Here is a 57,671-nt window from a genome sequence, read left to right as displayed (position 1 = left end):
ATTTGATGTAGAGCATCGCCTGCTAATGGTTGGAGGAGATGTAAGTACAAAGTACACACGGAGAAATGAAGAGATGTATCAGAGATATGCCAGGTATCTGTGGAAGCTTGCAAATGGAAAGAAAGGGAACTATCTGGTATTCTTTCCGTCTTATCGTTTTCTGGAAGATGTCTATGAAGCTTTTGAAAAGATTCAGGAAAAGGAAGAGTTAGAAGCCTTCCCGGCTTTGGGTCATCGAATTACTTGTGTGACACAATCCCAGTCTATGTCAGAAAAGGGCAGGGAGGAATTTTTGAATACATTTGAAGAGGAAAGAAAGGAAAGCCTGCTTGGATTTTGTGTCATGGGTGGTATCTTTTCAGAAGGAATTGATTTGACGGAGGATAAGCTGATCGGGGCCGTGATTGTAGGAACAGGACTGCCACAGGTTTGTCGAGAACGGGAGATTTTAAAGGATTATTTCGATCAGCACGGGCAGAGGGGATTTGACTATGCTTATCTGTATCCGGGAATGAATAAGGTACTTCAGGCAGCCGGACGTGTCATAAGAACAGACGAGGACAGAGGAGTGATATTGTTGCTGGATGATCGCTTTTTCGACAGGCGGTATCAGGAGACTTTTCCAAGAGAATGGGAAAACCAAAGAAGCTGCAGCCTTGGAAATATGGCAGAGCAGATAGAAGAGTTCTGGAAAAAAGAAAAGGAAGAAGCACAGACCGTCCGGAGAAAAGAATAAATATTGATGCATTGTTTTTCTTGCGTCAGGCGGTCTGTGATTTTGCAGATTCATATATATCAGCTGGGTGATGACTCCAACCTCTATAGGTGGTGAGAAACAAGCTGGTATCAGTGGTGGGAGTCAATCCCCCAGCTGATATAGCCTCCGGCAGGGCGCACATTGTCCGGTGGACAATGGTTTTGCGCCGACCGAAACGGAGTGTAGACTTGCAGAGGTGCGCAGTAGAAGTATGTCATGCAATTGCATGACGCGCACCTCGCAGCAAGAATGCCGAGGCATTCTTGAACTGGTCTATGTTGTGAATAATGCTGTTGCTGTATAACGATTATGCCAGATTTAATTTACGGTTCAGACGATAATAAGTAATAATATAAAGAATCACACTCCATATAATCATCAAAGCCAGAGAGATTCCCAAAAGACTGAGCATATACTGAGATGGTGTAGACATATAAAGTGTTGTACTTGTTCCAATCGTTACAGCCTGGGTGTTTAGCAGTCCAAGTGGGATAAAAATCAAAAAACAGCTAATGCTTTCTACAAATGTAACGATAAAGTACATGGCAACAGCGCCAAAGACGCGATGACCGGTAAATATCTGTCCCAGAGAGATGCAGGCGTAATATAATATAACATTTGCAACTGTTCCGGCTATCATGAAAAAGATGTAAAAGGCAATTGATCCAAAGACTCCAAGATGGGATCCCAAACCGAAAATTTCCATTAGGAGAGCTTTATTGCCGGAGAGAGAATCTTTTACATATGGCACCCAGGCAGCAATGTATATAGCGGCAAAGAGTCCAATTATGTCGATTATGCACCAGATTGTTCCTGCAATGACTTTTGCAATCAGGAGAGTTCCCTTTTTGACCGGCAGGGTGTGGGTCAGATATCCTTCGTCAGAGTATGTACTCTTATAAAAATGCACAGCAATGATAATTGAGGTTGCAAAAGCAACACAGGTAAGCAGGATAATACCAAAAGAAACAGTCAATCCAAGAATTAAGAAGTAAGTATTACCCAAGTTATGAACATTGTTGGCTGTAAGTCTGCCTGTGATCAGTATACGGATAAAAAATGCGTATATAAGCAGAAATGCATGAATGATGATTAAAAAACGATTCATGGCTTTCATATCGTATTTGATGATTTTTCCTAACATTTGAATACCTCCCGGAATAATGCGTCAACAGATTTCTTTTGTTCTGACCGGATATCATCGACGGTTGCATTTAATACAAGTTCACCGTTCTGGATAAAGAGTACGCGGTCTAAAATATTTTCAATATCGGAAATCAGATGTGTTGAGATCAAAATCGTTGCATGTTCATTGTAATTACTTAAAATCGTGTGTAAGATGTAATCTCTGGCAGCAGGGTCAACACCTCCGATCGGTTCATCAAGTATATATAGTTTGGCGTCACGGCTCATAACAAGAATCAGTGCTACTTTTTCCTGATTTCCTTTGGAAAGAGTTTTCAAACGTGCTGTCTGATCTATGTTCAGGTCCTTCAGCATCGAAGTGGCTCGGATTTTGGAAAAATCTTCATAAAAGTCAGCAAAGTAAGAAACCAGATCTTGGATTTTCATGGAACCGTCCAGATAACTGTGGTCTGGGAGATAGGACACGATATTCTTGCTGTGGACACCAGGAAGTTCTCCGTCGATAAGAACAGTCCCTTCTGTCGGTGTTAAGAGGTCGTTGATCAGTTTGATCAGTGTAGTTTTCCCGCTACCGTTTGGACCAAGCAGTCCGATGATCTGACCATGGTTCAGTGTCAGGTTCAGATTGTGGAGAGCGTAGGCACTTTTATTGTACTTTTTGGAAAGCCCTTTACATTCTAAAATGGGTTTCATATTATTTTTCCTCCTTCATTGTATCTTGAACCAGTTCCAGGATTTCCGGTCTGGTAAATCCAAGATGTTCCATTGATTTTAAAAATTCACGGATATGCTCGGTGGCAGTCTCTGTTTTTAATTGTTTTATCATTGTTTCGTCCTCCGTAATAAATCGTCCGCTTGTACGGCGGGAGTGTACCAGACCAATTCTCTCCAGTTCGGAAAGTGCTTTTTGCATTGTGTTAGGATTTACGGATGCTTCCATAGCAAGTTCGCGAACAGAAGGAAGTTTGTCCCCGGGTTTATAGCTGCCGGAGATAATATCATGCTGAATTCGTTCCATGAGCTGAAGATAAATGGGACGGTCACTATCTAAATTCCATGGCATATTATGTACTCCTTTCACTTTGTATTATTGTACTATCTGAGCAATACAATAATACAGATACACGCAAGTGTCAAGTACAATTTCAAAAAAATGATTCATTTAAATATTAGTGGGCATTTTACAAGAATCTGTCAGTAGAGTTTGCTGGAAATGAGTAACAAAAAAGCAGCAAACCTTTAAAGATTTACTGCTCAGATATCTATTTGTTTAAATTTAAAGTAGTACTGACTGATTGTAATAGTAACTTAATGTTCATTTTCTGCAATAATATTATCCGGAAAATTCTTATCGAACTGGCTGGCTCTTAACATTGCAATCTCATATTTGTATGGTGCGTAAGATTTCTTCTCTTTTGTTGGAGAAGGAATATATGGAGTTTCAAGGATTTTCGGAATTTGTTCAAAATCCGGGTGGTGTACGATATAGGAGAGGGCATCAAATCCAATCTCTCCGGTGCCGAGATTGGCATGCCTGTCTTTCTTTGCACCACACACATTTTTACTGTCGTTAATATGAAAGACCGCAATCTGATCTTTACCGATCAAATGATCAAACTCGTCGATCACACCGTCGAAATTACCACGGATATCATAACCACTGTCGTGAGTGTGGCAGGTATCAAAACAGACACGCAGTTTGTCGCTGTAGACTACGCCGTCATAGATTGCTGCAAGTTCTTCAAAAGACCGGCCAAGTTCCGATCCTTTTCCCGCCATGGTTTCCAGTGCAATATGAAGAGGTGTGTCTTTTGTCAAGACTTCATTGAGCCCCTTTATGACCTGTTGAAGTCCGGTTTCAACTCCGGCACCGACGTGGGCACCAGGATGCAGAATCAGAGTCTGGCTTTTGCAGGCGGCCGCGCGGTCAATTTCTTTTGCCAGAAATTCCACGGCCAGTTCATATGTCTCAGGTTTTACGGTATTACCAAGATTGATAATATAAGGAGCGTGAACGACGATATCTGAAATATTTTTTTCGTTCATATAGTTCCAGGCGGCATCAATATTGAGTTCAGAAATATCTTTTCTTTTGGTGTTTTGTGGTGCTCCGGTATAGAACATAAATGTATTTGCTCCATAGGATTCAGCTTCTTTTGCAGAACCAAGGAGCATGCTTTTTCCGCTCATGCTGACATGAGATCCAAGTTTTAAATTCATAGATGTAACCTAACCTTTAATTTAATATAAAATGTGTCTGTCAGACAAGTTATCGCTGCTTAAATTTATCCTTGCCCTGTTTACAGATTGGACAAACAAATGTGTCTGGAAGTTCTTCAAATGGAATATCACCATCATAGACATATCCGCAGATACTACACACCCATTTGCCATTTCCGGAGGAATTACTGGAGGTGATTGAAGAATCAGAAGAAGCAGAATCTACCGTATCCAGATCTTCCGGCTGGTAAGTCGGTGCATTTTTCGGACTCTTGCCTTTGATGATATTGTGATAGTATGCATAGGTCATAGGTGTTTCCTGATTCAACATATCACAGTCAATGATTTCCCCAAGAAAGACTGTGTGGGTATTTGTTTCCATTTTATCGATGACCTTACAGACAAGATAACCGCATGCATCATCGACAACGGCAATATTATGCTTTGTAATAAAAGGAACATTCATAAATTTGTCCACATCTCTGGAAGACTGAAATCCAAGCTGGCTGATGATATTGGGGTCAGTCTTTTCAGAAAGTATGGAAACTGCGAACATTCCACTTTTTTCAATGCATTCATGCGTATAATTATCATGATTCATACTGACAGCTAAAGTTGCAGGAGAAGAAGTAATCTGCATAATACTGTTGGCAATGCAGCCGGACATACGATTCTCCCCAAGTGCCGAAACGGCATATACACCATAAGATAAATTTCGAAGTACTTTTTTGTTCATAGGTAACCTCCCATCTATTAAATTGCATAATAACAGTAATTATTACTATTATAATAGCATGGATTTGCTGGAATAGCAACCAGACTTTCTAAAAAAGCGTTGAAAATCTTGTGTGTGAAAAGAATTAAGGTTGTTGGCTTTATTTTCTTGTGCTAAAATACAATGTGACATATTTTGTAAATGAAAAATTACGATAAATAAGAGGTAGAGAGCATGAAGAGAATATCAGATTTTATAGCGGAAGAACTGGCAGCAGCTTTCGAAGCAGCAGGATATGACAGGAATTATGCAAAAGTAACATTGTCGAACCGCCCGGATCTTTGCGAGTATCAGTGTAATGGTGCTATGGCAGGAGCAAAAGCTTATCATAAAGCACCGATCATGATTGCGCAGGATGTTGTGGCAAAATTAGAAGGAAGTGGTTGCTTCTGCGATGTTCAGGCAGTAAATCCGGGATTTATCAATCTGAAATTAGACGAAAGATTTGTAGCAGATTATCTGGATGAGATGGAGACGGATGAAGACCTCGGACTGAATAAGACTGACAATCCTAAGATGATCGTGATCGACTACGGCGGACCGAACGTGGCAAAACCGCTTCATGTAGGACATCTTCGTTCTGCAATTATTGGTGAGAGCGTAAAACGAATTTCAAGAAAAATGGGACATAATGTTCTTGGAGATATCCATTTGGGAGACTGGGGATATCAGATGGGACTGATTATTACGGAATTAAAGGAAAGAAAACCAGAACTTCCATATTTTGATGAGAATTTTAAAGGAGAATATCCGGCAGAGGCTCCATTTACCATATCTGAGTTGGAGGAGATCTATCCGACAGCAAGTGGAAAAGCAAAAGAGGATGAGGAGTACAGAGAGCGTGCGCTGCATGCCACATATTTACTCCAAAACGGACATAAAGGTTATACAGCAATCTGGAACCACATTATGCATGTATCTGTAAATGATTTGAAGAAGAACTATGCGAATCTGAATGTGGACTTTGATCTGTGGAAAGGTGAGTCTGATGCACAGGCTTACATTCCGGATATGATTGAGCGGCTGAAAAAAGAAGGATTTGCACATGTCGATGACGGAGCTCTTGTGATTGATGTACAGGAAGAGTCAGACACAAAGGAAATTCCACCATGCATGATCCAAAAGTCAGACGGAGCATCTCTCTACGGAACGACAGACCTTGCAACGCTGGTTCAACGAGTGGAAGATTACCATCCGGACAAAGTCATTTATGTTGTAGATAAGCGTCAGGAGTTACATTTTGTACAGGTATTCCGTGCAGCAAAGAAGACAGGAATCGTTCCTTCTGAGACAGAACTGAAATTCTTAGGTTTCGGTACCATGAATGGAAAAGACGGCAAACCATTTAAGACAAGAGAAGGTGGTGTTATGCGTCTGGAGAATCTGATCGCTGAGATTCAGGAGGAAATGTACAAGAAGATCACAGACAACCGTACTGTAGAGGAAGAGGAAGCGAAGAACACTGCGAAAACGGTAGGTATGGCTGCAATCAAGTACGGGGATCTGTCCAATCAGGCTTCCAAAGATTATGTCTTCGATGTAGACAGATTTACTTCCTTTGAGGGAAACACAGGACCGTATATTCTGTACACCATCGTGCGTATCAAATCTATCCTGAACAAATACCAGGAAGAAGGAAAAGCTGTCACAGGACTTAAGGTAAATCAGCAGTCCGGCGAGAGCGAGAAAGCATTGATGCTTGCGCTGGTAAAATATAACGAGATGATGGAAAATGCTTACGAAGAACTTGCACCACATAAAATCTGTGCGTATATTTATGATCTTGCAAATGCATTCAATCATTTTTATCATGAAACCAAAATTCTGGCAGAGGAAAATGAAGCAAAGAAACAGGGATACATTGCACTGCTTATACTGACAAAGAAAGTATTGGAGTCCTGCATTGATGTTCTTGGATTCGAAGCACCAGAGAGAATGTAATGATAACAAGGTCGAATAGTGTGGTCGGATTGTGGGAGTGCATAGCACGGAGCAATCTGAAGGTATCATGAAGAGTAGTATATATTACAGGAAGGATTTATAGGTAACATGACAGACAAGTTGTACTACGAAAGTAGTCATAGAAAAGATTTTGAGGCACAGGTAATTTCATGTGAGCCGGAAGGAGAAGGATACAAAGTAGTTTTGGATAAGACAGTATTTTTCCCGGAAGGCGGCGGACAGTATGCAGATACAGGAATTCTTGGAGGGGTTCATGTGCTGGACGCGCAGGAGAAGGATGGAATTATCTATCATTACACAGATGGAGCACTGACACCGGGCGAGATCGTGAAAGGCGAAATTGACTGGGAAAAGAGATTCGAAAGTATGCAGCAACATAGCGGCGAGCATATCATTTCAGGAATTGTACATGGAAGATTCGGATACAACAATGTAGGATTCCATCTTGGAGCTGATTACTGTACGATGGATTTTGACGGACCGATTACAAAGGAGCAGTTGAAAGAAATCGAAGAAGAGGCGAATCGCATCGTTTACAAGAATTTGAATATAGAGATTCTTTACCCGACAAAGGAAGAGTTGAAAGATCTGACTTACAGAAGTAAGATTGAAATTGAAGGACAGGTTCGTATTGTGAATATTCCGGGCGTGGATATCTGTGCATGCTGTGCACCACACGTAGATAGAACTGGGGAGATTGGAAATATCAAACTGGTGGATATGGTGTCATACAAAGGCGGCGAACGCATCACTATGTTAAGTGGAAGCCGTGCACTTACAGATCATCAGCAGAAAGAGGAGAGCGTGAAGAAGATTTCCGCACTGCTCTGTGCAAAGGATACAGAAGTTGCCGAAGCTGTAGAAAAATTAAAAGAAGAGCAGCTTGACTTGAAAAATCAGGTATCTGCTCTCAAACAAAAATTACTGGCTTATCAGGCAAAGGAGATTGACGTTACTCCGGAACTGGTAAAGGTATTTGACAGTGAACTTAGTGGAAATGAACCGAGAGAACTAATGAACATTCTATTAGAGAGAGGTGCAAAGATTTGTGCAATTTTTGCAGGAAATGATGAAGAAGGATATCGTTATGTTATCGGAAGCCATTCTGAAGATGTAAGAGTGATCAGCAAAAAATTAAATGAGGCTTTCCAGGGCCGTGGCGGTGGAAAACCTCAGATGGTGCAGGGATCCTTAAAAGGAACTGCTAAAAATATTTCAGAAATTCTGTAGCTGCCTTGGTGATGGGAACGCGGTCATTGTAAGCAATGACCAGTTCTCTCACCGGCAGTTTTTCTTTTGTCTCAACAATAAATAATTTTTCCAGATCTTTTCCGGTAATACAGTAATCGGGTATACATGCAATGCCGAGCCCGATTTTTGCAAGGTCAATGAGAAGATCATTACTGCTCAGCTCAATTTCCGGCACGAGATCTAACTGGTGCTGTAAAAAGAGATTATGCAGGAATTCGCTGGTTGTACTTTTTTTATCCAGCATCAGAATCGGATGTTCTAAAAGTTCTTTATAGCTTAAGCATCTTCCAACAAGTTTATCAAAAGAATGATTTGCAACAAACACGTCCTGGAAAGAGCGGATATGTTTTGTTTCACAGTTTCCAAGATATGGATTTGGAGAATTGACAACAATCAGGTCAACCTGTCCATTTTCTAATAGTTCTACACAGTGGATAGAAGTTGCATTCGTTACTTTGATGTGAGCTCCCGGAAATTCCTTATGGAAACGCTCCAGGTAAGGAACAAGAAAATAACGGCAGATAGTGTCACTGGCACCGATGCGAAGTTGTCCTACACCTTCAGAAGCTTCTAAAAGCTGGATTTCCCCACGGTGAATCAGATTCATAGCTGGTTCCACATGACGAAGAAGCAATTCGCCTTCCGGTGTCAGGCGTACCTTTTTGGTACTCCTGATAAAAAGCTTTTGATTTAATTTTTTTTCCAACGCTTTGATAGACTGGCTTACGGCTGACTGAGAGATAAATAATTTATTCGCAGCTTCCGAAAAACTTAGTGTAGTTGCTACGTGGTAAAACACTTTATATAATTCGTAATTAATATCCATAATAAGACTCCCTAATAAATACTAATTTGATTATAAGGTAAATTAATGCAAAATGCAATGGCAGAATTTGTTTTGAAGTGATTTTTCTATACAGATATGAGATATCTTGGTATAATACTAGAGATAAAAACCTGGACCGCAAAAAATGCGCAGGTAGTTTAGGAAAGAAAAGGAAGATAACATGAAGATCTGGTACAGAGTTACCATTACATTTACGATGCTCCTGGTAATCTTTGCATTGCTGATCACTGGATTTCAGCTTGCAGTTTATGGAGACAGCCATTACGGATTTTATAAAAAGGAATATGAAAAGTACCGGGTCACGGACAATCTGAATATGAAGATTGACAATGTGATGGCAGTGACAGAACATATGATGGCTTATCTGATTGGAAAGGAAGAAAAGCTGTCAATTGTCACAGATGTGGACGGTGAGCATCAGGATTTCTTCAATGAACAGGACAGGCTTCACCTGGCAGATGTGAGGAATTTGTTTCTGGGAGGTTTGAAGCTTCGGAATTATGCGGTGATTCTTGCAACTATTTTAATGATTGTTCTTAGGGCAAAAAAAGCAGATTTCCGAAGACTGGTTCCGCTAGGATATTTGCAGGCGCTGTTTGTTTATCTTATTTTGGCGGTAATTCTGGGAGTTGCCATGAGCATTGATTTTACAAGCTGTTTTACGCTGTTTCATAAATTGTTTTTTACAAATAATCTCTGGATCTTTGACCCGGAGACAGATTATATGATCCGCATGCTGCCGGAAGGATTTTTCTCAGACATGGTAATCCGGGTCGGAGTGATATTTATCGTATTACTTGCCGTGCCGGGAGTTGCAGCGGTCGTGTACAACTGGAAATGGAAAAAAGAAAGAAATTAGTAAAACTTATAAAAGGATTTAAATATATTAATTTTAATAATAATGGTGGGTATGTTACAATGAAATAAATAATGAAGATTTAAAGTAACAGAACTATTACCAAATAAAAATATAAACACAATGGAGGAAGACGAATGAGTAATGTAAGAAGAGTGTATGTTGAGAAAAAGGGCAGCTATGATGTCCAGCAGAAGGCACTTGCACATGAGATTCGCAATTATCTTGGAATCAAAGACGTAGAGTATGTGCGTATCTTGAATCGTTATGATGTGGAGAACGTATCAGATGAGACATTTGAAAGAGCATGCAATGGTATCTTTGCTGAACCACCGGTAGATGTCCTTTGGAAAGAGGAGGCTCCTGTTGGTTCCGGAGACAGTCTGTTTTCCGTAGAATTTCTTCCGGGTCAGTTCGATCAGAGAGCAGATTCTGCTGTTCAGTGTATCCAGTTCGTAAAAGAGGACGAGCAGCCGGTCATCCGTACTGCAACGACTTATATTATTCATGGTAAGAATGGAGCTATTACAGAAGAAGAACTTCAGAAGATTAAGGAACACTGCATCAACCCGGTAGACTCAAGAGAAGCAGCAGAGGAGAAGCCGGAGACACTAGTGACAAAATTTGACGAGCCTGCTGATGTTATTGTATTTGACGGGTTTAAGGATATGGAAGAGGAAGAGCTTAAGAAATTATATGATTCTCTTGGACTTGCAATGACATTCCGTGACTTCCAGCATATCCAGAATCATTTCAAAGGGGAAGAGCACCGCGATCCTTCCATGACAGAGATCCGCGTACTGGATACTTACTGGTCAGACCATTGCCGTCATACAACATTTTCAACAGAACTTACAGAAGTTTCCTTTGGAGACGGAGATTATCGAAAACCGATGGAAGATACTTACAAGCAGTACCTTCGCGATCGCAGTGAGATTTTTAAAGGACGTGAGGATAAATTTGTATGTCTGATGGATCTTGCGCTGATGGCTATGAGAAAGCTGAAAAAAGAAGGAAAGCTTCAGGATCAGGAGGAGTCAGATGAGATCAATGCCTGCAGTATCGTTGTACCGATCAAGGTAGATGGCGTGGAAGAAGAGTGGCTTGTGAACTTTAAAAATGAAACACACAACCACCCGACAGAGATTGAGCCTTTTGGTGGAGCTGCTACATGTCTTGGCGGAGCAATCCGAGATCCATTATCAGGACGTACTTATGTATACCAGGCAATGCGTGTGACCGGAGCAGCAGATCCGACTGTATCTATCAAAGATACGATGAAAGGAAAGCTTCCTCAGAAGAAACTGGTTCGTGAGGCAGCTCATGGATATAGTTCTTATGGTAACCAGATCGGACTTGCAACTGGTGCAGTTAAGGAGATCTATCACCCGAATTATGTGGCAAAACGTATGGAAATCGGAGCTGTTCTCGGAGCAGCACCAAGACGTGCAGTAATCCGTGAGACTTCAGATCCTGGTGATATCATTATCCTGCTCGGTGGACGTACCGGACGTGACGGCTGCGGTGGAGCAACCGGATCTTCTAAAGTACATACAGAGGAGTCTATCGAGACTTGTGGAGCAGAGGTACAGAAAGGTAATCCGCCGACAGAGCGTAAGATCCAGAGACTGTTCCGCAGAGAGGAAGTCAGCAAATTAATTAAGAAATGTAACGACTTTGGAGCCGGAGGAGTTTCTGTTGCAATCGGAGAACTTGCAGACGGACTTCAGGTAGATCTGGACAAAGTACCGAAGAAATACGCAGGACTTGATGGAACAGAAATTGCAATTTCTGAGTCTCAGGAGCGTATGGCTGTTGTTGTAGACCCGAAGGATGTAGATGAATTTATGGGATATGCAGCAGAAGAGAACTTAGAGGCAACAAAGGTAGCTGTCGTAACAGAGGAGCCAAGACTTGTATTATCCTGGAGAGGTAAGAAAATCGTAGACTTATCCAGAGCATTTTTAGATACTAACGGTGCTCATCAGGAGACAAAAGTAGCTGTAGATATTCCAAGCCGCAAAGACAGTATCCTCGTAAGAGAAGAAGTGACAGATGTCAAAGAAAAGTGGATGGAGACATTAAAAGATCTGAATGTGTGCTCACAGAAAGGTCTTGTGGAAATGTTTGATGGTTCCATTGGAGCATCTTCTGTATTTATGCCGCATGGCGGACAGTATCAGATGACAGAGACACAGGCTATGGTTGCAAAGCTTCCTGTACTGACAGGAGACTGCGATACGGTTACAATGATGAGTTTTGGATTCGATCCGTATCTGTCAACATGGAGTCCGTACCACGGAGCTATTTACGCAGTGACAGAGTCTGTAGCAAAAATTGTGGCAGCAGGAGGAGATTACAGTAAGATCCGTTTCACATTCCAGGAGTACTTCCGCCGTATGACAGAGGATCCACATAGATGGAGCCAGCCATTCGCAGCACTTCTTGGTGCTTACAGTGCACAGCTTGGATTTGGCCTTCCTTCTATCGGTGGAAAAGACAGTATGTCCGGAACATTTGAGCATATTGATGTACCACCGACACTGGTTTCTTTTGCAGTGGATGTGGCAACAGAAAAAGATATTATTACACCGGAGCTTAAGAAAGCAGGAGATAAGCTTGTATGGCTTCAGATCCCGACAGACGAGTATGATGTTCCGGTTTATGAAAAAGTTATGGATCAGTATGGTAAATTTACTGCTGATATCCATGACGGCAAGATTGTGGCAGCTTATGCACTTGACAGACACGGAATCGTTCCGGCTGTCAGCAAGATGGCATTTGGTAATCGCATGGGTGTAACATTAGATGCGAGCGTAGAGGCAAAAGACTTGTTCGCACCTGCATTTGGAGATCTGATTGCTGAAGTTCCGGCTGACAAGCTGGATGGACTGACGATTGATTACACAGTCATCGGTGAAGTGACAGAAGAGCAGAATTTTGAATACAAAGATACAAAGATTGCCCTTGCAGATGCCCAAAAAGCATGGGAAAGTACCCTAGAGAGCGTATTTGCTACAAATTCCAAAGCAGAGGGACAGGACGAGAAGATTGACACAGGTCTTTTTGATACAAAAGAAGTACATATCTGCGAACACAAGATCGCTCAGCCGACTGTATTTATTCCGGTATTCCCTGGAACAAACTGTGAGTATGACAGTAAGAGAGCTTTTGAGAGAGCAGGAGCAAAAACAATCGTAAAAGTATTCCGCAATATGAGTGCTTCCGATATTGTAGATTCTGTCGATGTATTTGAAAAAGCAATCGCGCAGTCTCAGATGATCATGTTCCCAGGTGGATTCAGCGCTGGTGATGAACCGGATGGTTCTGCAAAATTCTTTGCAACTGCATTCCAGAATGCGAAGATGAAAGAGGCGGTTGAGAAACTTCTTGGGGAGCGTGACGGACTGGTACTTGGTATCTGTAATGGATTCCAGGCTCTTGTAAAACTGGGACTTGTTCCAAATGGAACAATTACAGGACAGACAGAGGATTCTCCGACACTGACTTACAATACAATTGGACGCCACATTTCTAAGATGGTGTACACGAAAGTAGTCAGCAACAAGTCTCCATGGCTTTCCGGAGCAAAGCTTGGCGGAATTTACACAAACCCGGCATCTCACGGAGAGGGACGTTTTGTTGCAAGCAAAGAGTGGCTTGACAAGCTGATCACAAATGGACAGGTTGCAACTCAGTACTGCGACCCACAGGGAAATGTATCTATGGATGAGACATGGAACATTAATGGTTCCTATCTTGCAATCGAAGGTATCACCAGCCCGGATGGAAGAGTATTTGGTAAAATGGCCCATTCAGAAAGACGTGGACGTTCCGTTGCAATGAACATTTACGGAGAACAGGATCTGAAGATCTTTGAGTCTGGAGTGAAATATTTTAAATAAAAATAATCAGGCGCTTGCAAATTTTGCAGGCGCTTGTTCTATATTTCGGCAAAAATACAAAATTATGCAGGAAATGAAAATTAAAATTGCACAAAATATAAAAATAACATTTTTTTGCAAAAAAAATCTTGTGTTATAAAGTAAAATACTTTACAATATTAAAGGACAAAAGCGTCGAAGGAGAAAAACGGTTTTGCCGTCTTTCTTTTTTGAATGATGAATGCAAATAAATCAAGAAATATGGCGCTTTAAATTTCATAATAACATTTTTTCAGGAGGTACAAAGGTATGTCATATGTTGATGAAGTACTGGAAAAAGTAGTGGCAAAGAACCCTGCTGAGCCAGAATTCCACCAGGCAGTAAAAGAAGTATTGGAATCATTGAGAGTGGTAATCGAAGCAAACGAGGAGAAATTCAGAAAAGACGCTTTGCTTGAGAGACTGGTTGAGCCTGAGAGACAGATCAAATTCCGTGTTCCATGGGTAGACGATAATGGACAGGTTCAGGTAAATACAGGTTACCGTGTACAGTTCAACAGTTCAATCGGACCATACAAAGGAGGCTTACGCCTTCATCCTTCCGTAAACCTTGGAATCATCAAATTCCTTGGATTTGAGCAGGTATTCAAGAACTCACTGACAGGTCTTCCAATCGGAGGAGGAAAAGGTGGTTCTGATTTCGACCCTAAGGGAAAATCCGACAGAGAAGTTATGGCATTCTGCCAGAGCTTTATGACAGAACTTTGCAAATATATCGGTGCTGACACTGACGTTCCGGCCGGAGATATCGGAACAGGCGCAAGAGAGATTGGATATATGTTTGGTCAGTACAAGAGAATCCGCGGAGTATACGAAGGTGTACTTACAGGTAAAGGATTAAGTTACGGTGGATCTTTAGCAAGAACAGAAGCCACAGGTTATGGACTTCTGTATCTGACAGAGGAACTTCTGAAACTCAACGGAAAAGATATCAAGGGTATGACAGTTGCAGTATCCGGTTCCGGTAATGTTGCAATCTACGCAACAGAGAAGGCTCAGGAGCTTGGAGCTAAGGTTGTTACAGTCAGCGATTCTACAGGCTGGGTATATGATCCGGAAGGAATTGATGTTGCAGCTCTGAAAGAAATTAAAGAAGTAAAACGCGCAAGACTGACAGAGTACAAGAACTATCGTCCGAACTCAGAGTATCATGAGGGACGTGGCGTATGGTCTGTAAAGGTAGATCTGGCTCTTCCATGTGCAACACAGAACGAGCTTCACTTAGAGGATGCAAAACAGTTAGTAGCAAACGGTTGTGTAGCTGTATGCGAGGGTGCTAACATGCCTACTACATACGAGGCAACTGAGTATCTGCAGGAGAACGGTGTAATCTTTGCACCTGGAAAAGCTGCGAATGCCGGTGGTGTTGCTACATCTGCTCTTGAGATGTCACAGAACAGTGAGAGACTTAGCTGGACATTCGAGGAGGTTGATGCAAAACTGAAGAACATCATGGTAAATATCTGCCACAACATGGTAGATGCTGCAAAACGTTACGATATGGAAGGTAACTACGTAGCAGGAGCTAACATTGCAGGATTTGAGAAAGTTGTAGATGCTATGACAGCTCAGGGAATTGTATAAAAAGTACTAAAATATTTGGAAAGTCCCGGATTTACGGGGCTTTCTTTTTTTTGCATAACAGGAATCTTATTTCCTGTTATGCAAAAAGTCTCCGGCAGAATCAGTATTTTATGTTCAAAAGATTTTCCACTTATTAAAAAAATAATTGAATTTTATACATAAAAGAGTATAATATAAACAACTAATGTTATCGTGATAACATTGAAAAGCGTGCGGAAAATTTTATACAGAAAGGATGAAAAAAATGGGCTCAAAAATGGAAGTGTCTGAGGCGGAAATCCAGAAAGTCTACCACAGGGATTGCATTCTTCTGGCAGGGTTTGCAATATTTATGTGGTGTATTTTAAGTACGATATTACGACAGGCTTTACAGGTAGCGGGAGATTCTACTACAAGAACAATTATGATTTGTATTGCGTTGGTGACTGGAAGTGCATTGTCCCTCGGATTTTTTGCAGTTTACAGACACTTAAAAAGAAACAAAGATGTGATTTATAAAGAGGATCTTGAAAATTTGAAATTGCAGAAGAAAGATGCGTAGCAGGAGTGACAGAAGATGGAAAATAAAAAAGAGACGAAAAAAGAAAAAATAATGCAAGTGATAGATGTGTTTTTCGTAATGATCCTATGCTTTGTGGTTTTGCTTGTGACGATGCTTTTTCAAAATCTTGCAGGTGTCAAGGAGGTAGGAAAAGCATATGTGATCCAGGCATCTACACTGGTGCCGGTTGTAGTTGCGCTGGCAGCATATGTAACATTTCTTGTGAAAAGAAGCAAAAAAGATTTAAAGGAAATTATTGAACTGGAATATAGCGAAAAGGAGCAGGAATAGGTATGAGCATATGGACAATTATAAATATTGCAGCATGGGTATTATGTGCAGTATTTCTTTATTTGATCTTGAGTGATCTGATAAAAGTGGAAAAAGGGAACAGAGAAGAGAAAAAGCTTGAAAAGAAAGACTAAGAGGCATACTTATGGAGAAAGAAAAGACAAATGAAAAGAGTCAGGGACTTTCGAAAGTTCTTGGACCAATGCATATCTGGGCTCTTGGAGTAGGAATTGTACTTGTTGGAGAGTTCATGGGATGGAATTTTACGGTCGCAAAAGGAGGATCGATTGGTTCTGTTATTGCACTTTGGACGGTAGCCATGCTTTATGTCATGATCGTGATGATGAATACGGAGATGGGTTCTGTCATGCCGGAGGCAGGCGGACAGTATACAATGGCGAAATATATGCTTGGACCTTTAGCTGCATTTAACGTAGGGCTGATGCTTGTGCTGGAATATGCAATGCTGGAAGCGGCCGATGTTCTGGTCGTCGGACAGATACTTGAATCATTGAACCCGAATGTGAAAGCGCTGCCATTTATCATATTAAGTCTGCTTGTGCTGACATATATGAATTACCGAGGTGTCTATGCAACCTTGACCCTGAATTTTGTGATTACGGCAGTTGCATTTGTGACGATATTTATTTTATTATTTTCAACAAGCTTTTATGATCCACAGATGACTTTGATTAATTTGAAAAAAATGACAGATGGACTTCCATATGGTTATCTTGGAATTATTGCAGCCATGCAGTTTGCAGTCTGGTTTTTCCTGGGAATCGAAGGAGGAGCACTGGCGGCAGAAGAATGCAGGTCTACCAGCAGAGCTTTGCCACTGGGAACTATGATAGGTTTGTCTGTGCTGCTGATTGGTGCTACTACAACATGGTTTGTGTGCTCAGGTCTTGTCCCGGCAGAAAAGCTTGGTGAGTCTGCATATCCGTTGTACGACGCGGCACTGGCAACTGGAAAATTATATGTTATCATTGCATTGTTTGTTGGCACGATCATGGCGTGTCTGGCTTCAGCAAATGGCTGCATTAACGATGCAAGCAGAGCTTGGTTTGCAATGTCAAGAGATGGGCTGATTCCGCCGATATTTGCAAAGACACATCCGAAATATAAGACACCGTACCGGGCAACTGTATTTTTACTGCCGATATCTATGGCATTTGCATTTACAGGAATGTTGGATCAGGTTGTTACATTTTCTATATTTTCAGCGTTGATGGTATATGTGCTGACAGTGATCATGATGTTCCGGTTCCGGAAAATGTATCCCCTTGGAACGATTGAGCGTGGATATGTTGCACCAATCCATCCGGTACCTGCATTGATCGCAGCAGTGTTGATCGGTATGACGCTGCTGGGTATGTATCTGGGTTATTGGATTAATATACTAGGCGGAGTTGCATTTTATTTCCTGGCATCTGTCTGGTTCTTGAAAAGGAGACTGAAGTTTATAGATAAATCACAGTTCTTAAAAGCCGGTACTCAGAAGTGGCCGAAACCGAAGGAATTATAATCGGAAGATTGTACTTTAATATTTTTATTTTACGAAATTCATACAATTTTCATAATATAAAACTAGAATAATCAGACAAAAACTGTTACCATATAAAAGAAAATTGAATTCGATATTGAAAGAATGGAGGAATGATTATGGAACAGGTGAAACGGCCGAAAAAACCGTTGATGTTTTATTATACGATTGTGCTGATTATCCTGATACTATTTAACATTATTGCGATGCCTTACATAAAGGAAAAGCAGATCAAAGATGTAGATTATGGAACATTTATCTCTATGACCGAGAAAAAGGAGATAAAAAAAGTAGAATTGCAGCAACAGGATAATACGATCTTATTTACAGGAAAAGACGGGAAGACCATTTACAAAACGGCGATGGTCAATGATCCGGATTTGACGAAACGATTATATGAAGCGGATGTTTCTTTTTACGGAGAAGAAATTGATCAGTCATCTCCGATCCTGGTTAATATTTTATCCTGGGTGCTTCCAATCTTGTTTTTTGTAGCATTGGGAGAATACATGTCCAGAAAATTGATGAAGCGGGCCGGTGGAAAAAACGCCATGTCTTTCGGAATGGGAAAAAGCAGTGCGAAGATTTATGTGAAATCATCCGAGGGAATCCGTTTCCGTGATGTTGCAGGTGAAGATGAGGCGAAAGAGAATTTAAGCGAGATTGTAGAATATCTTCATAACCCGGCCAGATATAAAGAAATCGGAGCATCGATGCCGAAAGGAATTCTTCTTGTAGGACCTCCGGGAACAGGTAAGACGATGCTTGCAAAAGCAGTTGCCGGTGAGGCAAATGTTCCATTTTTCTCCATGTCCGGTTCTGAATTTGTAGAGATGTTCGTTGGTATGGGTGCATCAAAGGTGCGTGATCTGTTCCAACAGGCAAAAGAAAAAGCACCATGTATTGTGTTTATTGATGAGATAGATGCAATCGGTAAGAAGCGGGACGGACAGATAGGTGGAAATGATGAACGTGAGCAGACCTTGAATCAGTTGCTGACAGAGATGGACGGATTCGAAGACAACACGGGTGTGATCATTCTTGCGGCAACGAACCGTCCAGAATCCCTGGATCCGGCTCTTTTAAGACCGGGACGGTTCGACAGACGTGTGCCGGTAGAACTTCCTGATCTGAAAGGAAGAGAAGATATCCTGAAGGTTCATGCAAAGAAAATAAAAGTTGGTGATAATGTAGATTATAATAAAGTGGCACGTATGGCTTCCGGAGCTTCTGGAGCGGAACTTGCTAATATTGTAAATGAAGCAGCACTTCGTGCAGTTCGTGACAACCGTAAATTTGTAACGCAGGAAGATCTGGAGGAGAGTATTGAGGTTGTTATCGCCGGATATCAGAAGAAAAATGCGATCCTGACAGATAAAGAAAAGCGGATTGTGGCATATCATGAAATCGGGCATGCGCTTGTGGCTGCAAAACAGACTAATTCAGCTCCGGTACAGAAGATTACCATTGTTCCCAGAACGTCGGGGGCTCTTGGCTATACGATGCAGGTCGAGGAAGGCAATCATTATCTGATGACAAAAGAAGAAATCCTGAATAAAATTGAGACTCTTACAGGAGGAAGGGCAGCGGAAGAAATTGTGTTTGGTTCAGTCACGACGGGAGCTTCCAATGATATTGAACAGGCAACCAAGCTTGCAAGGGCTATGATCACAAGATATGGAATGACGTGTGATTTTGATATGGTTGCAATGGAAGTGCAGACGAATCAGTATCTGGGAGGAGATTCTTCCCTGACCTGTTCGACAGAGACGCAGACAAAGATTGATGAGAAGGTTGTGGAAGTTGTTCGAAGTGAACATGAAAAAGCAGCTGGAATATTGATGGAGAACAGAGAAAAACTGGACGATCTGGCAAGGTATCTGTATGAGAAAGAAACGATTACAGGAGAAGAATTCATGAATATTTTAAACGCCTGATCAGGAAGAGGAGTGAATACACTCAGCGAGAATGTGCAGGAGTTCGGGAAAATATATCTACGAGGTAAAACCGGATTCCACGCACAGACTCGCTTTTTCTTTTGAGTATCTATTGGAACACAGGTATTTACTGATGCGAGGGACGAAATAAAAGATGAAATTTTTGCAAATGTAGAAAAAATTGAAAAATTGAAAAAAAGTTGTTGACGAAAGTAGAATCTTATTGTAAACTTAGGAAGCTGGTTCAAGAGAGCAGCGAATATAAATATGGCGGGATAGCTCAGTTGGCTAGAGCACGCGGTTCATACCCGCGGTGTCGCTGGTTCAAATCCAGTTCCCGCTACTTGGAAAGAGAATTCACATTGTGAGTTCTTTTTTTCTTTTTATACTTTGCCATAGAAAAATATAGACATGAGAAAATAAGAAGTGCTATAATTAAAATAATATTTTGGGCAAAACAGACGAAAGTCTGCGACGCAAAGCTATAGGACCTGTAAAATGGTAGCCAGTTGTAAAAAAAGGATGCACACTGTCTATTTGGTATGGATGGATTTTTATCCAAGCCAATTGTTATTAAAGATTTGATTGATGCGTTACAACATAATCTGGAGAGAGTTTAGCACAGCAAAAATCAAACAAAGAAGGAGACGATGAGATTATGGAACAAGAAAATTATTCAATCGTATTCAGTAGTTCAACTGGTAATACAAAGAAGCTGGCTGATGCAGTCTATGAAATATTGCCAAAAGATAAGTGTGATTATTTTGGGGAGAATGATTCAAAGATCCCTCCATCCGATTTGTTGTATATCGGATTTTGGACTGACAAAGGGAGCGCGGATACCAAGACATTAGAATTATTAGCGAAACTAAAAAACAAGAAGATTTTTCTGTTTGGAACGGCTGGGTTTGGTGGAAGTGATGTATATTTTGAAAAGATTCTCGGGCAAGTCAAACAATCCATTGATTCAAGCAATGCTGTTATTGGAGAGTATATGTGCCAGGGGAAAATGCCACAATCTGTGCGTGAACGATATGTAAAGATGAAAGAAAATCCGGAACATCCAGCTAATCTTGATATGTTGATTGCAAATTTTGACTGTGCATTGTCGCATCCTGATATGGACGATCTGGAAAAATTAAAAAAGATAATAAAAAAATAAAAAAAGTTATTGACAATACTCACTATATTGATGTATACTAACGAAGTCGGTTCGAGAGAGCCACAAGATATGGGATCATAGCTCAGCTGGGAGAGCATCTGCCTTACAAGCAGAGGGTCATAGGTTCGAGCCCTATTGGTCCCATATATACCTCAATATATGGCGGGATAGCTCAGCTGGCTAGAGCACGCGGTTCATACCCGCGGTGTCGCTGGTTCAAATCCAGTTCCCGCTACTTGTATAAGAAAAGGAATTTGCAAAAGCAGATTTCTTTTTTTTGTATAAGAAATTGCATTTCCTATTGTGCAAAAAAACTCTAGCTATAGTGGCCGTTCATTGACTCTGAATATTCTCTCATGTATAATAAAAAAAGACATTGACAATGGAGAATGAAAAAAAGTTTTGTGGAGGAATTAAAATGCGAGTTGGTTTGGGATACGATGTTCACAAATTAGTAGAAGGAAGAGATCTGATTATCGGAGGTGTCCAGATACCGTATGAGAAAGGTCTTTTGGGACATTCGGATGCGGATGTGCTTCTCCATGCGATTATGGATGCCCTTCTCGGAGCAGCAGCGCTTGGAGATATTGGGAAGCATTTTCCGGATACAGACTCAAAATATAAAGGAATTTCCAGTATAAAGCTTCTGGAGTATGTACGGGAGCTGATTGATGATGAGCTGTATGTGGTTGGAAATATTGATGCGACAATCATTGCACAGCGTCCGAAGATGGCACCTTATATTGAGCAGATGAAAAAAAATGTTGCAGATGCCCTTGCAATTGAAGTAAGTCAGGTGAATATTAAGGCAACTACAGAGGAAGGACTTGGATTTACCGGAAGCGGAGAAGGTATTTCGGCACAGGCAATTGCGTCACTTGAGACGATTGTGAATTACAGTTACGGTGTCGGTCCGGCGGATGTAAGTTCTGGTTGTGCAGGCAGTTGTGGCGGATGTACGGGCTGTAGTGGATGCCAGAATCCGTAGGTATCATAGTTGTGTGCTTTTGAGCCCAACATCTATATAATCTGGAATTATAAAGTAAAATGTACAGTGTGGCTGGAGGAAAGGACATATGAAAATTGAAAAGCTGGAAGTTTCACAGCATTTAGATACGAGAAAGCTTTATGAAGAAGTGTTTTCGGAAGACGAGAAAAGCTTTGTAGATTATTATTATCAGGAGAAGACGAAGGACAATATAATTTATGTTGTTCGGGAAAACGATGATATTCAGGCTATGCTGCATTTAAATCCATATACACTGATGGTCAATGGAATTGAAAAGGAATCTTATTACATTGTGGCAGTTGCAACGAGAAAGGAATACCGTGGCAGAAGGTATATGGCCGGACTTTTAAGAGAGGCTCTTTTGGATATGTACCAGGCCGGTGTAACATTTACTTATCTGATGCCGGCAGCGGAGGCTATTTATCTGCCACATGATTTCCGGACGATGTATGAACAGAATATTGAATATTATGCTCCGGAGGAGAAACTGGCGGAAAGTATTACTGTACAGGCGGCTGAAGACAAAGATTGTGATGAAATTTCAGCTTGGGCACAGAAAGAACTGGCGAGGAAATACCAGGTTTACGCTAAGCGTGATAAGAATTATTATGAACGGTTACTGAAAGAGCTGTCATGTGAAGATGGAAAGCTTATCATCTACAGAAAAGATGGACAGATTGTTGATGTAAGACCATATTATGAAGAATCTAAAGAGACGGAAGAAGTGGAAAAAAAGGAAGCAAAACCGAAGATTATGATTCGGATCGTAGATGTCAGAAGAATGTTGATGTCGTTGAAGTTAAAAAGTCTCATGGCAGTCAGCTTTCAGATTACAGACCCACTGATTCCGGAGAATAACCGTTACGTTACAATGACAGGAACGGAGTTTTCAGGACTGATGCTTATGGATGGAAAGCCAGAAACCAGTGAAGGTATTTTGCCGGTCAGTGCATTGGGAGAACTTGTCTTTGGTGCAAAAACGGTAGAAGAAATCAGTAAAGAAGAAGGAGTTTCCATGTCAGGACGAATGGCATCGGAGCTTGAAAAGATTATTCCACTTTCCAGGATTTATCTGAATGAAACAGTTTGATTCAAGTATGCTTTTTCATATTTCTGCAATAGACGAATACAGGAAAATGTGCTATGATAAAAAGACGATGTAGTCATCGTAAATATTGGCGGGCAAAGCATTATTTTACAAAAATATTGCCCTGCATATTTATAGATTTACTTAGGAGGAATGAGAAATGAAATTTTGTCACAAATGTGGAGCTCAGTGTGAGGACGGAGCAAAGTTCTGTAAACAGTGCGGAGCGGCTTTAGCTGATGTGAATGCGAATCAAAGCCAGCAGACATACGAAGTACCACGACAGGCTCAGTATACAAGTGCAGATACGAATAATAGTCAGAATGCATATGGAAATCAGAATAATTATGGAAACCAGAATCAATATGGCGGCCCGGCAGGCGGCATGAATCAGAGATTCCCGGGAATCCAGGAGAGAAATATTGCGATTGCAGTCATTCTTTCGATTGTAACATGCGGACTCTATGGAATTTACTGGATGATCAAGCTGAATGACGAGGTTAATCAGATCTGTGGCGATACACAGGCGACAGGAGGCGGACTTGTATTTCTGTTCACATTGATTACATGTGGAATCTATGGATGGTACTGGATGTACAAGATGGGTGAAAAATGCGATCAGATCAAGGGCGTGAATGGAAGTTCAGGAATCTTATATCTGATCCTTGGAATTTTCGGCCTCGGAATTGTAAGCTATTGTCTGATGCAGGATACAATTAATAAAGCAATTATGTAGAATCTGTGATTGACAAAATGTATTTTTTCACATATTATATATTCTAAACAGGCAAAGACCTAGAACGGAAAGAGTAACAGAATAAGAATCTGACAGAGAGAGAACGTCACCGGCTGAAAGCGTTCTTAAGAGGAATATCTGTGAAGTGCCTCCGGGAGTTGACTGGGCGAAGGATTTATCGGAATCTGGTAGTGCAGTACGTGGATACGCGTTAAGTATGAAAAGTGGAGATTGGTGTCTGCATAAGATCATAAGACAGAATCTCTAAAAGAGTGGAACCGCGGATATACTTCGTCTCTTATTATGAGAGACGAAGTTTTTTTATATATGATGCCAGGGTCAAAAGGTCTAAATCCACATGAGCTTGCTCATAAGTGGATGAAAGATCTTGGGACCCGCCCCAATATGAGCCTAGAAGTGGGATGACAATCCCACGATATGCGAATAATTGGGAGGATTGTGAGAGTGCAAAGCACGGAACAATCCGTAGGCATCATAGTTGGGGCTTTTGCCCCAACATCTATATATTTGATCATTATATGTCAAGGGAGGAACTTAAAATGGGAGTTGTATCCTATGTCAAGGAAGAAATTCAGGTGATTCGTGAGCGGGATCCTGCAATCAAATCGAATATGGAAGTATTTTTATACCCTAGTTTTAAGGCAATTCTTCATTACAGAGTCGCACATAAATTATACAAAAAGGGACATTATGTTATGGCGCGCTGGATTTCTCAAAGAGCAGTCAGAAAGACAGGAATTGAAATCCATCCGGGTGCGACCATTGGAAAAGGTCTTTTTATTGACCACGGAAGTGGCGTTATCATTGGTGAGACGGCAGAACTTGGTGATAACATTACTTTGTATCAGGGGGTAACACTTGGCGGTACAGGAAAAGAACAGGGAAAACGTCATCCGACGCTTGGAGATAATGTTATGGTCAGCGCAGGAGCAAAGGTTCTTGGATCATTTAAAATTGGCGAGAATTCAAAAATCGGAGCAGGATCCGTTGTGTTGAAAGAAGTGCCGGCTAATTGTACAGTTGTTGGTGTCCCTGGAAGAATTGTAAAGCAGGATGGTGCAAAAATCCCACGTATGGATATGAACCAGGTAGATCTTCCGGACCCGATCAGCAATGACATCAAAGAGCTTCAGGTTGATAACCTGCGTATGCATAAAAAGCTTATGGAACTGGAAAATCAGTTAAAAATGGTTGCGCATGCCCAGTGCGCAAAAGAAGAGAAGGAGCAATAAAAATGAAGATTTATAATACAATGTCCAAGAAAAAAGAAGAATTTATACCACTTGAAGAAGGAAAAGTCCGCATGTATGTATGTGGACCTACTGTATACAACTTTATTCACATTGGTAATGCAAGACCGATGATCGTATTTGACACTGTCAGAAGATATTTCGAATATAAAGGATATGATGTAAATTATGTATCGAACTTCACGGATGTAGATGATAAGATTATTGCAAAGGCAAATGAAGAAGGTGTGACTGCTGAAGAGATTTCACAGCGTTACATTGAAGAATGTAAAAAAGATATGGCTGGCATGAATGTAAAGCCTGCAACAACAAATCCGCTTGCAACACAGGAAATTGACGGTATGATCCAGTTGATCCAGACACTGATGGACAAGGGATATGCTTATGAAAAGAACGGTACTGTTTACTACAGAACTCGCCAGTTCAAAGAGTACGGTAAATTGTCCCACAAGAATCTGGATGATCTTCGTTCTGGAGAGCGCTCACTTCTTGTATCTGGTGCAGATGAGAAGGAAGATCCATTGGATTTCGTTCTCTGGAAACCGAAAAAGGAAGGAGAACCATTCTGGAAATCCCCATGGAGTGACGGACGTCCGGGGTGGCATACAGAGTGTTCTGAGATGTCCAAGAAATATCTTGGAGAGCAGATAGATATTCATGCCGGTGGAGAAGATCTTGTATTCCCACATCATGAAAATGAGATTGCCCAAAGTGAGGCTGCCAATGGAAAGACATTTGCAAATTACTGGATGCACAATGCATTTTTAAATATTGACAACCGCAAGATGAGTAAGTCTCTCGGAAACTTCAGAACTGTCCGTGAGATCAGTGAGCAGTATGATCTTCAGGTGCTTCGTTTCTTTATGCTGAGCGCACACTATAGAAGTCCATTGAACTTCAGTGCTGAGCTTATGGAAGCAGCTAAGAGCAGTCTGGAGCGAATTGTAAATGCAGTAGATAACCTGAACTTCCTTATAAAAAATGCAAAGGATGAGCCGATGACTGCAGAGGAAGCAGAACTTTTCGCTCAGACAGATTCGTTTGTAAAAGCATTTGAAGATGCGATGGATGATGATTTTAATACAGCAGATGCAGTAGCTGCAATTTTTGAGCTTGTAAGATACAGCAACACCAATGCAGATGCCGAGAAGACAAAAGAGTATCTTGGAAAGATCAAAGACTTGATCGTGAAGCTTGCAGATGTTCTTGGTCTTATTGTAGAGAAGAAAGAAGAAATTCTGGCAGAGGACATTGAAAAACTTATTGAGGAGCGTCAGGCTGCAAGAAAAGCAAAGGACTTTGCAAGAGCAGATGCGATTCGTGATGAATTATTAGAAAAAGGTATCATTTTGAAAGATACAAGAGAAGGAGTACAATGGAAAAGAGCGTAGATTGGCAGTTTGACAGTTATATGCAGGAGATTTTCCAGATGAAAGAGGTGGATATCAGAGAATATTCACCTCTTGCTCTGGCTTATATCGGAGACTGCATTTTTGACCTTGTAATTAAGTCTTTAGTAATGAATGAGGGAAATAAACAGGTTCAGAAAATGCATAAGGAGACCAGCTCTTATGTACAGGCATCTGCCCAGTCCAAAATGATGCGTACCATTCAGGAACATTTAACAGAAGAAGAGCATGGCATATACAAACGCGGAAGGAATGCCAAAAGTGTGTCTCCTGCAAAGAATCAATCCATCACAGACTACAGGCGTGCTACGGGATTTGAAGCGTTGATGGGATATCTGTATCTGAAAAAGGACTGGAAACGACTGCTGGATTTGGTGAAGATCGGGCTTTGCAGTGTTTCTGACAGGTCCGCTTTAAAGGAAGAAGAATAGCTGGCAGCAGGATTTGAGTAAGTTTTGAAGAAGGAGAATTTCATGATAGAACACAAAGACAAACATGGAAATGAAAATATGATTGAGGGACGCAATGCGGTATTAGAAGCATTTCGTTCCGGAAAACCAGTGGACAAATTATTTGTTCTGGACGGCTGCCAGGATGGCCCGGTGCGGACGATTGTACGTGAGGCAAAGAAGCATGATACTTTGGTTCAGTTTGTAGATAAAGAACGTCTGACACAGCTTTCACAGACAGGAAGACATCAGGGAGTGATTGCTTATACAGCGGCTTATGAGTATGCACAGGTAGAGGATATGCTGGCACTGGCAAAAGAGCGGGGAGAGGATCCATTTCTTATTTTGCTGGACGATATTGAAGACCCACACAACCTGGGTGCGATTATCCGTACTGCAAATCTGGCAGGTGCGCATGGAGTCATTATTCCTAAACGAAGAGCGGTAGGACTGACGGCGACTGTGGCAAAGACATCGGCAGGAGCAATCAACTATACACCGGTTGCAAAAGTGACTAATCTGACTAAGACGATGAAAGAATTAAAAGAAAAAGGGCTTTGGTTCGTGTGTGCGGATATGGGTGGTGAGTCTATGTATAAGCTGAATCTGACAGGTCCGATCGGTCTTGTGATTGGAAATGAAGGAGAAGGTGTCAGCCGCCTTGTAAAAGAAACCTGTGATTTTGTTGCAAGCATTCCGATGAAAGGGGATATTGATTCCCTGAATGCATCTGTGGCAACCGGAGTTCTTGCATATGAGATTGTAAGACAGAGGCTTGGATAATTATGGACAGATATGAGAAGATGACAGATGAACAACTGATTCAGAAGCTGCGCGATGGAGACAACAGAATCGTAGATTATATTATGGAAAAATATAAAAATCTTGTGCGAAAAGAAGCGAATGCTATGTATCTTCTTGGAGGAGAAAATGAAGATCTGATCCAGGAAGGTATGATTGGTCTTTTTAAAGCGGTGCAGAATTATGAGCCGGATCAGAATAGTTCATTTTTCAGCTTCGCAAAACTGTGTATTTCCAGACAGCTTTACTCCGCAATCGAGGCTTCCAGGAGAAAGAAACACAGTCCGTTAAATTCTTATGTTTCACTTTATGATATGACGGAGGAGAAAGAACCTCTGATCAATACGATGGAAGCACATAAAAACAGCAATCCGGAAGAACTATTAGTCAGCCAGGAATACGCAGAACTTCTGGAAAGTAAACTGGAAGAGAGCTTAAGTGATCTTGAGAACCGTGTACTTTATCTGCATCTTATGGGCACCGATTACCGCACGATAGCAAGGCTTTTAGACAAAAGTCCAAAGACGGTGGATAATGCCTTGCAAAGAATTAAAGCAAAGACGCAAAAGATTCTGGAAAAAGAGAAGTTGTGAAAAACAGGAATGCTGAAAAATAGAAATACTCGATTAGGCATTGACAACAAGTGCCGGATATTGTATATTATTAACGTTGCATAGAACATATGCGCGCTGCCTTGGCTCAGTCGGTAGAGCGTCGCCTTGGTAAGGCGGAGGTCGGCGGTTCGATTCCGCTAGGCAGCTTGTTTAAATTAACCTCGTAAACTCGCGAAGAACGTGAGTTTACGGGGTTTTTACTATCTGACTTTTTAAAATCGTATGACTGCCGGGCAAAGAAGAGTATAGCTGAAAGAAGAATTTTGGGTGTTAGAAGAGAGGCGTAGAGAGAAAATATGAGTAAGAAAAGTACAGTGATGACAGAAGGGGCAATTTGGAAAGAAATTTTATTCTTCTCCATTCCGCTCATCTTGGGAAATTTATTTCAACAATTATATAATACAGTAGATTCTATTATTGTGGGAAACTGGATTGGGAGTGAGGCATTGGCAGCAGTCGGATCCAGTGGCGCAATCATCAATCTTCTGCTTGGATTCTGTATCGGTGCATCCGCAGGTGCCGGAGTCGTTGTTTCTCAGTTTTTTGGAGCCGGGAATCGTGAAGGAGTAAGGAAAGCAGTACATACGACACTTGCAATTGCCGTGGCAGCAGGAGCGATATTGACAGTGGCAGGGGTTGTGACAACACCGATGATTTTGCGGGCAATGGACACACCGCAGGAAGTATTTGAACAATCATCACAGTATCTGCAGGTGTATTTTGGCGGAATATTTTTTTCTGTTATTTATAATATGTCAGCAGGAATTCTCAATGCAGTGGGAAATTCCAGACGGTCATTAATCTACTTGATTATTGCAGCGGTTTCCAATATATTTTTAGATATATTTTTTGTTGTGATTTTGAAAATGGGAATTATTGGAGCGGCTCTTGCAACAGATATCAGCCAGCTTTTATCCTGTATTTTTATTCTGGGATTTTTAATGAGAAGCCAGGAAAGTTATCATGTAAGACTACGTGATATTCGGTTTTATGATAATCTGCTTGGAAGGATTTTGAAGATCGGTCTGCCAACAGGATTTCAAAATATTGTTATATCCATTTCAAATGTTATTGTACAGTCCAGCGTCAATAGCTTTGGTGCAGTTGTAATGGCAGGCTATGCAGCTTATGTAAAAGTAGATGGATTCAATATTCTTCCGGTGCTGAGTTTCAGTATGGCGGCCAGTACATTTGCAGGTCAGAATGTAGGCGCAGGAAAATATGACCGCGTGAAGAAAGGAATGTGGGTATCAACAGGTATGGGCGTTGGATATACCATTATTTCCGGAATATTATTGTTAATCTTTGCGCCGCAGGTCATTGGAGTGTTTTCTGGCAAACCAGATGTAGTCCAGTATGGAATTTATGTTATGAAGTTTTTCTGTCCGTTCTACTGGCTGCTTGGTTTCTTACATGTTATGGCAGGAACAGTCCGGGGAACAGGAAAGACATTTCAGACAATGGTTGTATTCCTTGTATCCTTATGTGTATGCAGAGTTATCTGGATTTGGGCGGTACTTCGAATCGACCACAAACTGTCTTATGTTATGACGGCATATCCGGTGACATGGCTGATCGGTGCAGTACTGATCGCACTCTATGTATGGAAGGGAAAATGGATGCCAGAGGCGTATTATCGAATGAAGAAAGAAGTATAGAAAGTGAGTGATGTATCATGACAGCTTTTTTAAATGATTTTAGCAAGTTTTACGGAACTGGTGAGAAAAATGAGGCGGGACAGAATCTGGAAGAATTCCTGGAATTGTATGATCCGAGAAAATATGAAACACCAAGCAATACGACAGATGCAGTCATATTTGCATATGAAGGGGAAAGTTGTGATTCTATTGACGGATTAAAGGTTCTTCTTGTAAAGAGAAGCAATCACCCAAGTATTGGTTACTGGGCACTGCCGGGCGGTTTTGCCAATATGCGGGAGAATTTAGATGAGACTGCAAGGCGTGAGCTGGAAGAAGAGACAGGTGTAAAGGGGCTTGTTATGGAACAGCTTGCAACTTATGGGGATTATGATAGAGATCCGCGGACCCGCGTGATCACGACTGCATATATGGCGGTCGTTCCGGAAAATGCTGTGAAAGTACAGGCAGGTGATGACGCCGCGGATGCTGTGTGGTGTGAGGTGAATCTACAAGGAGTCAGCACAGAAGAAAGAGAGAATGATTTGAAATGCTATGGAGGCGCCGTGTCAGATTCGGAAAAACAGATGGAATATCACTATAAACTTCACGTGAAAAATGTAAGCAGAGGCTTGGATACAGAGGCAGAAGTTGTACAGACGATCCGTGGCGAGCTGGTGCGCGAGGAACATTTTCAGGTGGAAAAAGCAGGTGAGATTGCGGTCGACCACAGTGCAATTATTGTACAGGCACTTTTAACGCTCAAAAAACGTTTGTAATCTGTGCCGTCATAGGGTAAAATATTGAGTGATATAGGAATGGAAGAGGGGCATAAGCCACTCGATATTCGAATATCCGAAGGATTGCAGGAATATGCAGCATGGAGCAATCCGTGGATATCACTAGCGTATATTTAAAATAATTCAGATAAATCAGGAGGAGAGAAATGGCAGAAGAGACAGTTTCTAAGAATTTTATAGAGCAGGAAATCGATAAAGATCTGGCAGAGGGAGTTTATACAGAGGTCTGCACAAGATTCCCGCCAGAGCCGAATGGATACCTTCATATCGGACATGCAAAGTCCATTCTTTTAAATTCCGGACTTGCGAAAGAATACGGTGGAACATTTCATTTAAGATTTGACGATACGAACCCGATGAAAGAGGATATGGAATTTGTAGAGTCTATCAAAGAAGATGTGCAGTGGTTAGGAGCAGATTATAAAGACCATCTGTATTTTGCTTCTAACTATTTTGATACCATGTATGAATGTGCAGTAAAATTGATCAAAAAGGGAAAAGCATATGTGTGTGATCTCAGCGCTGATGAGATTCGCGAGTACAGAGGAACACTGACAGAGCCAGGGAAGGACAGCCCATATCGTGACAGAAGTGTTGAAGAAAACTTAGATCTTTTTGAACGCATGAAGAATGGTGAGTTTGAAGATGGAACAAAGGTACTTCGTGCGAAAATCGATATGGCGTCTCCGAACATTAACATGCGAGACCCGGTCATTTACCGTGTGGCACATATGACACATCACAACACAGGGGATAAATGGTGCATTTATCCGATGTACGATTTTGCTCACCCAATTGAGGATGCAGTAGAGCATATCACACATTCTATCTGTACACTGGAGTTCGAGGATCACAGACCGCTCTATGACTGGGTTGTAAAAGAGTGCGAGTTTGATCCGGCACCGCGTCAGATTGAGTTTTCAAAATTATACCTGACCAATGTTGTGACAGGTAAGAGATACATTAAGAAACTTGTTCAGGACGGCATCGTAGATGGCTGGGATGATCCAAGACTTGTTTCCATCGCAGCACTCAGAAGAAGAGGATTCACACCGGAATCTCTGAAAATGTTTATCGAGCTGTGTGGAGTATCCAAGAGCCAGAGTTCGGTAGACTATGCAATGCTTGAGTATTGTATTCGTGAGGATTTAAAATTGAAACGTCCGCGTATGATGGCAGTACTAGATCCAATTAAACTTGTGATCGACAATTATCCGGAAGGAGAGGTGGAATATCTGGAAGCAGATAATAACCTGGAGAATCCGGAACTTGGAAAGAGACAGATTCCATTCTGCAAAGAGCTTTACATTGAGCGTGACGATTTTATGATCGAGCCTCCGAAGAAATATTTCCGTCTCTTCCCAGGCAATGAAGTACGTCTTATGAATGCATATTTTGTGACCTGTACAAGTTATGAGACAGACGAAGATGGAAATGTGACAGTTGTTCACGCTACTTATGATCCAGAGACAAAATGCGGAACAGGATTTACAGGACGTAAAGTGAAAGGAACGATCCACTGGGTAGCAGCACCTTATGCAAAACAGGCAGAAATTCGTCTCTATGAGAATCTTGTAGATGAAGAGAAAGGTGTATACAATAAAGAGGACGGTTCTCTGAACCTGAATCCACATTCTCTTGAAATCCGCAAGAACTGCTATGTAGAGGATAGCTTTGCAGAGGCAAAGGGATGTGACAGCTTCCAGTTCGTAAGAAATGGATACTTCTGCGTTGACAGTAAAGATTCTACACCGGAGAATCTGGTGTTCAATAGAATCGTGTCACTGAAGAGCTCTTTCAAACTGCCTAAGAAATAAAGAGGAATAACATGAACGAACTGACCATGAATCTGAAGACAGATTCAAAAGTTCCCCTCTATGAACAGATTTACAACTATATAAAAAGTGATATCCAGAATGGCAGGATTTCTTATGGAGAGAAGCTCCCTTCCACAAGAGCTCTTGCCAGACATCTGGAAATCAGCCGCAGTACGGCAGAGCTTGCGTATGAACAGTTACTGTCAGAAGGCTATATAGAATCGGAGCCGTGCAGAGGATATTTTGTAGCAAAGATTGATGAGTTATATCAGATCCGTCCTGCAAAAACACCAACAGAAGAAAAAAAAGAACAGAAGCCACGATACCGTTATGACTTTACGCCAAACGGAGTGGATTTAAAAAGCTTTCCCTACAATGCGTGGAGAAAGCTTTCTAAAGATATACTGACAGATGATAAAACAGAGCTGTTCAGATCCGGTGAATCCAAAGGGGAACTTGGGTTCCGGCAGGCAATCTGTAATTATCTGCATCAGGCCAGAGGCGTGAATTGTACACCGGGACAGGTAATCGTCGGTGCCGGAAGTGATTACATTTTAATGCTTCTTGGTATGATACTTGGAAGAGAACATGTCGTTGCATTTGAAAATCCGACATACAAACAGGCATATCGTCTCTTCCGGGGACTTGCCTATAAGACTGTTCCGGTCGGTATGGACAAAAATGGAATGAAAGTGACAGAATTATCTGATAGTGGGGCAGATATTGCATACGTGACTCCGTCTCACCAATATCCGACAGGGATCATTATGCCGATTGGACGAAGAATGGAACTTTTGAAATGGGCGAAAGAAGAACCGGATCGTTATGTGATCGAAGACGATTACGACAGTGAGTTCCGTTATAAAGGGAAACCGATTCCGGCACTGCAGGGATATGACCGGGACGGAAAAGTTATTTATCTTGGTACATTTTCAAAATCCATTGCACCGGCAATCCGTATGAGCTATATGGTGTTGCCGGAAAAACTGCAGAAACGCTATGAACGGGAATATAGTTTTGTGAATTCAACCGTTTCAAAAGTCGATCAGATGATCGTACAGCGATTTATTGAAGAGGGCTATTATGAACGGCATTTGAATAAGACAAGAGCCATGTATAAAGGACGTCATGATACGCTGATCGAGGAATTAAAGCCTCTTTTGAAAAAATGCAAGATTTCCGGAGAACATGCAGGTGTGCATCTGCTTCTGACGTTTGAAGATGGGTATTCAGAACAGGAACTGATCGAACTTGCAAAAAAATCAGATATCCGGGTCTATGGAATGTCAGATTATCGGGTGGGTGAAGAAAAAAGTAAGAAAGCAACGATTCTTCTTGGATATGCCAATTTAAGCGAAGAACAGATTAAAGAGGCGGCAAGAACCCTGTGTAAGTGCTGGGGAACATAGAAGAGTGCAGATGGATGACTACGATAGTAGTGAAGCAGCTGCGCGTATTCAAGAATGCCTCGGCATTCTTGCTGCGAGGTGCGCGTCATGCAATTGCATGACATACTTCTACTGCGCACCTCTGCAATCCTGCCGGAGGCTATATCAGCTGGGGGATTGACTCCCACCACTGATACCAGCTTGTTTCTCACCCTATAGAGGTGGGAGTCATCTCCCAACTGATATAAAATATCAGTTTATGTATAGAAAAGGAGCTGCTTTTTGGCAACTCCTTTAGTAGTTTTTTAGTAAATCTTTTAGTAATTCCCTGTTAAATTTCTTACTGTTCGGAAGTCTCTGTACCGCTACATTCCTCGGCAGCCTCATTGGATTCTGCATCAGCTTCTTCAGCTTCTTTGGCAATCGCTTCGCCTATATGTTCTTCTTCAGCTTTGTCAGCTTCCTCAACAGCGTCAGGAGCTTCTTCATTATCAGAAGCGTCTGCGTCTTCAGCCTCTTTTTTAGGTGTAAGCGGAACGTAGCCGCGCTCGCCAACTGGCTTCAGATCATTATCTAAATCAAAATCATCATCGTCCAGTTCATCATCAAAATCATCAAGATCAAGCTCTTCTTTGCTCTTAAGATAATAAACAAGACCTGCTGCAGCTCCTCCAATTGCTGCGAGACCTAATAATTTCTTTCCCCATTTAGCCATAATAATAAAATCTCCTTTCGTACGATGAAATTTCTACTAATAGCAATATTGTAATACTTTTTTAACAAAATTGAAAGGGAGAGTCTATAAAAAATATATTAATTTCCCGTAACATATTTAATAAAAATGTGAGAAATATGTCGAGCCGGGGTTGTTGAGACAAATGGGAAAATGTGCTAAAATATAGAAGGAGTATTTGTGAGAAATGACGAAACGACAGTTGAGAGGAACGAGAAGAAGGAGAAAGACATGAGTAGTGAACAGAATTTTAAAAAGTCAAAAGTAGCAAAAGTAGCAAAAAAGGGCCTTTTTCGAATTGTTTTCAGCCGAACTGGTATCATGTTGCTCCTGATTCTGATTCAGCTTGGAATCTTTATTATGATTCCGTATTATCTGAATGCTTATACAACTTACATATATGGAGCATTCCGCGCAGTGAGTCTTCTGGTACTGATCCACATCATCAATTCCAAGGGGAATCCAGCGTTTAAAATGACGTGGACACTTTGTGTTCTTGTGTTTCCTGTAGTGGGAAGTTTATTCTATCTGTTTGTCCAGTTTCAGATAGGAACAAGATTTTTGAAAGCAAGACTTGCGGAACTCAGGATAGAGACAGACCCGTATATGCAGCAGGATCAGGAAATCGTAGAGGCAATTTGGGCGAGCAAATCAGCCAATGCACATTTGTCCTATTTTCTGTCACATCAGGTAGGATTTCCGACATACCGTAATACTGCAGTTAAGTATTTCCCGTTGGGAGAAGATAAATTTGCTTCCATGGTCCAGGAATTGAAAAAGGCAAAAAAGTTTATTTTTATGGAGTATTTTATCGTAGAAGAGGGATATATGTGGGAGACGCTCCTGGATATATTAAAGGAAAAAGCGGCAGAAGGTGTAGAAGTCCGGTTTATGTATGATGGCATGTGTGCCATTTCGATGCTCCCTTACGATTATCCGGAACTCATCAGAAGTTATGGAATCCAGTGTAAGATGTCTAACAAGATCACACCGTTCTTATCTACTTCACAGAATAATCGGGATCACAGAAAAATCTGTGTTATTGACGGCAAAGTAGCATATACGGGAGGTGTGAATCTCGGTGATGAATACATTAATCGAAAAGTCCGTTTTGGACATTGGAAAGATACCGCAGTTATGTTAAAAGGCGATGCTGTCCAAAGCTTTACTATGATGTTCCTTCAGATGTGGAATATTGAGGCCAGAAAACCAGAAGATTACCGCAAGTATCTGACGCCGAAGGTCAAGGGGCTCAGACGGGAACTTGGATATGTCATTCCGTATGCAGACAGTCCATATGACGATGAGAACGTGGGCGAGGAAGTATACTTCCATATTTTAAATCATGCAAAGAAATATGTGCATATTATGACGCCGTATCTGATATTGGACAATGAGATGATCACAACATTGACTCGTGTGGCAAAATGCGGAATCGAAGTAATTATTATAATGCCGCATATCCCGGATAAATGGTATGCTTTTGCAGTTGCAAAAACTTATTACAAGGAACTGATCGAGAGCGGAGTACAGATTTATGAATATACACCAGGATTTGTGCATGCAAAGGTATTCGTATCGGACGATGATACTGCGACGGTAGGAAGTATTAATCTGGATTATCGGAGTTTGTATCTGCATTTTGAATGTGGAGTATTTATTTATAATAATTCTGAAGTTGACAAAGTGGAACGGGACTTTCAGCAGACACTTGCAAAAAGCCATAAAGTGACGCTTATGGAAGTAAAAAAACAGACACTTGCAACCAAAATATCCGGTCAGGTATTGCGCCTGATTGCTCCACTTATGTAAAAACAGCGGATTTCTGTCAGTTTTTGTGAAAATCCATTGTACAAGTGAAGAAAAATATAGTATAATGCATAAGGTGATTTATTAAGTTAATAACACAGGAGGAATAGATATGGTTAAAGCAGTAGTAGGTGCAAACTGGGGAGACGAGGGTAAAGGTAAGATTACTGATATGCTCGCTCAGGAAGCGGATATCATCGTACGTTTTCAGGGAGGTGCCAACGCAGGGCATACCATTATTAATAATTATGGAAAATTTGCGCTTCACACATTACCATCCGGTGTGTTCTATGGACATACAACAAGTATTATCGGTAATGGTGTAGCACTTGATATTCCTGTATTGATGAAAGAGATTAATTCTATCGTGGAAAGAGATGTCCCGATGCCGAAGATCCTTGTATCTGACAGAGCACAGATGGTAATGTCTTACCACAAGAATTTTGACGCATATGAGGAAGAAAGACTTGGAGGGAAGTCATTCGGATCTACAAAGTCCGGAATTGCTCCGTTCTACTCAGATAAATATGCTAAAATTGGATTTCAGGTCAGTGAGTTATTTGACGATGACTTGTTAAAAGAGAAAGTTGTACGTGTGGCAGAGCAGAAGAATGTTCTTCTTGAGCATCTGTATCACAAACCGCTGATCAATCCAGACGATTTATATAAAGAGCTGCAGGAGTACAAAGAGATGATCGCACCGTATGTATGTGATACATCATTGTTCCTTCACAATGCAATCAAAGAAGGAAAGAATATCTTGTTAGAGGGACAGCTTGGTTCATTGAAAGACCCAGATCACGGAATCTATCCGATGGTTACATCATCTTCTACATTAGCCGGATATGGTGCAATCGGAGCTGGAATCCCACCATATGAGATTCAGAAGATTGTAACTGTATGTAAAGCATACTCCAGTGCTGTTGGAGCAGGAGCTTTCGTAAGTGAGATTTTTGGAGATGAGGCTGATGAACTGAGACGCCGCGGTGGAGATGGCGGAGAGTTCGGTGCTACAACCGGACGTCCGAGAAGAATGGGCTGGCTCGACTGTGTTGCTTCCAAGTATGGATGCAGAATGCAGGGAACAACAGATGTAGCATTTACAGTTCTTGATGTGCTTGGATACTTGGAAGAGATTCCGGTATGTGTAGGATATGAGATTAATGGAGAGATTACAAAAGACTTCCCACCGACACATTATCTTGAGAAAGCAAAACCAGTTCTTAAAAAGCTTCCAGGATGGAACTGTGATATCCGTGGTATTAAGAAGTATGAAGAGCTTCCGGAGAACTGCAGAAAATACATCGAGTTCGTTGAGCAGGAGATTGGATACCCGATTACAATGGTATCTAACGGACCAGGACGTGAGGACATCATTTATCGTGAGTCACCACTTAGTAAATAATGATTGAAAATCAGAGATTGCAGACTGAGAACCGAGAGTTATAGTCATGGATCTTATACTGTAAGACGAAATAATAAGAGATTACTTCGAATGGGAGGTAATCTCTTTTTTATATGTTAGGAAAGTTCTTTCCTAACATATAAAAAACGCTACGCTAGGGATGCGCACTGCGGCGTACAAGGTAGGTGTCGCAAGCGACCGCCGCAGGCGCAAGAATGTGCCGAGGCACATTCTTTGTTCTAATCGGAAATTGCATTTATTTTATAAATTCATAAGGTTTTCTTTAGATTCCTTCCACAGGTCGTACACATTTTCCTGTTAATATTACAGATGTCAGATGAAAAATCATCTGGCGGGGAGTTCATAAACGTTGCAGAGACAAAAATGTATGGAACAAAAGCAGTCATAAAAGCAGACATAGCACCATATAATAGTAAAGTCGGGATAAACAGACTGATTAACAGGTGTTGTAGGAGGTATTGCAATGGAGAACAATAACAGGGAAACGAAAGATTACCAGCAGCCAATATCGCCGCTGGAGTATTTGAACAAAAGAAAAAAGAAAAAAGAGAAACGAAAATATGGATTTACTTCGGACTATTCTGGTCGTCCTGGTCCTCTGAGTTTATGTCAGTGTCTCTTCTAGTAACACGGTACACAAGAATATAGGCATAAATCAATACCGGGAGAATAATCGTGCATGCAATGGAAGCCCTGAGGAAAGTCAGGGATACATCCGAGTCGATAAATGCAAATATAAGTGTGCTGGCGTAGAGTGCGAATAAAAGCATGGCACCGGCAAGAGCAAGAATACGTTTTACTTTTTTCATAAGAAAGTCCTTTCAATTTGATCAACTAGCATCATTATATAAAATCGGCAGTAAAAAAGCAAACAGGTCTTTGAAAATATGAAAAAATGTTATATAATAAGACGAATAGGATGAAAAGATACAAAGGAGTATATTAAGATGAGTCGTACATTATTAGAGCAGTGGAAAGATATTGCATATGACGAGAGCGCTGACAGAGCAACTCTGCAGAGATTCTGGGGAACATATTTCCAGATTGAGAAAGAGATTTATGAACAGCTTCTTTCTAATCCGGACGAGGAAGTAAAAGGAACAGTAAAAGAACTTGCTGAGAAGTATGGACAGGAAGTTCTGACTATGGTAGGTTTCTTAGATGGAATCGATGAGAGCTTAAAAGAACCAAATCCGATTGAGACAATGGATGAGGATACAGTTGTAAGCCTTGCATTTGATAAAGAGAAGCTTTATAAGAACATGGTTGCAGCAAAAGCTGACTGGTTATATGAACTTCCACAGTGGAAAGAGATTTATTCTGAGGAAGAGCTGAAGAAGCTTTACAAAGAGCAGAAAGAATCCACAACAATCCGCAAGGAGAAGAAGATTGGAAGAAATGATCCATGTCCGTGTGGCTCCGGTAAGAAATACAAGAAGTGTTGCGGTAAGAATCTGTAAGAACTTCTTGACAACCACATCTTCGATGCTATAATGAGACATATGAAAACACGGTGAAGAGACGAGTAAGTTGGGAACGTGATACCAGAGAGAGAAGCCGCAGGCTGAGAGCTTCTTATCCACAGAACCTTCTGAAGACTACCTCTGAGTGGCTGTAAAGCAGTCCGGTGACTCCGTTATCGTCAAGAATGAAGTGAATCTGATTTTATTTATGATCAGATTAAGCAGGGTGGAACCGCGAGAAGAGAACTCGTCCCTTACAGCATATTTGCTGTGAGGGACTTTTTGTATAATGAAAATTACATCTTCTATTATGCAAAAAGCCTCCGGCAGGATGCACCAAGACACATTCGTTGTTTTTGTATTACTTAGAAAATTCAGGCAGGTGATAAGATGAATTCAATGAAAGATTGTTATGAACTGGCAAATGGTGTGAAGATTCCGTGCATGGGGTATGGCACCTACAAGGCAGCAGAAGGAAATAATGAAAGCATTATAAAAACTGCGATTGAAGCAGGATACAGGTATTTTGATACAGCATCTTTCTATGATACAGAAGAAGCGCTTGGAAGAGCGATTCATGAGTCGGGGATTCCAAGAGAAGAATTCTTCCTGACTTCCAAGGCATGGAAGACGGAGATGGGATATGAAGAAGTAAAGAAAGCATTTGCACAAACGCTTGAAAAACTAGGAACAGATTATCTGGATATGTATCTGATCCACTGGCCGCTTCCAAATCCAGAATATAAAGATTGGAAAGAACTGGATGTTGAGACGTGGAGAGGATTGGAAGAATTATATAAAGCAGGTAAAGTAAAAGCAATCGGAGTCAGCAATTTCCTTTTGCATCATTTGGAAAACCTGATTCAGAATTGTGAGATCATGCCAATGGCAGATCAGATTGAATTCCATCCGGGATTTACACAGGAAGCGACAGTTCGTTATTGCCAGGAAAAAGGAATTTATGTGCAGGCCTGGTCACCGCTTGGAAGAAAACGAGTTCTAGAACATCCACTATTAGTAGGACTTGCAGAAAAATATAACAAATCAGCAGCGCAGATCTGTCTTCGCTATGAGATACAACGACAGGTCATACCACTTCCGAAAGCATCGACAAAGGAACGGATGGTACAGAATTATCAAGTGTTTGATTTTGAGATTGAAAAGGAGGATATGTATCGGATCGATTCTATCCAGCCGGCAGGCTGGTCAGGAGAGCATCCGGATTTTCCAAGAGTAAAATAAGGAATATTTAAGAAGCATAAGATGAGTGAACAGACAAAAACATGGAATAAATATATCCACAAAGTACAGAATTACGAAACAGATCAGATGGGAATCGTACATCATTCCAATTATATCCGCTGGTTTGAGGAAGCAAGATGCGACCTTTTAGATTATATGGGCGTCGGATTTGCAGATCTGGAGAAACAGGGGATAATCAGTCCGATTCTTTCGGTGGAAGCGGATTATCTGAGAATGGTCTATTACGGAGATACGGTCAGTATTGACGCATACATTAAGGAATATAATGGAATAAAACTAACCGTTGGATATGAAGTTAAGGACGATAGAACAGGAATGGTTCATTGTCGTGGAACAAGCAAGCATTGTTTCATAGATAAGACAGGAAGACCACTGGTACTTCGAAAGTCTTTCCCGGAACTCAATGAAGCATTTGAGGCTGGGGTAAAGATACATAAAGAAAACAAAAAAGCATTAATAAAGAAGAGAGAGGATAAATAGCATGAAGATCACATTAAAAGACGGCTCTGTAAAAGAGTATGAACACAGCATGTCAGTTATCGACATTGCAAAAGATTTAAGCGAAGGACTTGCAAGAGTTGCAACATCAGGAAGAGTCAATGGAGAACTGGTAGATCTGCGTACAGTTGTAGATTCTGACAGTGAAGTAGAAATCCTGACATTTGATAATGAGGAGGGAAAAGGAGCATTTTTCCATACAACATCTCATATCATGGCTCAGGCAATCAAGAGACTCTATCCGGAGACAAAACTTGCGATTGGACCTTCCATCGAAAATGGATTTTATTATGATTTGGATCGTGAGACGCCATTTGTGGCAGAAGATCTTGAAAAAATCGAGAAAGAGATGAAGAAGATTGTTAAAGAAGATCTTGAAATCACAAGATTTACGAAGCCAAGAGATGAGGCTATCGCTTACTTCAAAGAGAAGGATGAGCCTTACAAAGTAGAATTGATCGAGGATCTTCCGGAAGATGCAGAAATCAGTTTCTATCAGCAGGGTGAGTTCGTTGATTTATGTGCAGGCCCACATCTGATGACAACAAAGCCGGTAAAAGCAATCAAGCTTACAAGTCTTGCAGGTGCTTACTGGAGAGGAAATGAAAAGAACAAGATGCTTACAAGAATTTATGGTATTTCTTATCCTAAGAAAGCACAGCTTGATGAGTATCTTACAATGTTGGAAGAAGCTAAAAAACGTGATCACAGAAAACTCGGTAAAGAGCTTGGACTCTTTATGATGTGTGAAGAAGGACCGGGATTCCCGTTCTTCCTTCCAAAGGGAATGGTTCTTAAGAATACACTGCTTGATTACTGGAGAGAACTTCACAAAAAAGCAGGTTATGTAGAAGTATCTACCCCAATTATCTTAAGCAGACATCTTTGGGAGACATCCGGACACTGGGATCACTATAAAGAGAACATGTACACAACACAGATCGACGGAGAAGACTATGCTATTAAACCAATGAACTGTCCAGGTGGAATGCTTGTGTATAAAGCAGAGCCACGTTCATACAAAGACCTTCCACTTCGTGTCGGTGAGCTTGGTTTAGTACATCGTCATGAAAAATCCGGTCAGTTACATGGACTGATGCGTGTACGTTGCTTCACACAGGACGATGCACATATCTTTATGATGCCAGAGCAGATTCGTGACGAGATCAAAGGTGTTGTAGCATTGATCGATGAGGTATACAGCCTGTTCGGATTTAAATATCATGTAGAACTTTCTACACGTCCGGAAAACAGTATGGGAACGGACGAAGACTGGGAGCTTGCTACAGAAGGACTTCGTGGTGCGTTAAATGACCTTGGACTTGATTATGTAGTCAATGAAGGCGACGGAGCATTTTACGGACCGAAGATTGACTTCCATCTGACAGACTCTATTGGCAGAACATGGCAGTGTGGAACAATTCAGTTAGATATGCAGCTTCCACAGAGATTTGAACTTGAGTACACAGGAGCTGACGGAGAGAAACATCGTCCGATCATGATCCACCGTGTAGCATTCGGTTCTATTGAGCGATTCATTGGAATCCTGATTGAACATTTCGCAGGAGCATTCCCGACATGGTTAGCTCCGGTACAGGTAAAAGTACTTCCGATCTCTGATAAATATATGGATTACGCCAATAAAGTTCTTGATGAGTTAAATGCAGCAGGTGTTCGTGCTGAGGTCGACTCCAGAGCAGAGAAGATTGGATACAAGATTCGTGAGGCTCAGATGCAGAAGATACCATACATGCTTGTTGTAGGTGAAAAAGAGCAGGAAGCAGATCTCGTATCAGTAAGAAGCCGTTTTGCAGGAGATGAAGGACAGAAGAATCTGGAAACATTTATTGCAGATATTCAGAAAGAGATTGCTGACAGAGTAAAACGAGAAGTTGTAAAAGAAGACGAAAAATAAAATAATAAGAATATTTTTGCGGCGTGAGGGCATAATAAGCTATGTTATTAAATAAAGGAGGTAGCATTATGCCAGAATTAAAATGTACAGTACAGACATGTCTGCATAACCAGAATTATTATTGTGATCTTGATAGTATCAAAGTAGGTGGAAGCTCTGCAAAACATGCACAGGATACATGCTGTGACAGCTTTGAAGAGAGAAAAGATGGAAACAGTTACAGTAATACTATGAAAGAGGCATCTCCAAAGAGTGAGATTGACTGTAAGGCTACAGAATGTATGTACAATGAACAGTGTCACTGTCATGCCGGAAAAATCAGTGTGGAAGGCGGAAATGCCCGTCGATGTCAGGAGACAGAATGCGCAACATTTAGTTGTGGCTGTCATTAGCTAAAAATGAATATATGTGATTAGAAAAAGAGAGGCAAGTCCTCTCTTTTTTGTATGTTTTCTTTAGAATTTCTTCAAAGTTTCGCAGTTGACGGGGTATATTTCTGAGGGTATAATAATTATACATGCTTAGGAAAGAAGAGAAGAATATGGGGAATATAGAAATTAAAACTCGAGAAGAAAAAAAACAACGTGAAAAAGCCTATTACGAGGAAGCGCCACAGATTGGAGGACGCAGACCATCCAGAATACGGCAGCAGATCAACCGGGGAATGACAGTATTTGTAATTGTTGCAGCCTGTATTCTGTTTTATTTTGCGCTTTTAAGATTAGGACATATTTCGGATGTGATTTTTAAAATTATAGATGTATTAAAACCGGTATTGTACGGGTGTGTTATTGCATATCTCTTAAATCCGATTGTAAAAAGGGTAGATGCATTTTTGATTCCCAAGCTTCAGGAACGCATGAAAAAGCCGGAGAATGCTGAAAAGGTATCCAGAAGTGTCGGCATCTTCGTATCGTTAATCATATTAATTGTGTTGATTACGGTATTATTAAATATGCTGATACCGGAACTCTACAGCAGTATCCGTAATATGGTACTGACATTGCCAAAACAGGTCAATGATGCACTGGATAAGATTAATTCTATCCAACTGGAAGACAGTACAACAGTTGCTATTTTGAAAAATGCGCTGGAAGAAGGAACGACAATGTTGACAAATTGGCTGCGTACTGATCTGATGACGCAGGTGAACAGTCTGATGTCGAACCTGACAGTCGGAATCTTCAATGTTATCAGTGAAGTTTTTAACATGCTGATTGGTGTAATTGTATCTGTTTACATACTTTATAGTAAAGAAATATTTGCACGACAGTGTAAGAAAGCGGTTTATGCATTGTTCCGTGCAGATCGTGCCAATATGGTCCTTCATATTACAACAAAAAGTAATGAGATCTTCGGAGGATTTGTGATCGGCAAGATTCTGGATTCAGCAATTATCGGTCTGTTGTGCTTTATTGGCCTGACAATTCTGAATATGCCATATACAATGTTGGTAAGTGTGATTGTAGGAGTGACAAATGTAATTCCGTTTTTTGGGCCATATATCGGAGCGATTCCAAGTACGATATTGATCGCATTGGAAGATCCAATGAAAGGAGTTTATTTCCTAATATTTATTTTGGTTTTACAACAGTTTGACGGGAATATTCTGGGACCGAAGATTCTTGGAAACTCTACCGGACTGTCAGCATTCTGGGTCGTAACATCTATTTTACTCGGTGGCGGATTGTTTGGCTTTGTCGGTATGGTTATGGGAGTCCCGACATTTGCAGTCATCTATTATATTGTAGATATGATTCTGGATAATAAGTTAAAGAAAAAGAAACTACCTGTCCGGTCAGATTCATATGACGAATGGAGTTATGTGGATTCTTCGGGAGAGTATATCCATTCAGAAGAGATTAAGAGTAAAGCAGAGGAAAAATAAAAGAAAAGCAGAAGGGAGCATAAATTATGCCAATTCGTGTACAAAATGACCTTCCGGTAAAAGAGATACTGGAAAAAGAAAATATATTTGTGATGGATGAACATCGTGCAACACATCAGGATATCCGTCTGATAAAAATTGGACTTCTGAATCTGATGCCGCTTAAGGAGGATACAGAACTGCAGATTTTACGATCCTTGTCCAATACACCGCTTCAGATTGATGTAACATTTGTGGCTGTATCCAGTCATGAATCTAAGAATACATCGTCCAGCCATCTGAATAAATTTTACGAGAAATTTTCAGATATAAAAGATCAGAAATTTGATGGATTTATCATTACCGGAGCACCGGTAGAACAAATACCATTCGAAGAAGTGGATTACTGGAAAGAGTTAGAAGAGATTATGGAGTGGACCAAGACACATGTTATGTCTACCATCCATCTGTGCTGGGGAGCTCAGGCAGGATTGTATTATCATTATGGAATTCAGAAAGAACAGTTAGATCATAAATTATTTGGAGTGTTCAGACATCGTGTCCTAAACCGTAGAATTCCACTTGTACGTGGATTTGATGATGTGTTCTATGCGCCGCATTCCAGGCATACAGATGTGCCGATTGAGAAGCTGCGTGCGGATGACAGAATTACAATCCTGGCAGAATCTGATGAAGCAGGAGCATTTCTGTCTATGGCAAAGGATGGACGTCAGATTTTTGTGATGGGGCATCCGGAGTATGACCGCATGACACTGGATCAGGAGTATAAGAGAGATCTTTCAAAAGGACTTCCGATTGATATACCGAAGAATTATTATCCAGATGATAATCCGGACAACCGCCCGCTTCTGACATGGCGTGCACAGGCGAACAATCTTTATACAAACTGGCTGAATTACTACGTTTATCAGGTAACACCGTATGACCTGGACGGAACACCGGATCTGGAGGCATTTACGCAGTTTCAGAAGGCTTCACTGGAAGAAGAGAATTAATATAATTTTATGCATTTTCGTGTATTTTATTCCATTTGTGGAGACAATCCAAAAATGTATGGAGACAAAATAAAAGGACAAGCTCCGATTAAATTAAATGAATGGAATCATAAGAGAGGGAATGACAGAAATGCCATTCCCTTTCATAATATAAGATTTATTTTTTGTTATATAGTAGTGTTTTGATGGACAACATTCATAATAGCATCGTACTTATCAAACATTGAGAAAGCCTCCTTCATCATTAATTTGAAATGCAAAATCCGTGGTTTCATACTGAGTTTTTAATTGTGACAGATACTGGGATAAAAGTGCATCTGTCAAAGTCAGGAGAAGAGATTATTGATTCGAAATACAAGCAAGAAAAGAAGAACAGCATTATTACATTTCCTGGTGATTCGTTGGTTGTGTAATTATGATATGGATTCTGTTTCAGATATTGCCTTTACAACCTATCATAATTATAGTAAAATTATATCATAATAAATGGAGGTGATATGATGATTATTAAAGCATCAACAGCGTTGAGAAATGATTATGCTGGAATATCCAATCTTGCGAAAGAGACGAATGAGCCGATTTATATTACAAAGAATGGTGACGGTGATTTGGTTGTTATGAATATAGAAGCATTTGAGAAAAGAGAGCAGATGCTGAAATTAAGAGAGAGAGTTTTGAAAGCAGAGCAGGAGCGTATCGAAGGACAGCCAACCATGAGTGTTTCAGAAGCAAGAAGACGATTGAGAGAACGAGCAAATGAAGTATAATGTAGAGATCCTCCCAGCAGCATGGGAAGATTTAAAGAAGATTGAAGATTGGTATTTAATCAATTTTGATGTGGAGACAGCAATAAAAGTCAGTGACCATATTTTAGACGGAATCGAAAGGTTAGGGGACTTTCCGGATTCTGGATCAAGGGCATCTGATGATTGGCTGAACGAACAAGGCTATAGAATGGTGATAAGCGGTAAACATGTGTCGATTTACAGAGTAATCAAGGACACAGTATATATTTATCACATTGCGGATACGAGAACTGAATATACGAAGTTATTCAAATAAGGAAGGTCTTCCAGTGGGCATACTGGAAGGCATTCTTTATGCATAAAATATGAAAGACCTGGATGGAACACCGGATTTGGAGGCATTTACGCAGTTTCAGAAGGATTCTGCGGAAGAAGATAAAGAATATGTTAAAAACTAAAATTTGTCATAATTAAAGGAAAAATATTGCATAAGTATAGATGGTGAGATTATAATAAATGTATATGAAGAGAAGAAATGAGCTGTGAAGTTGATAAATTATAAGAAGTAAATTTGCAATCTATCAAAGATTGATGAAAAAGGCTGTCATGGTGCACCGGACTGGATTATTGAAATTGCATCCCCGAGTAGTGAGAGAATGGATTATGTTGTAAAACAATTTAAATATCGGACTGCTGGAGTGCGTAAATATTGGGTGATTGATAAGCCGTTACAGAAGGTCACGGTATTCGATTTTGAAAATGACAAGTTTAGAAACTATGACGTAGAAAATGAGAGTGTGGTAAATCCACACTCTCGTTGTATTATAAATAGAAAATCGTAAAAATAATAGATAGTAGATTGTTACCCGTAAGAACAATGAAAATGTTGTTATGATGCCTGAGGAAGTGTACAATAACTTAATGGAAAATATTCATGTTATGGGAAATAAGGAGACGATTGAGAGAACGGGCAAATGAAATATAAAGTAGAAGTTATTGTTTGATGGAATATACTTTTGTGCAGAAGAAACAAGCGTAAAGGTATAGTAACTTATAGGCTTTTTTTTGCGGTGAAATGCCAAAATATATTGAAAAACACCTTCGGTTAGACTATAATATAATTATTGATGGAGGTGTATAGATGTTTAAAATTAATCCATATAGACCTGGTGCTGGTCTGAAACCAATGTACATTGCAGGTAGGGATGAAGACATTGAAAGCGTCGAGCAAATATTTGAAGCGTTAACAATGAATGTTCCTGTACAGTCAATCATATATAGTGGACTGCGTGGGGTTGGAAAAACTGTTTTGATAAATAAGTTAGAAGAAATTGCAAATGAAAAAGAAATATTTTGTAGACATATAGAAGTAGAAGAGAGGAATGATTTTATCTCTCAATTGGCTGAGTGCGCACAGGCTTTTTTGCGAACAGTAAGTGCAAAAGAAAAGTTTAAACATCTGATAAAAAAGCCATTGGACGCAATAAAATCGTTAGTTGTTTCTTTTAATCCGAATGATACTACATTCTCTTTATCTGTTCAAGACCGAGAATTGTACGTATCAAATAACTTGACGCAAAGTTTGACAGATGTCTTTACTACGATAGGTGAGACGGCTTTAAAAACAGAAACACCGATTTGTTTTTTTATTGATGAAATACAATATATGAAGCAAGAACAGTTGGGATCATTAATTGCGGCGTTGCATAGAACAAATCAATTAGGGTACCCTGTTATGATTATAGGTGCCGGGCTCCCGAAGATATATAAAATGCTTTCTGATGAAAAATCATATTCAGAGAGATTATTTATGTACAAACAAATTGGTTCATTATCATTAGAACAGTCAAAAAAGGCAATAGAAGAACCAGCTAAAAAATTCAAGGTAGAGTATACGGAAGAAGCAATAGAAAAAATTGCGGATATTACAAAGGGATATCCATTTTTTATTCAGCAGTTATGTAAAATAGTTTATCAAAATACAGATGAGGATTTGATAGAAATATCAGATGTTGAAAATTGTATTGATGAATTTTTGAAAACTTTGGATGAAGGATTCTTTAGAGCTCGATATGAAAGATGCGCTGAGAGTGATAAAAAATTTGTTTTTGCAATGGTAAAATGCGGAGAATTACCTTGTACAATCTCAAATGTTGCACATAATCTTGGAAAAGAGGTTTACTCAATATCTACGACAAGAGCACAATTAATCAGCAAAGGAATAATTTATCCAGTAAGATATAAGGAACTTGATTTTACAGTTCCGGAATTTTCCGGGTACATTCAAAGACTTGATGAATATAAAAAATGGAATAATCAATAATAGTAAACACTCATTTAAAGAGTGCCTGGATATGCTGGCAGATGGAAGCTGTTTATTATGAACTTTATCCTGATATAATGATTATGCTGATGAAAGAACGGCATAGACAACTGAATACAAGAAAGAGACGGAAGCTTCAGTAGTTAAGAAAAAACTACTGAGGCTTTTTTCTTTTTAAAATTACTTTTTACATACATTTAACATTTGACTTAACATAGATTTTACGAAGATACGTTACACTGATTTTGATAATGAGGAGGAACATGTAATGACAAGAAAAAAATGGTCATTTTTATTTACAGTCTGTCTGATGACTGCTTTAATTGGCTGCGGACAGAAAAACTCTCAGGTAGATAAAAATAATAGTGAAGAACTTAATAAACTCGGGCAAATTCAGGTGATTTCCAGAGAAGAAGGCTCAGGGACAAGAGATACATTTGCTTCGCTTGCAGGATTTAATAAAGACGGAGCTGATGGTATAGACAAAACAGTGAATACAGCTACCATTGCTGACAGTATGGACTCAGTCATTGAAACTGTGAATAAAAATCCATCTGCGATCGGTTATGTGTCAGCGGGAACTACCGGGATTGGTGGTGTAAAGACTTTGGAAATCAATGGAGAAGCGGTTTCTGATAATAAGGGGAAATATCCGCTGACTCGTTCGTTCTATCTTGCCTACAGTGGAACACTTAATGATGTGGAACAGGATTTTATGACATATGTTCAAAGTGCAGGACAGGAAATTGTAAGTGGGCATTATGAAACAATTGCGAAGAATGCGACATTTTTATCGAACCAGTCAGAAGGAACAATACGAATCGAAGGTTCAACATCAATGGCTGCACTGATGAAGGAAATCGCAGATGCATATATGAAGATTAATACACATGCAACTATTCAAGTTACGGCAACGGATTCTACAAAGGGTCTGAACAGTGTTATGTCAGGAAATTGTGACATGGCAATGTCATCAAGAGATTTAAAAGATTATGAAAAAGAACTTTTGAACTATAATACGGTGGCAAAAGACAAAATTGCAGTGATTGTAAACCAGAAAAATCCACTATCTGATATCACATTATATATGCTGAAAAGTATATATACCGGTGGAGTTAAGAACTGGGAAGACTTACAGTAAGTAGTGTATGAAAAAGAGAAAGAGGAGAATTCGAAGATGAATGAAAAGTTACAGATTGTATTTGGCCTGCTAGGTGGTCTTGCAATATTTTTGTATGGTATGAATATGATGAGCGAATGTCTGCAGAAGGCAGCAGGAGAGAAAATGAAGACGATTCTTGCATTACTCACAAAGAATCCGATCCTTGGTGTTTTGGCAGGTGCACTTACAACAGCAGTGCTTCAGAGCAGTAGTGCAACGACAGTTATGGCAATTGGTTTTGTCAGTGCAGGACTTATGAATCTGCCACAGGCAATTTCGATTATATTAGGTGCAAATATCGGTACGACAATGACAGCTCAGATTATCGCATTTAAGCTGAGTGATTATATTTACATCATTATATTTATTGGATTTATTATTTCGTTTATTGTAAAATCAGAAAGAGCAAAGAGTATCGGACAGACTATTTTTGCATTTGGTTTATTGTTCCTTGGAATTGAGACTATGGGAAGTGTTATGAAGCCATTGGCATCCAGTCCGTTTTTCGTAGACTTAATTGCAAAAGTTGCAGATATGCCGGTGCTTGGTGTTGTAGTTGGAACGATGATGACGCTGGTTGTACAGAGTAGTAGTGCGACCATCGCAGTACTGCAGAATTTTGCATCGCAGGCAGGTCCGGATGGTGTAACCAGTATTCTGGGCCTGACCGGTGCAATCCCGATTCTTTTAGGAGACAATATCGGAACAACGATTACGGCACTTCTTGCCAGTGTCGGACAGCCAAGAGATGCCAAGAGAACTGCGGTTGCACACTGTATTTTTAACCTGTCCGGTGCACTGATTTTTATCTGGCTTATCAAACCATTCGCATATGTGATCCAGATGATCTCACCTAAGGGACCGGAGGTTCAGGTGATTTCCCGACAGATTGCAAATGCACATACAAGCTTTAATATTGTGATGACATTGATCTGGATTCCACTGATCTGGCTGATGGTGAAGATTGTGATGAAAGTCATTCCGGACGCAAAGACAAGTGAAAAGAGAGAGCCTTCACGTCCGCAGTTTCTTGATGATAAACTGATCGGACAACCGACAGTTGCACTGAGCCTTGCGAGAAAAGAGATTACAAGATGCAGTGAGATGGCAGGTGAAACACTCCAGAAATTGATCAGTCTTGTGAAAGGGGAAACCAATGAACAACTGGAAGAAGTGCTGGAACAAGGACATGATGTAGGAAAATTAACAGAGCAGATCAATGAGTATCTGACAAATATGTTTTCTTCCGGTTCCCTGACAGAGAAGCAGACTACCCAGACAGCAGGGCTTATGTATATGCTTGGAGATGTAGACCGCGTCAATGGTCTGAGTATGGAGATTGCAGAATCTGTCCGTGAGAAGAAAGAACAGAAGTACAAATACTCCAAAGAAGCCATGCGTGATCTGACGAAGAGTCTGGAGCAGATTCAGGGTATGTACCGGGAGGCAATTCAGGTACTTATGACGGGCAGTACAGAGAATGCAAAAAAAATTGTGAAGAAAAAAGAAAAGGTTCTGGATCTCACCATACATATGGGGAAATCCCATGTCGAGCGTGTAGGAAAGGGAAAATGTTCCAGTAAGTTGACGGTACCGTTTAACCATGTTCTTCAGAATATCGGAAGAATGGGAAACTGTTGTGTAAATATTGCAGATGCTGTACTTGCGCAGTCTGATTTAAATGAATTTACAGCATTTGTAAAGGAGGAAAATTAAGTAAAATGACAAATGAAACGATATTTATGAATCGGGAATTATCCTGGCTGAAATTCAATGAAAGAGTGTTGGAAGAAGCAGAAAGTGAGAAAAATCCGCTCTGTGAACGGCTGACATTTGCATCAATTTACCAGAGTAATCTAGATGAATTTTTCATGGTGCGTGTAGGATCTTTGATCGATCAGATGATTGTTTCGAAAAATGTAAAAGACAATAAAACTGGAATGACAGCAAAAGAACAGATTCAGGCAATCCTGGCACGGGTCGCAAAGCTGAATCGCAGAAAAGATACAGTCTATGAAAATCTGATGGATGAAGTTGCACAGGCAGGGATTCGCCTTGTGGATTTCCGTAAAATTGGCAAAAAAGAAGGAAAATATCTGGAACAGTATTTTGATGCAGAGATTGCCCCGCTCATTTCTCCAATTGTTGTCGGAAAAAGACAGCCGTTTCCATTTTTGAAAAATAAAGGTATCTATGCAGTTGTCGTACTGGAGAAGAAAAACGGAAAAGAAAAACTTGGAATTATTCCGTGTAATTCCGGTGTATTCCCGAGACTTGTGCAGGTGCCGGGGGAAGAAGAAACTTACATGCTGGCAGAAGAGCTGATCCTCCACTTCATTTCGAAAGTATTCAAAGGTTATTTTGTGAAGGCAAAATCTCTGATCCGCGTAACGAGAAATGCAGATATAGATGCAGATGCGTTGTATGATGAAGATCTGGATTACCGCGATTTTATGGAAGGAATCATCAAGAAAAGAAAGCGTCTGCTTCCGGTAAGAGTGGAGTTTTCCAGAGAACTGGATGGAGATATCGTGGATAAGATCTGCGAGTATCTGGATCTGGATGGCAAATATGTATTCCGTGGAAGTTCACCACTTGATCTGTCCTTTGTATTCCAGATCCAGGACAGCCTGCGCAATCATCCGGAATTGTTCTATGAGAAACGAGTGCCTCAGAAATCTACACAGATTGACAGCAAAAGATCGATTCTGGAGCAGATCAAGGAGAAAGATAAATTATTGTCTTATCCATATGAGAGTATACGTCCGTTTCTGGATATGCTTTCTGAGGCTGCAAATGACGATGAAGTTGTATCAATCAAGATGACACTGTATCGTGTCGCAAAGCAGAGCAAGGTCGTGGAAGCTTTGATTGATGCGGCGGAAAATGGAAAAGATGTATTGGTTCTTGTAGAGTTAAAAGCAAGATTTGATGAGGAAAATAATATTGAATGGTCAAGAAGACTGGAAGAGGCTGGTTGTACAGTCATATATGGTCTGGACGGCTATAAGGTTCATTCAAAATTGTGTCTGATCACAAAAAAGACGAATGGAAAAATCGAGTATTATACACAAATTGGTACTGGAAATTATAATGAGAAGACAGCAAGACTGTACACAGATCTGTCTCTTATGACGTATGATCAGGAGATTGGTGAGGAGGCAGCAGCAATCTTCCAGGCGTTATTTATGGGAGAAACGGTTCAGGTCAGCAAAAAACTTCTGGTAGCGCCAAATTGTCTTCAGAACCGATTACTTGATATGATCGAGGAAGAGATTCGTCATGCAAAGAGAGGCGAAGAAGCTTATATCGGTGTGAAAATGAATTCTCTGACTGATAAAAAGCTGATGGATAAATTGATTGAGGCATCTCAGGCAGGCGTGGAGATAGAACTTATTGTACGTGGAATCTGCTGCCTTATCCCGGGAGTGGAAGGGTATACAGAAAACATCCGGGTCATCAGTATTGTAGGACGTTTTTTGGAACATTCCAGAATTTATATATTTGGAAAAGAAGAAAGACAGAAAATTTATATAGCATCTGCAGACTGGATGACAAGAAATACGGTACATAGAGTCGAAGTGGCGGCACCGGTGGAGAATCCGGATCTGAAGCTGCGTCTGAACGAGATGTTTATCACGATGCTCAGTGACAATGTACAGGCAAGAGAACTGAACAGCAGCGGAAAATATACGAGATTACAACCGGGAGAAGAGGCACCGCTTAATTCACAGGAGTTTTTCTATGAAAGTGCATATGAGGCTTTGGAAAATCAGGAGAAAAATAAGACTATTTTGCAATAGATATGAAAATTGATGTAAAATTGCAAAAAAAGAACTTGACAAAATAAGTTTAACACGTTAAAGTATAGAACATAAATAAAACAAATATTTATAGAAACCGTTGAGAAAGAGGAGTAGATAATCTGACGAAGTTTCAGAGAGCGGCAGGTGGTGTGATTGCCGTACTAAGTGGATGATCGAATGGACTTTCGAGGGCAGCCGGAAATTCTGAATGCAGAAGATTATGGTTTGTCGGGAACCGAACCCGTTATCAATCAGGAGTGTATGTTAGTACATGAGAAAAGTGGACATTATGTCAAGTTGAGTGGTACCGCGATAATAGATAATATTACCGCCTCAAACAGTTTGTTTGAGGCGGTTTTTTTGTATAATAGGAAATTGCATTTCCTATTATACAAAAAGCCTCCGGCAGGATGCGCACTCGCGCGAATAAGAATTATGCCGCAAGCGTCTCCGTATTCACTTCGGTCGTTGCTAGACGAGCGTCACTGGCGCTCAGCAACGCGCTCGGCGCGAGAATGTGCCAAGGCATATTCTTTGTTCTATCCAGATAAATCCCTCAGAACATTTTCTCTCCTAACAAGTGGTCAGTCGGCTGGCGATATGCAGACTGCAGACAGGAAAAATTTAAACAAAGAAAAGGAGACAAAATTATGAAGAAAAAATTAGTAGCAGGATTATTAACAGGAGCAATGATGGCAGCATTACTGACAGGATGTGCAGGATCCGGAAGCGACAAGAGCAGTGATGCAAAAGAAAGTTATACGATTGGAATTGAACAGTTTGCAGAGCATGGTTCCTTAGATAATTGCCGGGAGGGATTTTTACAGGGACTGGAAGAAGAAGGAATCAAAGAAGGAGATAACCTGAAAGTTGAGATGAAGAATGCAGCGGCAGATATGGGAACAGCAGGACAGATTTCTGATAGTTTTGTATCTGATAAAGTGGATCTGATCTGTGCAATTGCAACACCAAGTGCACAAAGCGCATACAACGCAGCAATGGATGCTGGAATTCCGGTCATTTATACAGCAGTTACAGATCCGGTTGCAGCAGAGCTTGCATCAGAAGATGGGACCCCGGCAGGAGAGGTGACAGGAACATCTGATAAACTTCCGGTAGAAGAGCAGCTTAAGATGATCCGTGAGATGCTTCCGCAGGCAAAGACGATCGGAATCATGTATACAACAAGTGAGGCAAATTCTGTATCAGCAATCAAAGAATATGAAGACCTTGTAGGTAAATATGATTTTGAACTTGTGACAAAAGGAATTACAACAACTGCAGATGTTTCTCTCGCAGCGGATGATCTTTTAAGTAAAGTAGACTGCATTACAAACCTGACAGATAATACAGTTGTTGCTTCTCTTCCAACGATACTTGAAAAAGCGAATGACAAGAAAATCCCGGTGTTCGGAAGTGAGATTGAGCAGGTAAAGATCGGATGCCTTGCAGCAGAGGGAATCGATTACATTTCTCTTGGAAAACAGACTGGTAAAATGGCAGCCCAGGTATTGAAGGGTGAGAAAAAAGCATCAGAACTTAATTTTGAGACGATTACAACTCCAGGATTCTATGTAAACAATAAAGTGGCAGAGAACCTTGGAATTACAGTTCCAACAGATCTTTCAGACAATGCAGTAGAAACATTTGACGAGATCACACAGAGCAAGTAAATGGAGGCATTTTCATGAATCTTATCGTAACTATATTAGAACAAGGTCTTATCTATGGAATTTTATCACTTGGACTTTATATTACATATAAAATACTGGATTTTCCGGATTTGACAGTAGACGGAAGTTTTCCACTGGGGGCGGCTGTAACAGCAGCCCTCATTACAAGAGGAGTGAATCCATATCTGACGCTTCCGGTGGCATTTGCAGCCGGTGTGCTGGCAGGTATCTGTACAGGGCTTATCCATGTAAAATGCAAAGTACGTGATCTTCTGTCAGGTATTATTATGATGACAGCCCTGTGGACCATGAATCTGTATATTGCAGGAACGGCAAATGTACCGCTGTTTTCACAGCAGAGTATTTTTAAAAATGATTTTATAAATGGACTTCCGACAGGAATAAAACCATATATGACTCTGATCCTGATTCTGGTTCTGACGATAATCTGTAAAATCCTTCTGGATCTTTATATGCAGACAAAATCAGGCTATCTGTTAAGAGCAGTAGGAGACAATCATGTGCTTGTAACTTCTCTTGCAAAAGACCAGGGAAATGTAAAGATTCTTGGACTTGCTATTTCAAATGGACTTGTCTCTCTGGCAGGCTGTGTATTTGCTCAGGAGGAGCGAGTGTTTGAGATTTCTATGGGAACAGGAGCAATGGTTATTGGACTTGCGAGTGTCATCATTGGAACGAGTATCTTTAAAAAGATTTCATTTGTGAAGACAACAACGGCAGTTCTGGTTGGCTCGATTATTTACAAAGCATGCGTGGCAGTGGCAATCCGTAACTTTGAGCCACAGGCAATGAAGCTTATTACAGCAATATTATTCCTGGTTGTTCTTGTAATCAGCATGGGTGGAAAGAAGAAGGTGAAAGGAAATGCTTGAATTAAAAGGAATTTCAAAGTATTATAATGTAGGATCCGTCAATGAGATGTGTCTTTTTCAGGATTTTAATCTGAATATTGAAAAAGGAGAATTCCTTTCCGTAGTCGGAAGCAATGGTTCCGGAAAGACTTCCATGTTGAATATTATCTGTGGAAGTATCCCGGTTGAGTCTGGACAGATTCTGATCGGGGATACAGATATTACAAAAGAAAAAGAATATAAGAGAAATAAAAGAATCGGCCGTGTTTATCAGAACCCGTCCATGGGCACGTGTCCAAGTATGACAATTCTGGAAAATATGGCACTGGCAGACAATAAAGGGAAATTATATGGTCTTGGACGTGGGACGAATAAAGCTCGGATAGAATATTACAGAGAGCAGCTTGCCCAGCTTGGTCTCGGACTGGAAGGTAAGATGGACGTGAAAGTCGGTTCTTTATCCGGAGGTCAGAGACAGGCAATGGCACTTTTAATGTCCACTATGACACCGATTGAATTTCTGATTCTTGATGAACACACAGCAGCACTGGATCCAAAGACGGCAGAGCTGATCATGCAGCTCACTGATAAGATTGTAAAAGAAAAACAATTGACAACGATTATGGTCACACACAATCTGCGCTATGCAGTAGAATATGGGAATCGCCTCGTGATGATGCATAATGGTCACATGATACTGGACAAAAAGGGCAAAGAGAAAGAAGATATGGCAATCGATGATATTCTTACCTTATTTAATGAAATCAGTATTGAATGTGGCAATTAATACGGGAGATTTCAAAAAAATGTAAGGAAAAAAAGGAGAACATATGATGGCAAAGAGAATCGCACAGTTTCACAAAGTAAGTTTTGAACAGTTCGCAGAAGGATTTCAGGACACCTTCGGAGAAATGAAAGAAGGGGAATTAAAGGAAATCTATCAGTCGATCAAGCTTCCGAAACGTGCAACGGCCGGATCTGCCGGATATGATTTCTATACACCGATCCCGATTGTGCTCGCACCAGGGAAAACAGTAAAGATTCCGACTGGAATCCGCGTGGAGATGCAGGAAAACTGGGTGTTAAAATGCTACCCGAGAAGCGGACTTGGATTTAAGTACCGTCTGCAGCTTAATAATACGGTAGGAATTATCGATAGCGATTATTTTTACTCAGACAATGAAGGACACATTTTTGCAAAACTTACGAATGATTCCAATGAAGGAAAGACTGTGGAACTGGAAGCAGGAAGTGGGTTTATG

General features: G+C 40.6%; 52 protein-coding genes, 4 tRNA genes, 1 pseudogene, 1 riboswitch and 2 other annotated features (2 of these 60 only partly in view). Of the genes and pseudogenes, 49 read left to right on the top strand and 8 right to left on the bottom strand.

The window, feature by feature from the left end; all coding sequences use genetic code 11:
- Nucleotides 1-736, top strand: the end of a protein-coding gene (locus LI164_RS03600) for an ATP-dependent DNA helicase (protein WP_005331493.1). Its footprint begins 1,682 nt before the window's first position; the window shows 736 of its 2,418 coding nt (coding positions 1,683-2,418); its start codon lies beyond the left edge, outside the window; the stop codon is at nt 734-736.
- Between the two features lie 328 nt (nt 737-1,064).
- Here LI164_RS03600 and LI164_RS03595 read toward each other — a convergent pair whose 3' ends face one another.
- The 5 genes from LI164_RS03595 to LI164_RS03575 form a co-directional block, all read right to left on the bottom strand.
- The gene (locus LI164_RS03595; protein ID WP_005331492.1) at nt 1,065-1,901 is read right to left on the bottom strand and encodes a hypothetical protein; all 837 of its coding nucleotides are present in this window, start codon (nt 1,899-1,901) and stop codon (nt 1,065-1,067) included.
- Complete coding sequence (locus tag LI164_RS03590; RefSeq protein ID WP_005331491.1) at nt 1,895-2,596, bottom strand: ABC transporter ATP-binding protein; 702 nt, start codon at nt 2,594-2,596, stop codon at nt 1,895-1,897. Before LI164_RS03590 ends, LI164_RS03595 begins: the two co-directional genes overlap by 7 nt.
- A 1-nt stretch (nt 2,597) precedes the next feature.
- Complete coding sequence (locus LI164_RS03585; RefSeq protein WP_005331490.1) at nt 2,598-2,966, bottom strand: GntR family transcriptional regulator; 369 nt, start codon at nt 2,964-2,966, stop codon at nt 2,598-2,600.
- Between the two features lie 245 nt (nt 2,967-3,211).
- Nucleotides 3,212-4,123 (bottom strand): deoxyribonuclease IV, encoded by a 912-nt coding sequence (locus LI164_RS03580; RefSeq protein WP_005331489.1) that lies wholly within the window; start codon nt 4,121-4,123, stop codon nt 3,212-3,214.
- Between the two features lie 49 nt (nt 4,124-4,172).
- The gene (locus LI164_RS03575) at nt 4,173-4,859 is read right to left on the bottom strand and encodes a flavin reductase (protein WP_005331488.1); all 687 of its coding nucleotides are present in this window, start codon (nt 4,857-4,859) and stop codon (nt 4,173-4,175) included.
- 213 nt (nt 4,860-5,072) lie between these two features.
- Here LI164_RS03575 and argS point away from each other — a divergent pair, with 213 nt between their 5' ends.
- The gene (gene argS, locus LI164_RS03570) at nt 5,073-6,839 is read left to right on the top strand and encodes an arginine--tRNA ligase (RefSeq protein WP_005331487.1); all 1,767 of its coding nucleotides are present in this window, start codon (nt 5,073-5,075) and stop codon (nt 6,837-6,839) included.
- A gap of 108 nt (nt 6,840-6,947) precedes the next feature.
- Nucleotides 6,948-8,090, top strand: coding sequence for an alanine--tRNA ligase-related protein (locus LI164_RS03565; protein ID WP_005331484.1), 1,143 nt, complete (start codon nt 6,948-6,950; stop codon nt 8,088-8,090).
- Here LI164_RS03565 and LI164_RS03560 read toward each other — a convergent pair.
- A complete protein-coding gene (locus LI164_RS03560; protein ID WP_005331483.1) occupies nt 8,065-8,937 on the bottom strand; it encodes a LysR family transcriptional regulator in 873 nt (290 codons plus the stop codon). The genes LI164_RS03565 and LI164_RS03560 overlap by 26 nt on opposite strands.
- A gap of 181 nt (nt 8,938-9,118) precedes the next feature.
- On the opposite strand from LI164_RS03560, the gene LI164_RS03555 reads away from it, so the two are divergent.
- The 25 genes from LI164_RS03555 (at nt 9,119) to LI164_RS03440 (ending at nt 33,858) form a co-directional block, all read left to right on the top strand.
- The gene (locus LI164_RS03555) at nt 9,119-9,817 is read left to right on the top strand and encodes a TIGR01906 family membrane protein (RefSeq protein WP_005331482.1); all 699 of its coding nucleotides are present in this window, start codon (nt 9,119-9,121) and stop codon (nt 9,815-9,817) included.
- Between the two features lie 134 nt (nt 9,818-9,951).
- Nucleotides 9,952-13,719, top strand: coding sequence for a phosphoribosylformylglycinamidine synthase (locus tag LI164_RS03550; protein ID WP_117606732.1), 3,768 nt, complete (start codon nt 9,952-9,954; stop codon nt 13,717-13,719).
- A 288-nt stretch (nt 13,720-14,007) separates the two neighbouring features.
- Nucleotides 14,008-15,342: an NADP-specific glutamate dehydrogenase gene (gene gdhA / locus LI164_RS03545; RefSeq protein ID WP_005331479.1), complete on the top strand. Its 1,335-nt coding sequence runs from the start codon at nt 14,008-14,010 to the stop codon at nt 15,340-15,342.
- A 244-nt stretch (nt 15,343-15,586) separates the two neighbouring features.
- Nucleotides 15,587-15,883 (top strand): hypothetical protein, encoded by a 297-nt coding sequence (locus LI164_RS03540; protein ID WP_227086731.1) that lies wholly within the window; start codon nt 15,587-15,589, stop codon nt 15,881-15,883.
- Nucleotides 15,884-15,898: 15 nt separating this feature from the next.
- Nucleotides 15,899-16,174 (top strand): hypothetical protein, encoded by a 276-nt coding sequence (locus LI164_RS03535; RefSeq protein WP_117606730.1) that lies wholly within the window; start codon nt 15,899-15,901, stop codon nt 16,172-16,174.
- A gap of 2 nt (nt 16,175-16,176) precedes the next feature.
- The gene (locus LI164_RS15910; protein WP_255642116.1) at nt 16,177-16,308 is read left to right on the top strand and encodes a hypothetical protein; all 132 of its coding nucleotides are present in this window, start codon (nt 16,177-16,179) and stop codon (nt 16,306-16,308) included.
- An 11-nt stretch (nt 16,309-16,319) separates the two neighbouring features.
- Nucleotides 16,320-17,702 carry an APC family permease gene (locus LI164_RS03530; protein WP_005331474.1) on the top strand — a complete coding sequence of 461 codons (1,383 nt, stop codon included), beginning with the start codon at nt 16,320-16,322 and terminating at the stop codon, nt 17,700-17,702.
- 137 nt (nt 17,703-17,839) lie between these two features.
- Nucleotides 17,840-19,657, top strand: coding sequence for an ATP-dependent zinc metalloprotease FtsH (ftsH, locus tag LI164_RS03525; protein WP_040015326.1), 1,818 nt, complete (start codon nt 17,840-17,842; stop codon nt 19,655-19,657).
- Between the two features lie 269 nt (nt 19,658-19,926).
- Nucleotides 19,927-20,000, top strand: a tRNA-Met gene (locus LI164_RS03520).
- A gap of 98 nt (nt 20,001-20,098) precedes the next feature.
- Nucleotides 20,099-20,174: riboswitch (cyclic di-GMP riboswitch) on the top strand.
- 141 nt (nt 20,175-20,315) lie between these two features.
- Nucleotides 20,316-20,819, top strand: a complete 504-nt coding sequence (bilS, locus tag LI164_RS03515; RefSeq protein ID WP_005331472.1) for a flavodoxin family protein BilS — start codon at nt 20,316-20,318, stop codon at nt 20,817-20,819.
- 71 nt (nt 20,820-20,890) lie between these two features.
- Nucleotides 20,891-20,963, top strand: a tRNA-Val gene (locus tag LI164_RS03510).
- Between the two features lie 17 nt (nt 20,964-20,980).
- Nucleotides 20,981-21,054, top strand: a tRNA-Met gene (locus LI164_RS03505).
- Nucleotides 21,055-21,237: 183 nt separating this feature from the next.
- Nucleotides 21,238-21,807 carry a 2-C-methyl-D-erythritol 2,4-cyclodiphosphate synthase gene (gene ispF / locus LI164_RS03500; RefSeq protein WP_040015325.1) on the top strand — a complete coding sequence of 190 codons (570 nt, stop codon included), beginning with the start codon at nt 21,238-21,240 and terminating at the stop codon, nt 21,805-21,807.
- Between the two features lie 88 nt (nt 21,808-21,895).
- A complete protein-coding gene (locus LI164_RS03495; protein ID WP_005331470.1) occupies nt 21,896-22,918 on the top strand; it encodes a GNAT family N-acetyltransferase in 1,023 nt (340 codons plus the stop codon).
- A gap of 157 nt (nt 22,919-23,075) precedes the next feature.
- Entirely contained in the window at nt 23,076-23,651 is a 576-nt protein-coding gene (locus LI164_RS03490) for a DUF4234 domain-containing protein (RefSeq protein WP_005331468.1), read from the top strand.
- 51 nt (nt 23,652-23,702) lie between these two features.
- Nucleotides 23,703-23,953, top strand: a binding site (T-box leader).
- 258 nt (nt 23,954-24,211) lie between these two features.
- A complete protein-coding gene (cysE, locus tag LI164_RS03485) occupies nt 24,212-24,904 on the top strand; it encodes a serine O-acetyltransferase (protein ID WP_005339233.1) in 693 nt (230 codons plus the stop codon).
- Nucleotides 24,905-24,906: 2 nt separating this feature from the next.
- Nucleotides 24,907-26,313 (top strand): cysteine--tRNA ligase, encoded by a 1,407-nt coding sequence (gene cysS, locus LI164_RS03480; RefSeq protein WP_005331458.1) that lies wholly within the window; start codon nt 24,907-24,909, stop codon nt 26,311-26,313.
- Nucleotides 26,298-26,762 (top strand): Mini-ribonuclease 3, encoded by a 465-nt coding sequence (locus LI164_RS03475; protein ID WP_005331457.1) that lies wholly within the window; start codon nt 26,298-26,300, stop codon nt 26,760-26,762. Before cysS ends, LI164_RS03475 begins: the two co-directional genes overlap by 16 nt.
- A gap of 42 nt (nt 26,763-26,804) precedes the next feature.
- Nucleotides 26,805-27,563: a 23S rRNA (guanosine(2251)-2'-O)-methyltransferase RlmB gene (rlmB, locus tag LI164_RS03470; protein ID WP_005331454.1), complete on the top strand. Its 759-nt coding sequence runs from the start codon at nt 26,805-26,807 to the stop codon at nt 27,561-27,563.
- A 2-nt stretch (nt 27,564-27,565) separates the two neighbouring features.
- Nucleotides 27,566-28,174 carry an RNA polymerase sporulation sigma factor SigH gene (sigH, locus tag LI164_RS03465; RefSeq protein ID WP_005331453.1) on the top strand — a complete coding sequence of 203 codons (609 nt, stop codon included), beginning with the start codon at nt 27,566-27,568 and terminating at the stop codon, nt 28,172-28,174.
- Between the two features lie 95 nt (nt 28,175-28,269).
- Nucleotides 28,270-28,342 (top strand) — tRNA-Thr (locus tag LI164_RS03460).
- A gap of 149 nt (nt 28,343-28,491) precedes the next feature.
- Nucleotides 28,492-29,853, top strand: coding sequence for an MATE family efflux transporter (locus LI164_RS03455; protein ID WP_005331449.1), 1,362 nt, complete (start codon nt 28,492-28,494; stop codon nt 29,851-29,853).
- Between the two features lie 17 nt (nt 29,854-29,870).
- Entirely contained in the window at nt 29,871-30,611 is a 741-nt protein-coding gene (locus tag LI164_RS03450; RefSeq protein ID WP_005331445.1) for an NUDIX hydrolase, read from the top strand.
- Between the two features lie 167 nt (nt 30,612-30,778).
- Nucleotides 30,779-32,449, top strand: a complete 1,671-nt coding sequence (locus LI164_RS03445) for a glutamine--tRNA ligase/YqeY domain fusion protein (RefSeq protein WP_005331443.1) — start codon at nt 30,779-30,781, stop codon at nt 32,447-32,449.
- 11 nt (nt 32,450-32,460) lie between these two features.
- The gene (locus tag LI164_RS03440) at nt 32,461-33,858 is read left to right on the top strand and encodes a PLP-dependent aminotransferase family protein (protein ID WP_005331441.1); all 1,398 of its coding nucleotides are present in this window, start codon (nt 32,461-32,463) and stop codon (nt 33,856-33,858) included.
- A gap of 319 nt (nt 33,859-34,177) precedes the next feature.
- On the opposite strand, the gene LI164_RS03435 is transcribed toward LI164_RS03440, so the two are convergent.
- Nucleotides 34,178-34,552, bottom strand: a complete 375-nt coding sequence (locus tag LI164_RS03435) for a hypothetical protein (protein WP_005333095.1) — start codon at nt 34,550-34,552, stop codon at nt 34,178-34,180.
- A 249-nt stretch (nt 34,553-34,801) separates the two neighbouring features.
- On the opposite strand from LI164_RS03435, the gene cls reads away from it, so the two are divergent.
- Together cls and LI164_RS03425 are read left to right on the top strand one after the other, a co-directional pair.
- Entirely contained in the window at nt 34,802-36,382 is a 1,581-nt protein-coding gene (cls, locus tag LI164_RS03430; protein WP_040015474.1) for a cardiolipin synthase, read from the top strand.
- A 109-nt stretch (nt 36,383-36,491) separates the two neighbouring features.
- Nucleotides 36,492-37,784, top strand: coding sequence for an adenylosuccinate synthase (locus LI164_RS03425; RefSeq protein ID WP_005333093.1), 1,293 nt, complete (start codon nt 36,492-36,494; stop codon nt 37,782-37,784).
- 587 nt (nt 37,785-38,371) lie between these two features.
- On the opposite strand, the gene LI164_RS03420 is transcribed toward LI164_RS03425, so the two are convergent.
- Nucleotides 38,372-38,614, bottom strand: coding sequence for a hypothetical protein (locus LI164_RS03420; protein WP_005333090.1), 243 nt, complete (start codon nt 38,612-38,614; stop codon nt 38,372-38,374).
- 138 nt (nt 38,615-38,752) lie between these two features.
- On the opposite strand from LI164_RS03420, the gene LI164_RS03415 reads away from it, so the two are divergent.
- From LI164_RS03415 to LI164_RS03325, 19 genes and pseudogenes are all read left to right on the top strand, one after another.
- A complete protein-coding gene (locus tag LI164_RS03415; protein WP_005333089.1) occupies nt 38,753-39,265 on the top strand; it encodes an SEC-C metal-binding domain-containing protein in 513 nt (170 codons plus the stop codon).
- 393 nt (nt 39,266-39,658) lie between these two features.
- Complete coding sequence (locus LI164_RS03410) at nt 39,659-40,510, top strand: aldo/keto reductase (protein ID WP_227086730.1); 852 nt, start codon at nt 39,659-39,661, stop codon at nt 40,508-40,510.
- Nucleotides 40,511-40,531: 21 nt separating this feature from the next.
- Nucleotides 40,532-41,011, top strand: coding sequence for a thioesterase family protein (locus LI164_RS03405; RefSeq protein ID WP_005333087.1), 480 nt, complete (start codon nt 40,532-40,534; stop codon nt 41,009-41,011).
- A gap of 1 nt (nt 41,012) precedes the next feature.
- Nucleotides 41,013-42,944, top strand: a complete 1,932-nt coding sequence (gene thrS / locus LI164_RS03400; protein WP_005333086.1) for a threonine--tRNA ligase — start codon at nt 41,013-41,015, stop codon at nt 42,942-42,944.
- A gap of 68 nt (nt 42,945-43,012) precedes the next feature.
- On the top strand, nt 43,013-43,336 hold the full coding sequence (locus tag LI164_RS03395) for a DUF1540 domain-containing protein (RefSeq protein WP_022279077.1): 324 nt from the start codon (nt 43,013-43,015) through the stop codon (nt 43,334-43,336).
- A gap of 149 nt (nt 43,337-43,485) precedes the next feature.
- The gene (locus tag LI164_RS03390; protein WP_117606728.1) at nt 43,486-44,832 is read left to right on the top strand and encodes an AI-2E family transporter; all 1,347 of its coding nucleotides are present in this window, start codon (nt 43,486-43,488) and stop codon (nt 44,830-44,832) included.
- A gap of 26 nt (nt 44,833-44,858) precedes the next feature.
- On the top strand, nt 44,859-45,827 hold the full coding sequence (gene metA, locus LI164_RS03385) for a homoserine O-succinyltransferase (RefSeq protein WP_005333083.1): 969 nt from the start codon (nt 44,859-44,861) through the stop codon (nt 45,825-45,827).
- A 342-nt stretch (nt 45,828-46,169) separates the two neighbouring features.
- A complete protein-coding gene (locus LI164_RS03380) occupies nt 46,170-46,310 on the top strand; it encodes a hypothetical protein (RefSeq protein ID WP_005333080.1) in 141 nt (46 codons plus the stop codon).
- Nucleotides 46,311-46,327: 17 nt separating this feature from the next.
- A complete protein-coding gene (locus tag LI164_RS03375) occupies nt 46,328-46,594 on the top strand; it encodes a type II toxin-antitoxin system prevent-host-death family antitoxin (RefSeq protein ID WP_040015472.1) in 267 nt (88 codons plus the stop codon).
- Entirely contained in the window at nt 46,584-46,889 is a 306-nt protein-coding gene (locus LI164_RS03370) for a type II toxin-antitoxin system RelE/ParE family toxin (protein WP_005333078.1), read from the top strand. The genes LI164_RS03375 and LI164_RS03370 overlap by 11 nt, the downstream gene beginning before the upstream one ends.
- Before the next feature lie 253 nt (nt 46,890-47,142).
- Nucleotides 47,143-47,415: pseudogene (locus LI164_RS03365) on the top strand (Uma2 family endonuclease); the annotation flags it as partial.
- 299 nt (nt 47,416-47,714) lie between these two features.
- Nucleotides 47,715-48,896 (top strand): ATP-binding protein, encoded by a 1,182-nt coding sequence (locus tag LI164_RS03360; RefSeq protein ID WP_005333075.1) that lies wholly within the window; start codon nt 47,715-47,717, stop codon nt 48,894-48,896.
- 268 nt (nt 48,897-49,164) lie between these two features.
- Entirely contained in the window at nt 49,165-50,037 is an 873-nt protein-coding gene (locus LI164_RS03355) for a substrate-binding domain-containing protein (RefSeq protein WP_040015471.1), read from the top strand.
- Nucleotides 50,038-50,073: 36 nt separating this feature from the next.
- A complete protein-coding gene (locus tag LI164_RS03350) occupies nt 50,074-51,774 on the top strand; it encodes a Na/Pi cotransporter family protein (RefSeq protein WP_040015470.1) in 1,701 nt (566 codons plus the stop codon).
- Between the two features lie 5 nt (nt 51,775-51,779).
- Entirely contained in the window at nt 51,780-53,861 is a 2,082-nt protein-coding gene (gene ppk1, locus LI164_RS03345) for a polyphosphate kinase 1 (protein ID WP_117606725.1), read from the top strand.
- A 91-nt stretch (nt 53,862-53,952) separates the two neighbouring features.
- Nucleotides 53,953-54,203 (top strand) — a binding site (T-box leader).
- Nucleotides 54,204-54,514: 311 nt separating this feature from the next.
- The gene (locus LI164_RS03340; RefSeq protein WP_117606724.1) at nt 54,515-55,537 is read left to right on the top strand and encodes an ABC transporter substrate-binding protein; all 1,023 of its coding nucleotides are present in this window, start codon (nt 54,515-54,517) and stop codon (nt 55,535-55,537) included.
- A 14-nt stretch (nt 55,538-55,551) separates the two neighbouring features.
- Nucleotides 55,552-56,430, top strand: a complete 879-nt coding sequence (locus tag LI164_RS03335; protein ID WP_005333065.1) for an ABC transporter permease — start codon at nt 55,552-55,554, stop codon at nt 56,428-56,430.
- Nucleotides 56,423-57,196 (top strand): ABC transporter ATP-binding protein, encoded by a 774-nt coding sequence (locus LI164_RS03330; protein WP_005333063.1) that lies wholly within the window; start codon nt 56,423-56,425, stop codon nt 57,194-57,196. The genes LI164_RS03335 and LI164_RS03330 overlap by 8 nt, the downstream gene beginning before the upstream one ends.
- Nucleotides 57,197-57,242: 46 nt before the next feature.
- Nucleotides 57,243-57,671, top strand: partial view of a deoxyuridine 5'-triphosphate nucleotidohydrolase gene (locus LI164_RS03325; protein ID WP_029731653.1) — the 5' portion only. 90 nt of this gene lie beyond the right edge of the window; 429 of the gene's 519 nt are visible here — the first part of the coding sequence; its start codon is at nt 57,243-57,245; the stop codon falls past the right edge of the window.

It is taken from the genome of Dorea sp. 210702-DFI.3.125, from assembly GCF_020560945.1.
In the GTDB taxonomy this organism is placed as follows: domain Bacteria; phylum Bacillota; class Clostridia; order Lachnospirales; family Lachnospiraceae; genus Dorea; species Dorea formicigenerans.
The sequence above is the reverse complement of the archived record's forward strand: the minus strand, read 5'-3'. Positions and strand labels throughout refer to the sequence as shown.

Excerpts from the sequence above, each read along its gene's own strand:
- LI164_RS03370 (WP_005333078.1), top strand. The coding sequence starts at position 46,584 with ATGAAGTATAATGTAGAGATCCTCCCAGCAGCATGGGAAGATTTAAAG.
- LI164_RS03490 (WP_005331468.1), top strand. The coding sequence starts at position 23,076 with ATGAAATTTTGTCACAAATGTGGAGCTCAGTGTGAGGACGGAGCAAAG.
- LI164_RS03440 (WP_005331441.1), top strand. The coding sequence starts at position 32,461 with ATGAACGAACTGACCATGAATCTGAAGACAGATTCAAAAGTTCCCCTC.
- rlmB (WP_005331454.1), top strand. The coding sequence starts at position 26,805 with ATGATAGAACACAAAGACAAACATGGAAATGAAAATATGATTGAGGGA.
- LI164_RS03425 (WP_005333093.1), top strand. The coding sequence starts at position 36,492 with ATGGTTAAAGCAGTAGTAGGTGCAAACTGGGGAGACGAGGGTAAAGGT.
- thrS (WP_005333086.1), top strand. The coding sequence starts at position 41,013 with ATGAAGATCACATTAAAAGACGGCTCTGTAAAAGAGTATGAACACAGC.
- LI164_RS03595 (WP_005331492.1), bottom strand. The coding sequence starts at position 1,901 with ATGTTAGGAAAAATCATCAAATACGATATGAAAGCCATGAATCGTTTT.
- LI164_RS03410 (WP_227086730.1), top strand. The coding sequence starts at position 39,659 with ATGAATTCAATGAAAGATTGTTATGAACTGGCAAATGGTGTGAAGATT.
- cysE (WP_005339233.1), top strand. The coding sequence starts at position 24,212 with ATGGGAGTTGTATCCTATGTCAAGGAAGAAATTCAGGTGATTCGTGAG.
- LI164_RS15910 (WP_255642116.1), top strand. The coding sequence starts at position 16,177 with ATGAGCATATGGACAATTATAAATATTGCAGCATGGGTATTATGTGCA.
- LI164_RS03335 (WP_005333065.1), top strand. The coding sequence starts at position 55,552 with ATGAATCTTATCGTAACTATATTAGAACAAGGTCTTATCTATGGAATT.
- LI164_RS03350 (WP_040015470.1), top strand. The coding sequence starts at position 50,074 with ATGAATGAAAAGTTACAGATTGTATTTGGCCTGCTAGGTGGTCTTGCA.
- LI164_RS03590 (WP_005331491.1), bottom strand. The coding sequence starts at position 2,596 with ATGAAACCCATTTTAGAATGTAAAGGGCTTTCCAAAAAGTACAATAAA.
- LI164_RS03540 (WP_227086731.1), top strand. The coding sequence starts at position 15,587 with ATGGGCTCAAAAATGGAAGTGTCTGAGGCGGAAATCCAGAAAGTCTAC.
- LI164_RS03565 (WP_005331484.1), top strand. The coding sequence starts at position 6,948 with ATGACAGACAAGTTGTACTACGAAAGTAGTCATAGAAAAGATTTTGAG.
- gdhA (WP_005331479.1), top strand. The coding sequence starts at position 14,008 with ATGTCATATGTTGATGAAGTACTGGAAAAAGTAGTGGCAAAGAACCCT.
- LI164_RS03495 (WP_005331470.1), top strand. The coding sequence starts at position 21,896 with ATGAAAATTGAAAAGCTGGAAGTTTCACAGCATTTAGATACGAGAAAG.
- cysS (WP_005331458.1), top strand. The coding sequence starts at position 24,907 with ATGAAGATTTATAATACAATGTCCAAGAAAAAAGAAGAATTTATACCA.
- cls (WP_040015474.1), top strand. The coding sequence starts at position 34,802 with ATGAGTAGTGAACAGAATTTTAAAAAGTCAAAAGTAGCAAAAGTAGCA.
- LI164_RS03450 (WP_005331445.1), top strand. The coding sequence starts at position 29,871 with ATGACAGCTTTTTTAAATGATTTTAGCAAGTTTTACGGAACTGGTGAG.
- LI164_RS03475 (WP_005331457.1), top strand. The coding sequence starts at position 26,298 with ATGGAAAAGAGCGTAGATTGGCAGTTTGACAGTTATATGCAGGAGATT.
- LI164_RS03375 (WP_040015472.1), top strand. The coding sequence starts at position 46,328 with ATGATTATTAAAGCATCAACAGCGTTGAGAAATGATTATGCTGGAATA.
- LI164_RS03575 (WP_005331488.1), bottom strand. The coding sequence starts at position 4,859 with ATGAACAAAAAAGTACTTCGAAATTTATCTTATGGTGTATATGCCGTT.
- ppk1 (WP_117606725.1), top strand. The coding sequence starts at position 51,780 with ATGACAAATGAAACGATATTTATGAATCGGGAATTATCCTGGCTGAAA.
- LI164_RS03555 (WP_005331482.1), top strand. The coding sequence starts at position 9,119 with ATGAAGATCTGGTACAGAGTTACCATTACATTTACGATGCTCCTGGTA.
- LI164_RS03445 (WP_005331443.1), top strand. The coding sequence starts at position 30,779 with ATGGCAGAAGAGACAGTTTCTAAGAATTTTATAGAGCAGGAAATCGAT.
- LI164_RS03585 (WP_005331490.1), bottom strand. The coding sequence starts at position 2,966 with ATGCCATGGAATTTAGATAGTGACCGTCCCATTTATCTTCAGCTCATG.
- LI164_RS03420 (WP_005333090.1), bottom strand. The coding sequence starts at position 38,614 with ATGAAAAAAGTAAAACGTATTCTTGCTCTTGCCGGTGCCATGCTTTTA.
- LI164_RS03340 (WP_117606724.1), top strand. The coding sequence starts at position 54,515 with ATGAAGAAAAAATTAGTAGCAGGATTATTAACAGGAGCAATGATGGCA.
- LI164_RS03455 (WP_005331449.1), top strand. The coding sequence starts at position 28,492 with ATGAGTAAGAAAAGTACAGTGATGACAGAAGGGGCAATTTGGAAAGAA.
- ftsH (WP_040015326.1), top strand. The coding sequence starts at position 17,840 with ATGGAACAGGTGAAACGGCCGAAAAAACCGTTGATGTTTTATTATACG.
- LI164_RS03415 (WP_005333089.1), top strand. The coding sequence starts at position 38,753 with ATGAGTCGTACATTATTAGAGCAGTGGAAAGATATTGCATATGACGAG.
- LI164_RS03530 (WP_005331474.1), top strand. The coding sequence starts at position 16,320 with ATGGAGAAAGAAAAGACAAATGAAAAGAGTCAGGGACTTTCGAAAGTT.
- LI164_RS03580 (WP_005331489.1), bottom strand. The coding sequence starts at position 4,123 with ATGAATTTAAAACTTGGATCTCATGTCAGCATGAGCGGAAAAAGCATG.
- LI164_RS03395 (WP_022279077.1), top strand. The coding sequence starts at position 43,013 with ATGCCAGAATTAAAATGTACAGTACAGACATGTCTGCATAACCAGAAT.
- LI164_RS03330 (WP_005333063.1), top strand. The coding sequence starts at position 56,423 with ATGCTTGAATTAAAAGGAATTTCAAAGTATTATAATGTAGGATCCGTC.
- bilS (WP_005331472.1), top strand. The coding sequence starts at position 20,316 with ATGGAACAAGAAAATTATTCAATCGTATTCAGTAGTTCAACTGGTAAT.
- LI164_RS03435 (WP_005333095.1), bottom strand. The coding sequence starts at position 34,552 with ATGGCTAAATGGGGAAAGAAATTATTAGGTCTCGCAGCAATTGGAGGA.
- ispF (WP_040015325.1), top strand. The coding sequence starts at position 21,238 with ATGCGAGTTGGTTTGGGATACGATGTTCACAAATTAGTAGAAGGAAGA.
- LI164_RS03360 (WP_005333075.1), top strand. The coding sequence starts at position 47,715 with ATGTTTAAAATTAATCCATATAGACCTGGTGCTGGTCTGAAACCAATG.
- LI164_RS03405 (WP_005333087.1), top strand. The coding sequence starts at position 40,532 with ATGAGTGAACAGACAAAAACATGGAATAAATATATCCACAAAGTACAG.
- LI164_RS03560 (WP_005331483.1), bottom strand. The coding sequence starts at position 8,937 with ATGGATATTAATTACGAATTATATAAAGTGTTTTACCACGTAGCAACT.
- metA (WP_005333083.1), top strand. The coding sequence starts at position 44,859 with ATGCCAATTCGTGTACAAAATGACCTTCCGGTAAAAGAGATACTGGAA.
- LI164_RS03355 (WP_040015471.1), top strand. The coding sequence starts at position 49,165 with ATGACAAGAAAAAAATGGTCATTTTTATTTACAGTCTGTCTGATGACT.
- sigH (WP_005331453.1), top strand. The coding sequence starts at position 27,566 with ATGGACAGATATGAGAAGATGACAGATGAACAACTGATTCAGAAGCTG.
- argS (WP_005331487.1), top strand. The coding sequence starts at position 5,073 with ATGAAGAGAATATCAGATTTTATAGCGGAAGAACTGGCAGCAGCTTTC.
- LI164_RS03550 (WP_117606732.1), top strand. The coding sequence starts at position 9,952 with ATGAGTAATGTAAGAAGAGTGTATGTTGAGAAAAAGGGCAGCTATGAT.
- LI164_RS03390 (WP_117606728.1), top strand. The coding sequence starts at position 43,486 with ATGGGGAATATAGAAATTAAAACTCGAGAAGAAAAAAAACAACGTGAA.
- LI164_RS03535 (WP_117606730.1), top strand. The coding sequence starts at position 15,899 with ATGGAAAATAAAAAAGAGACGAAAAAAGAAAAAATAATGCAAGTGATA.